This window comes from Cryptosporangium phraense (genome assembly GCF_006912135.1).
GTDB lineage: Bacteria > Actinomycetota > Actinomycetes > Mycobacteriales > Cryptosporangiaceae > Cryptosporangium > Cryptosporangium phraense.
Window position 1 is genome coordinate 225442 of sequence record NZ_VIRS01000007.1, and the last position, 57671, is coordinate 283112.

Annotated in this window: 43 protein-coding genes and 1 pseudogene (2 of these 44 only partly in view); 26 read left to right on the plus strand and 18 right to left on the minus strand. The window is 72.6% G+C overall.

Annotated features, from left to right (window positions below):
* Positions 1-555: the 5' portion of an Fpg/Nei family DNA glycosylase gene (locus tag FL583_RS12800; protein WP_142704809.1), read on the minus strand. It extends 243 nt beyond the left edge of the window; the window shows 555 of its 798 coding nt (coding positions 1-555); the start codon lies at positions 553-555; the stop codon falls past the left edge of the window.
* 69 nt (positions 556-624) lie between these two features.
* On the opposite strand from FL583_RS12800, the gene FL583_RS12805 reads away from it, so the two are divergent.
* On the plus strand, positions 625-1542 hold the full coding sequence (locus FL583_RS12805; protein ID WP_142704810.1) for a hypothetical protein: 918 nt from the start codon (positions 625-627) through the stop codon (positions 1540-1542).
* Here FL583_RS12805 and FL583_RS12810 read toward each other — a convergent pair.
* From FL583_RS12810 to FL583_RS12830, 5 genes are all read right to left on the minus strand, one after another.
* Entirely contained in the window at positions 1539-3137 is a 1599-nt protein-coding gene (locus tag FL583_RS12810; RefSeq protein ID WP_205752084.1) for a DUF4153 domain-containing protein, read from the minus strand. The genes FL583_RS12805 and FL583_RS12810 overlap by 4 nt on opposite strands.
* A gap of 72 nt (positions 3138-3209) precedes the next feature.
* Positions 3210-4250 (minus strand): HAMP domain-containing sensor histidine kinase, encoded by a 1041-nt coding sequence (locus FL583_RS12815; protein WP_142704811.1) that lies wholly within the window; start codon positions 4248-4250, stop codon positions 3210-3212.
* On the minus strand, positions 4247-4933 hold the full coding sequence (locus tag FL583_RS12820; RefSeq protein WP_142704812.1) for a response regulator transcription factor: 687 nt from the start codon (positions 4931-4933) through the stop codon (positions 4247-4249). Before FL583_RS12820 ends, FL583_RS12815 begins: the two co-directional genes overlap by 4 nt.
* 63 nt (positions 4934-4996) lie before the next feature.
* On the minus strand, positions 4997-5743 hold the full coding sequence (locus tag FL583_RS12825; RefSeq protein WP_142704813.1) for an ABC-2 family transporter permease: 747 nt from the start codon (positions 5741-5743) through the stop codon (positions 4997-4999).
* On the minus strand, positions 5740-6633 hold the full coding sequence (locus FL583_RS12830) for an ABC transporter ATP-binding protein (protein WP_142704814.1): 894 nt from the start codon (positions 6631-6633) through the stop codon (positions 5740-5742). Before FL583_RS12830 ends, FL583_RS12825 begins: the two co-directional genes overlap by 4 nt.
* 118 nt (positions 6634-6751) lie before the next feature.
* On the opposite strand from FL583_RS12830, the gene FL583_RS12835 reads away from it, so the two are divergent.
* Positions 6752-7903: a sensor histidine kinase gene (locus FL583_RS12835; protein ID WP_205752085.1), complete on the plus strand. Its 1152-nt coding sequence runs from the start codon at positions 6752-6754 to the stop codon at positions 7901-7903.
* Positions 7900-8535: a response regulator transcription factor gene (locus tag FL583_RS12840; protein WP_142704815.1), complete on the plus strand. Its 636-nt coding sequence runs from the start codon at positions 7900-7902 to the stop codon at positions 8533-8535. The genes FL583_RS12835 and FL583_RS12840 overlap by 4 nt, the downstream gene beginning before the upstream one ends.
* On the opposite strand, the gene FL583_RS12845 is transcribed toward FL583_RS12840, so the two are convergent.
* Positions 8524-13614, minus strand: coding sequence for a DEAD/DEAH box helicase (locus FL583_RS12845; protein WP_142704816.1), 5091 nt, complete (start codon positions 13612-13614; stop codon positions 8524-8526). The two genes, FL583_RS12840 and FL583_RS12845, sit on opposite strands and share 12 nt — an antisense overlap.
* 708 nt (positions 13615-14322) lie before the next feature.
* A complete protein-coding gene (locus FL583_RS40895) occupies positions 14323-15567 on the minus strand; it encodes a bifunctional pyridoxamine 5'-phosphate oxidase family protein/GNAT family N-acetyltransferase (RefSeq protein ID WP_142704817.1) in 1245 nt (414 codons plus the stop codon).
* A gap of 36 nt (positions 15568-15603) precedes the next feature.
* On the opposite strand from FL583_RS40895, the gene FL583_RS40900 reads away from it, so the two are divergent.
* The 5 genes from FL583_RS40900 (at position 15604) to rny (ending at position 23816) form a co-directional block, all read left to right on the plus strand.
* Entirely contained in the window at positions 15604-17019 is a 1416-nt protein-coding gene (locus FL583_RS40900) for an aminotransferase class I/II-fold pyridoxal phosphate-dependent enzyme (RefSeq protein WP_142704818.1), read from the plus strand.
* A 52-nt stretch (positions 17020-17071) separates the two neighbouring features.
* A complete protein-coding gene (locus tag FL583_RS12860) occupies positions 17072-17266 on the plus strand; it encodes a DUF3046 domain-containing protein (protein ID WP_142704819.1) in 195 nt (64 codons plus the stop codon).
* A 167-nt stretch (positions 17267-17433) separates the two neighbouring features.
* Positions 17434-18480, plus strand: coding sequence for a recombinase RecA (recA, locus tag FL583_RS12865; RefSeq protein ID WP_142704820.1), 1047 nt, complete (start codon positions 17434-17436; stop codon positions 18478-18480).
* A gap of 1440 nt (positions 18481-19920) precedes the next feature.
* Positions 19921-20565 (plus strand): regulatory protein RecX, encoded by a 645-nt coding sequence (locus tag FL583_RS41625; protein WP_240746667.1) that lies wholly within the window; start codon positions 19921-19923, stop codon positions 20563-20565.
* Between the two features lie 1619 nt (positions 20566-22184).
* Positions 22185-23816, plus strand: coding sequence for a ribonuclease Y (gene rny / locus FL583_RS12875; RefSeq protein WP_420843137.1), 1632 nt, complete (start codon positions 22185-22187; stop codon positions 23814-23816).
* A gap of 46 nt (positions 23817-23862) precedes the next feature.
* On the opposite strand, the gene FL583_RS12880 is transcribed toward rny, so the two are convergent.
* From FL583_RS12880 to FL583_RS12895, 4 genes are all read right to left on the minus strand, one after another.
* A complete protein-coding gene (locus tag FL583_RS12880; RefSeq protein WP_142704822.1) occupies positions 23863-24756 on the minus strand; it encodes an amino acid ABC transporter permease in 894 nt (297 codons plus the stop codon).
* A complete protein-coding gene (locus FL583_RS12885; RefSeq protein ID WP_142704823.1) occupies positions 24753-25409 on the minus strand; it encodes an amino acid ABC transporter permease in 657 nt (218 codons plus the stop codon). Before FL583_RS12885 ends, FL583_RS12880 begins: the two co-directional genes overlap by 4 nt.
* A gap of 54 nt (positions 25410-25463) precedes the next feature.
* A complete protein-coding gene (locus tag FL583_RS12890) occupies positions 25464-26339 on the minus strand; it encodes a glutamate ABC transporter substrate-binding protein (protein ID WP_142704824.1) in 876 nt (291 codons plus the stop codon).
* A 63-nt stretch (positions 26340-26402) separates the two neighbouring features.
* Complete coding sequence (locus FL583_RS12895) at positions 26403-27146, minus strand: amino acid ABC transporter ATP-binding protein (RefSeq protein ID WP_142704825.1); 744 nt, start codon at positions 27144-27146, stop codon at positions 26403-26405.
* A 131-nt stretch (positions 27147-27277) separates the two neighbouring features.
* On the opposite strand from FL583_RS12895, the gene miaB reads away from it, so the two are divergent.
* Genes miaB through FL583_RS12910 form a run of 3 tightly spaced genes read left to right on the plus strand, consistent with a single transcriptional unit; the run spans position 27278 to position 30953 of the window.
* The gene (gene miaB / locus FL583_RS12900) at positions 27278-28759 is read left to right on the plus strand and encodes a tRNA (N6-isopentenyl adenosine(37)-C2)-methylthiotransferase MiaB (RefSeq protein ID WP_142704826.1); all 1482 of its coding nucleotides are present in this window, start codon (positions 27278-27280) and stop codon (positions 28757-28759) included.
* Between the two features lie 3 nt (positions 28760-28762).
* Entirely contained in the window at positions 28763-29473 is a 711-nt protein-coding gene (locus FL583_RS12905) for a response regulator transcription factor (protein WP_142704827.1), read from the plus strand.
* A gap of 4 nt (positions 29474-29477) precedes the next feature.
* Positions 29478-30953: a sensor histidine kinase gene (locus FL583_RS12910; RefSeq protein ID WP_142704828.1), complete on the plus strand. Its 1476-nt coding sequence runs from the start codon at positions 29478-29480 to the stop codon at positions 30951-30953.
* Here the strand turns inward: FL583_RS12910 and FL583_RS12915 are convergent.
* Both FL583_RS12915 and FL583_RS42900 read right to left on the minus strand, forming a co-directional pair.
* A complete protein-coding gene (locus FL583_RS12915) occupies positions 30932-31924 on the minus strand; it encodes a TAXI family TRAP transporter solute-binding subunit (protein WP_170323622.1) in 993 nt (330 codons plus the stop codon). The two genes, FL583_RS12910 and FL583_RS12915, sit on opposite strands and share 22 nt — an antisense overlap.
* Positions 31925-31933: 9 nt before the next feature.
* Positions 31934-33157, minus strand: coding sequence for a DUF349 domain-containing protein (locus FL583_RS42900; RefSeq protein ID WP_420843138.1), 1224 nt, complete (start codon positions 33155-33157; stop codon positions 31934-31936).
* A gap of 965 nt (positions 33158-34122) precedes the next feature.
* Between FL583_RS42900 and FL583_RS12925 the strand changes: the two genes are divergently transcribed.
* From FL583_RS12925 to FL583_RS12945, 5 genes and pseudogenes are all read left to right on the plus strand, one after another.
* Positions 34123-34884, plus strand: a complete 762-nt coding sequence (locus FL583_RS12925; protein ID WP_142704830.1) for a class III extradiol ring-cleavage dioxygenase family protein — start codon at positions 34123-34125, stop codon at positions 34882-34884.
* Positions 34881-35903: a tRNA (adenosine(37)-N6)-dimethylallyltransferase MiaA gene (gene miaA, locus FL583_RS12930; protein WP_205752089.1), complete on the plus strand. Its 1023-nt coding sequence runs from the start codon at positions 34881-34883 to the stop codon at positions 35901-35903. Before FL583_RS12925 ends, miaA begins: the two co-directional genes overlap by 4 nt.
* 49 nt (positions 35904-35952) lie before the next feature.
* Positions 35953-36804, plus strand: a pseudogene (gene dapF / locus FL583_RS42905) (diaminopimelate epimerase); the annotation flags it as partial.
* Between the two features lie 587 nt (positions 36805-37391).
* On the plus strand, positions 37392-38225 hold the full coding sequence (locus tag FL583_RS12940) for an inositol monophosphatase family protein (RefSeq protein ID WP_170323605.1): 834 nt from the start codon (positions 37392-37394) through the stop codon (positions 38223-38225).
* 62 nt (positions 38226-38287) lie between these two features.
* On the plus strand, positions 38288-38695 hold the full coding sequence (locus tag FL583_RS12945) for a hypothetical protein (protein ID WP_142704832.1): 408 nt from the start codon (positions 38288-38290) through the stop codon (positions 38693-38695).
* Positions 38696-38923: 228 nt separating this feature from the next.
* Here FL583_RS12945 and FL583_RS12950 read toward each other — a convergent pair whose 3' ends face one another.
* Positions 38924-40309, minus strand: coding sequence for an NAD-dependent malic enzyme (locus FL583_RS12950; RefSeq protein WP_142704876.1), 1386 nt, complete (start codon positions 40307-40309; stop codon positions 38924-38926).
* Between the two features lie 271 nt (positions 40310-40580).
* Between FL583_RS12950 and hflX the strand changes: the two genes are divergently transcribed.
* Both hflX and FL583_RS12960 read left to right on the plus strand, forming a co-directional pair.
* Positions 40581-42071 carry a GTPase HflX gene (gene hflX / locus FL583_RS12955; RefSeq protein ID WP_142704833.1) on the plus strand — a complete coding sequence of 497 codons (1491 nt, stop codon included), beginning with the start codon at positions 40581-40583 and terminating at the stop codon, positions 42069-42071.
* A 127-nt stretch (positions 42072-42198) separates the two neighbouring features.
* Positions 42199-44283 carry a hypothetical protein gene (locus tag FL583_RS12960; RefSeq protein WP_142704834.1) on the plus strand — a complete coding sequence of 695 codons (2085 nt, stop codon included), beginning with the start codon at positions 42199-42201 and terminating at the stop codon, positions 44281-44283.
* Positions 44284-44330: 47 nt separating this feature from the next.
* On the opposite strand, the gene lexA is transcribed toward FL583_RS12960, so the two are convergent.
* Positions 44331-45167 (minus strand): transcriptional repressor LexA, encoded by an 837-nt coding sequence (gene lexA, locus FL583_RS12965; RefSeq protein ID WP_142704835.1) that lies wholly within the window; start codon positions 45165-45167, stop codon positions 44331-44333.
* A 291-nt stretch (positions 45168-45458) separates the two neighbouring features.
* Here lexA and FL583_RS12970 point away from each other — a divergent pair, with 291 nt between their 5' ends.
* The 7 genes from FL583_RS12970 (at position 45459) to FL583_RS13000 (ending at position 53304) form a co-directional block, all read left to right on the plus strand.
* Positions 45459-46004: a LysM peptidoglycan-binding domain-containing protein gene (locus FL583_RS12970; RefSeq protein ID WP_142704836.1), complete on the plus strand. Its 546-nt coding sequence runs from the start codon at positions 45459-45461 to the stop codon at positions 46002-46004.
* A gap of 10 nt (positions 46005-46014) precedes the next feature.
* The gene (locus tag FL583_RS12975) at positions 46015-47340 is read left to right on the plus strand and encodes a B12-binding domain-containing radical SAM protein (protein ID WP_142704837.1); all 1326 of its coding nucleotides are present in this window, start codon (positions 46015-46017) and stop codon (positions 47338-47340) included.
* Positions 47341-47479: 139 nt separating this feature from the next.
* Positions 47480-48019, plus strand: coding sequence for a transcriptional regulator NrdR (gene nrdR, locus FL583_RS12980; RefSeq protein WP_142704838.1), 540 nt, complete (start codon positions 47480-47482; stop codon positions 48017-48019).
* A 219-nt stretch (positions 48020-48238) separates the two neighbouring features.
* Positions 48239-51082, plus strand: a complete 2844-nt coding sequence (locus FL583_RS12985) for a vitamin B12-dependent ribonucleotide reductase (protein WP_142704839.1) — start codon at positions 48239-48241, stop codon at positions 51080-51082.
* A gap of 62 nt (positions 51083-51144) precedes the next feature.
* Positions 51145-51579, plus strand: coding sequence for a TIR domain-containing protein (locus FL583_RS12990; protein ID WP_142704840.1), 435 nt, complete (start codon positions 51145-51147; stop codon positions 51577-51579).
* A 54-nt stretch (positions 51580-51633) separates the two neighbouring features.
* A complete protein-coding gene (locus FL583_RS12995; RefSeq protein WP_142704841.1) occupies positions 51634-52518 on the plus strand; it encodes a DUF4184 family protein in 885 nt (294 codons plus the stop codon).
* A 54-nt stretch (positions 52519-52572) separates the two neighbouring features.
* A complete protein-coding gene (locus FL583_RS13000) occupies positions 52573-53304 on the plus strand; it encodes an HNH endonuclease family protein (RefSeq protein WP_205752091.1) in 732 nt (243 codons plus the stop codon).
* A 455-nt stretch (positions 53305-53759) separates the two neighbouring features.
* On the opposite strand, the gene FL583_RS13005 is transcribed toward FL583_RS13000, so the two are convergent.
* Both FL583_RS13005 and FL583_RS13010 read right to left on the minus strand, forming a co-directional pair.
* The gene (locus FL583_RS13005; protein ID WP_142704842.1) at positions 53760-55880 is read right to left on the minus strand and encodes a RecQ family ATP-dependent DNA helicase; all 2121 of its coding nucleotides are present in this window, start codon (positions 55878-55880) and stop codon (positions 53760-53762) included.
* 12 nt (positions 55881-55892) lie between these two features.
* On the minus strand, positions 55893-56954 hold the full coding sequence (locus FL583_RS13010; RefSeq protein WP_142704843.1) for a potassium channel family protein: 1062 nt from the start codon (positions 56952-56954) through the stop codon (positions 55893-55895).
* Positions 56955-57267: 313 nt separating this feature from the next.
* Between FL583_RS13010 and FL583_RS13015 the strand changes: the two genes are divergently transcribed.
* A protein-coding gene (locus FL583_RS13015; RefSeq protein WP_142704844.1) for a hypothetical protein crosses the window boundary here: on the plus strand, positions 57268-57671 show its 5' portion. It continues 214 nt past the right edge of the window; only the first 404 of its 618 coding nucleotides appear in the window; it begins with the start codon at positions 57268-57270; its stop codon lies off the right edge, out of view.

Sequence of the window (57671 nt, forward strand, 5' to 3'; positions counted from 1 at the left end):
GACCTCACCGGTCGGCGTCTCCGGGTGGACGCCCCGCAGGAACAGCACCTCGGCCCGGTAGAGGTTGCCGATCCCGGCCAGGTTGCGCTGGTCGAGCAGGGCCAGCCCGATCGGCCGCTGTGGGTTCGTCCGGAGCCGGCGGACGGCCTCGTCGGCGTCCCAGTCCGGCCCGAGCAGATCCGGGCCGAGGTGGCCGACCAGCGACGGCTCGTTGTCGGTGGCGATGACCTCGAGATCGTGCAGCCGGGACCCGACCGCGACCACCGCCTCGGTGGTGAGCACCACCCGCACCTGGTGCCCGGGACTGCGCCAGCGCTGGCCCGGCCGGTAGATCCACCAGTTGCCGTCCATCTTCAGGTGGCTGTGCAGGGTGAGCCCGCCGGTGAACCGGATCAGCAGATGCTTCCCGCGCGGCACGGCCTCGGTCACCGTGCGTCCGGACAGGTCGACCAGCGCGAGCCGCGGGTGCCGCAGATCCGACTTCACGATCCGCTGACCGGCCAGAGCTGCGTGCAACCGGGCCGCGGTCCGGAACACCACATCTCCCTCGGGCATACTCCCTATCCTGACAGCAGACCGGCGGGGCGGCCGGATTCGTTCCTGACGAAGGGGATATGAAGGTCGATGCCGACCCAGCCTGGCTTCCGGTACCGCCGCTCCGCGGTCACCGAGGCGCGTCACGGCCAGGACCGCGTCGTCGCGGTTCGCCGCCGGCCCCGGCGGAAGCTGATCGGCGTGCTCATCGTCATCCTGCTGCTGGTACCGGCCGGCCTGCTCGCCGCGAAGTCGCTTTACGGGACGATGAGCGGCACGGTGGCCGACCCGGAGATCGCCGCCGAGTCGCCCGGCCCGACCGCGCCCCCGCTCGACCCGAACAACCCGTTCGACGGCACCCCGGCCAACACCTACGTCGCTCCGGAGCAGGGCATCGAGGTGCCGACCCCGACGAAGACCGGCTCCTGGGCGGCCAAGGACGTCGCCACGGTGCTGGAGAAGACCAAGGCGGTGCTGATCGCCGCCCGCACCGACCAGGCCGTGCTCGGCGGCGACTCGGCCGACTACGTGAAGGCGCTCGCCCCGAACGTCCGGTCGCAGGTGAAGAAGGCGATCGTCGGCGGCACCGACACGCTGGGCTACGTCACGAACCTCGCCGCCACGTACACGCTGGCCCAGCCGATCCGCGCGGCCGGGTCGCTGACCGTCACGACCGGTGCGCTGAAGCAGCTGATCGTGCGGGCCGACGTGGTGTGGATCTACCCGCTGGCCGGCCCGCTGCCCGCGCAGTCCAAGGGCGCCGGAGTGCGGCTGGTCGTGCTGCACACGGTGGAGAGCTACGAGTGGTTCCCGTCCAAGGGCTTCGCGGACGAGGACCAGGGCGCGCGTCCGGGTGAGGGTGAGCGGGCGGTCTTCAACGCCGACTGTCCGAAGTACCTCAAGGGCGCGCTGGCGCTGCCGAGCACCCCGGTGACCGATCCGGTGAAGGGCAACGAGAAGGTCTTCACCGTCACCACCCCGCTCACGTCGTTCCCGACCGGCTGCTAGTCGCAGGTTCCGATGGTGGCTTCCCGGGCGCGGGATCGGGCCAGGTTCGCGCTGTACCAGGCTTCCTCGGGAGGTAGGCGGTAGAGCACCGGGTCGAGCGCGCAGGCCCGGAGCGGCTCGGGCAGGCGCTCGAGTGCGGGCACGGCGTCCGCCGAGAGGCCCGACAGGTACTCGACGTCGATCCGTCCGCTGTCCTGGTAACGGGCGATGTTGCGGTCGGCGATGAACCCGTCCGGATTGATCGCAGCCAGAGCGAGGAGCGTGAGCGCGCCGGTGGCGAGCACGGCGCGGGGGAGCCAGGGGGCCTCGATCCGGACGCCGGCCGCCGCGATCAGGGCGAACACGACCCCGAGCCAGAGCTCCACGGCCTGCACCAGTACCCGCAGCCGGGTGAAGCCGTAGGCGTCCTCGTAGAGCCACATCCGCCGCAGCGCGGACGCCACCACCAGCACGGCGAGCAGGCACAGCAGGCCGAGGAGCGCGCGCAGCGCGGTCCGGTCCCCGCCGGTCTCCCGGGCCGCGACCCGGATCACGACCGCCACCACCAGCAGGGTCAGGACGGTCACCGCGAGCAACTGCCAGAACCCCTGCCGCGCGTAGTCCGCGTAGGTCAGGCCCGCGGTCCGGCGCACGTAGCGGTCCCCGTCCGCCAGAACCACGAGTTGGACGCCGACGAAGCAGGCGAAGAGCAGGTTCAGCGCGGTGAGCGGAACCGCCCACTCGAGGCGCGGACGGGTCCGGCGCTTCGCCGGCGCGAGCGCGTCGAAGTCGGGAGCCTGATGGGCGAGCGTGGCCGCGACCAGCGTTACGCCGGTGACCAGCGTGAACAGGATCACGCGGCCGACGCCCGGGCCCGGCTCGGGCCGGGGGAGCAGGTCGCCGACCAGACCGGCGAACACCGGGTCGGCGCCGGCGAACAACGCGCCGAACACGACCAGCAGGGCCGCCGAGATCGCGCCGATGGCCAGCGCGCGCCCGAACCCGTGCCGCTTGAAGCGCGCGGAGCCGCGGGCCGTCCAGGTGGCGGTGCGGATCGGGGCGGTGAGCGGGGAGAGCAGGCCGAGGAGGAGACCGGTCCAGGTGCGCCCGGCGGTGACCGCGAGGATGCCGGTGCCGAGTGCGGCCAGTAGACACAGCCCGACCAGCCAGTCGGCCGCCCGCACGGCCGCGACGCCCGCGAGCGCGACGGTGAGCGCGGCGAAGAGCAGTTGGCGGGGTTTTGGTGGTGATGGGCGGGTGGCCAGGGCGGCGAGCGTGACCGCGGTGGTGGCGAGCAGGGCTCCGAGGCCGAGCTGATCGGTGGCGAGCGTGGTGGCGCCGACGACTCCGGCGCCGGCCGCGGCGATCAGCACGCGCCTGGGGGCGCCGTCGGTCGTGAGCGGCCAGACGCGATCGGCCCAGAGTGGCGGGACGGGCTGGGGCTGCCCCCACGGCGAGCCGCCCGCGCTTCCGGGGGCGGTTGTGCCGGCTTTTCGGGCCGCGGCGGCCGCTTCGGCCAGCACCCCGCGTGCCGTGGTGCCCCCGCGAGGCGGTGCGCTGTCCGCGTCCGGGGCGTCCGACGGTGACGGGGGATCGGTGGGGTCCTGCTCGGGCACGGGATCTCCTTCGGATCAGGCTGTTTCGGGCACAGCGACATCGCCGCCTGCCGGCAGCGACACGCGAACGAATCAAGCGGGCAGCGTCACCTGGATCCGGCAGCCCGGGCCGGCGTCGGCGACCGAGATCGTGCCGTCGTGGAGCTCGACCGCCCACCGAGCGATCGCCAGCCCCAACCCCGTCCCCCCGTCCCGGGCGGTACCGGGCGTCGACCCCCGGCTGAACCGGTCGAACACCCGGGTCCGCTCGGCCGCCGGGATCCCCGGCCCCTCGTCGGTGACCTCGAGCAGCAGCCCGACCCCCCGCCCGCTCAACGCGGGCAACCCCCGGGCCCGGACCACCACCCGCCCACCCTCCGGACTGTGCCGAGCCGCGTTGTCCAGCAGATTCGCCACGACCTGGTGCAGTCGCGCCTCGTCCGCGTTCACCTCGAGGTCGGACGGCAGCACGTCGACGTCCAACCGCACGTTCGTTCCGACGGACGCGGCCTCGACGGCCGCGGTCAAAAACGGCCCGAGCTTCACCGGGCGACGCCGCAGCGGCGAGACCCCGGCGTCGAGCCGGGACAGGTCCAGCAACTCGGAGACGAGCTTCGAGAGCCGCTCGGTCTGGCCGAGCGCCGCCCGCAGGGTGGCCGGATCGGGCGACGCGAGCCCGTCGACGAGGTTCTCCAGCACCGCCTGCAGGGCGGTGATCGGCGTCCGGAGCTCGTGCGAGACGTTCGCGATCAGCTCCCGCCGCTGGCGGTCGGCGGTCTCGAGGTCCTCGGCCATCCGGTTGAACGCCCGGGCCAGCTCGCCGACCTCGTCCCGGGACGACGTCGAGACGCGCTGGCTGTAGTCACCGCGGCTCATCGTCCGGGCGGCCGCGGTCATCGCCCGGATCGGCGCGGTCGTGCCGTGGGCCAGCAGCTGCGACGTGACCAGCGCGACGGCCAGCGCGGTGATCGTCGTCCACGGCGGCAGCCAGCCGATGCTCAGGATGAACACCGCGAACCCGGCCGCACCCGACCCCACCAGCAGGATCGCCAGCTTGAGCTTGATCGACCGGATCCGTCCGAGCGGCTCCGGGAGCTTGCGCAGGCGGCCCGCCACGACGTGCCAGAGCTTCATCGGGCCGACTCCCAGGCGTACCCGACGCCGTGCACGGTCCGGATCCGGTCCCCGCCCACTTTCCGACGCAGCGCCTTGATGTGGCTGTCGACGGCCCTGCTCCCGGCGCCGTCGGTCCAGCCCCACACCGTGGCCAGCAGCTGCTCCCTCGGCAGCACCGCCCGGGGCCGGGACGCCAGACACACGAGCAGCTCGAACTCGGTCCGGGTCAGGTGCACTTCGTCGGAGCTCACCCAGACTCGGCGCTCGGTGAGGCTGACCTCGACGTCGTCGATCGTGAAGCGGTCCCCGGCCGGGGCGTTGAGCTCGGCCGCCCGGTCGATGCGCCGCAGCAGCGCGTGGGTGCGGGCGACCAGCTCTCGCATGCTGAACGGCTTGGTCAGGTAGTCGTCGGCCCCCACCGCCAGCCCGACCAGCAGATCCGTCTCGGCGTCCCGCGCGGTGAGCATCAGCACCGGCACCGCGCGGACCGCCTGGACCCGGCGGCAGACCTCCAGACCGTCGTACCCGGGCAGCATGATGTCGAGGACGATCAGGTCGTGCGGGTCGGCCACGAACGCGGCCACCGCGGCCGGCCCGGTGCCGGCCAGCTCCACCGCGAACCCCTCCGCCCGCAGCCGGGTCGCGATCGACTCGGCGATCGTCTGCTCGTCCTCGACCACGAGAACCCGCCGCTCGCTCATGGGGCTCACCGTAGGACCCGGTGGTGGGGGAGGGGCGCGCGCGATGTGGAGATCCTGTGGAGGTTAGGCGTCCCGCCGGAGCAGAACCGCGCCGCCGACGGCCAGCAGCCCGGCGACCCACAGCGTCAGGACGACCGCTCCGGCCGACGGGGACAGCAGGTGGATCGGCCCGCTGTCGCGACTCTCGGTGTACAGCGCCTGGGCCGCGGCCAGCGGCAGGTACTTGAGCGTGTGGTCCTCCACCGACTGGGACATCGTCGCGGGCAGCAGGGCGGGGATGATCAGGAACATCGAGACGAACACCGTGATCGCCCCGGCGCTGTGCCGGAGCGCCAGCCCGATCCCCAGCCCCATCAACGCCGCCGCCACCGGATACAGCGCGGCCCCGAGAATCGGCCGGAGGGCCACCGGCGCGCTGTCGTCGCCGAGGAACGCCTGCGCGAGGACGAAACTCGCGACGCTCACGGCCAGCGTGATCGGGGTGAGCAGCGCGATCAGCAGCGCGCCCTTGCCGGCCAGCACCGGCCACCGCCGCGGCACCGCGGTCAGCGTCGACCGCATCGTCCGCTGCCCGTACTCCCCGGTCGCCTGGAGGACGCCGAACACGCCGAGGATCAGCGCCAGCAGGTCGATGCCCAGGTACGTCACGTCGACGGCCTGGGCCCGGGTCGCGGTCTCCTCCCCGGCCCGGATCGCGCCCTCGTACCCGTAGCCGAACGCCCCGGCCAGCCCCACGGTCAGCAGCGCGCCCACGACCAGCGTCACCCAGTTCGACCGCAGCGACCGCGTCTTGATCCACTCGGACTTCATGCGTACTCCACCGCTTCCCTGGTCAGGTCCATGTACGCCTCTTCCAGCGAGGCGCGGTGCGGGGTGAGCTCGGTCAGCGCGAGCCGTTCGTCGCGGGCGACGTCCCCGATCTCCGCGGCGGTGAGCCCGCGGACGGTGAGTGCCCCGGTCGCGTCGGTCTCGACCGACGCTCCCCGACGGGTCAGCGCGTCGGTCAGCCCGGAGTCCGGGGACCGCACCAGCACGCTGCCGACCTGCACCCGGTCGATCAGCTCGTCCACGCCGGTGTCGGCCAGCAGCCGGCCCCGGCCGATGATCAGCAGGTGCTCGGCGGTGACCGCCATCTCGCTCATCAGGTGGCTGGAGACGAGCACGGTCCGGCCCTCGTCGGCAAGATCGCGCAGCAGCGTGCGGATCCACAGCACGCCGTCCGGGTCGAGCCCGTTCACCGGCTCGTCGAGAATGACCACCTCGGGGTCGCCGAGCAGCGCGGCCGCGATGCCGAGCCGCTGCGACATCCCGAGCGAGTAGCCGCCGGCCCGCCTTCTGGCGGCCGTGCTCATCCCGACCAGGTCCAGCACCTCGGTGATCCGGCTGCGCGGAATCCGGTGGGTCTCGGCCAGCGCGTGCAGGTGCGCGTACCCGCTCCGGCCTTTGTGGAGCTGAGAGGCGTCCAACATCGCGCCTACGTGCCGGAGCGGAGACCGGAGGGCGGCGTACGGCCGGCCGTTCACGGTCGCCGCGCCCGACGTCGGGCGGTCCAGCCCGACGATCATCCGCATGGTCGTGGATTTTCCGGCCCCGTTGGGGCCGAGGAATCCGGTGACGCGGCCCGGTTTCACGGTGAACGTGAGCCCGTCCACCGCGACCGTGCCGCCGTAGCGTTTCGTCAGTGCGTCGAGTTCGATCATGTCCTCAGTCGACTCCGCGCGGGCCGTGGTGCGGCAGACCGGAACGTCGCGGTCTTCGGCCGGCCGATGCGACTTTCGTCGGTTCCGTTCGCGAGCCGGTGCGCCGTACGGTTTCCGGGTGAGCCGACGGTCCCTGAGCGACCTGCTGGCGGTCGCGGCGGCCGTGGTCGTCGCGGTGCTGCTCGTGCGTGGGTCGCCGCCGCCGTTGCGGGCGTTCGGCGGCGGGATGCTCGTCGTCCAATGCGCTCTCGCCGCGGTGCTGCTGCTCCGGCGGCGCGCGCCGGTCGCGGTCGGCTGGCTGCTGGCCGCGGCCACCGCGGTACTCGCGGTCGTCGAGGCGGCGGCGCCGCGCTCCCTGGTGTCGGTCGATACGGCGGGGGACGCTTACCCGTGGCTGCCTGCCGCGGCACCGTTCGCGGCCTACGCGGCCACCGCGTTCGGATTTCGACGTGGACTGGGCCCGGCGGCGGTGCTGGTGGTGCTGGCGACCCACTTCTGGGCGCTGCCGCCGGACTCGCCGTGGCTGCTGCAGGGCGTGCTCTTCGCCGGGGGACCGGCGCTGCTCGGCCTGTACGTGGCGGCCCGGCGGCGGCTGCTGGCGTCGCTGGTCGAGCGCACCGAGCGGGCCGAGCGGGAGCGGCACCTGCTGGCCGAGCAGGCCCGCGCGGAGGAGCGGTCGGCGCTGGCGGCCGAGATCCACGACCTGGTCACGCACCGGGTGAGCCTGATGGTGCTGCAGGCCGGCGCGCTGCGGATCAGCGCGGATCAGCCGGAGACCCGGGCCGCCGCCGACGAGATCCGGGAGACCGGAGCCCAGGCGCTGACCGAGCTGCGTGAGGTGATCGGGCTCCTGCGCGAGCCGCCCGCGGCGCTCCTCGCCGCGGCCGAGGTCGGTGAGGCGCCGCCCGGCCGTCTCTCCGCGCTGGTGGGGGAGTCCGGCGTGCAGGCCGTGCTGGTCGAGGACGGCGATCCGGGCCGGGTGCGGCCGGTGGTGGGGCGGGCCGCGTACCGGGTCGTCCAGGAGGCGCTGACGAACGTTCGCAAGCACGCGCCGGGGGCGGCGGCGACCGTGACCCTGCGGTACCGGCCGGAGGGTGTGCAGGTCAGCGTCCGCAATGGCCCGGCGGCCGCGCCGCCGGATCCGGCCGTCGTGGGCTCGGGCACCGGGCTTCTCGGCCTGCGTGAACGGGTCGAACTGCTCGAGGGGTCGCTGAAGGCCGGGCCGTGCGACGACGGCGGGTTCCTGCTCGAGGCTCGGCTACCGGCGTGATCCGGGTCCTGGTGGTCGACGACGAGCCGATGGTCTGCGCGCACCTGCGGACGATCCTCGACTCGGCGCCGGATCTCGAGGTCGTCGACCAGGCGCACGACGGCGCGGCCGCGGTCGAGGCGGTCATCCGGCACCGGCCCGACGTCGTCCTGATGGACCTGCGGATGCCCGGGGTCGACGGCCTGGTCGCGATCGAGCGGCTCGGGCGCCTGTCGTCGCCGCCGGTGATCGTCGTCCTGACGACGTTCGACGCCGACCACTACGTGACCAGGGCCCTGCGCGCCGGCGCGGCCGGGTTCCTGGTCAAGTCGACGCCGCCGGAGGACCTGATCGGGCTGGTCCGCGTGGCCGCCGACGGTCACACCGTGCTCTCGCCGGTGGCGACCCGGCGGCTGCTCGACGGGGCCGGGGAGCGCGAGCGCGCCCGGGCGGTCGTCGACGGGCTCACCGAGCGGGAGACGCAGGTGCTGGCGTGCCTCGGCAGCGGGATGTCGAACGCGCAGATCGGTGCGCGGCTGTTTCTGGCCGAGGCCACGGTGAAGGGGTACGTGTCCCGCCTGATGCTCAAGCTGGCCTGCGCCAACCGCACCCAGGCCGGCCTACTGGCCCAGCAGCTGGATTTACGACCGTAGTCGGAGTCCCCTCGGGGTTGGGCGGAAGCCGGCGGCTTCCAAGGCGTCGGCCAGGGGGCTGCCGCCGACGTGGGTGCCGTCGGCGCGTTCGACGGCCAGGCTGCCGAGCCACCCGGCCCGGACGGCGTCGCCGAGCGCACCGGCGGCCAGCGCCAGCACGGCCGGATCGTCGCCGTAGGAGAGCAGGGTCTTGCCGCCCCGCTCGACGTAGAGCGTGAGCGCGCCGTCCACGAGCACGACCACCGCCCCGGCCTTCCGCCCGGCCTGATGCCCCCGTCCGCGCCCCCGGCCCTCGCCGCCCGGCCGCGCGCCTTCCGCGCCGGGGCCCGCAGTCACGCCGCTCCGAGCGGCCGCGCTGCCACTCCCAGGCTCGTCGCGGCCGGGCGCCAGGTCCGCGCTAGCGCCATCGGCCGAGGTGCCTCGGCCGGGCCACGGCAGGGCCGCGCCGTACGGGTTGGCCGGGTCGGTCGCGGCCAGCACCACGGCCTGCGGCGCCCGCTCGTCCGCCTCCAGCTCACTCGCCGTCGACCGGAGACGCTCCACCGCCCCGGGCTCGGCGAACTGCGCCCCACCCAGCCCCTCGACGAAGTACCCGCGCCGGACCCGGCCGGTGTCCTCGGCCGCTCCGAGCACCCGGTACAGCGCCCCGAACCCACCGGTCAGCCGCTCCGGCCCCACCGTGCCGCGCACCACGACCCCGTACCGGTCGAGCATCACCTCGGCCGCCGCGTGCGTCCGCCGGGTCGTGTCGAGCTCGAGCTCCGGCACCAGCGACCACCGCCCGGCCATCGTCGGCGGTCCGGTGCGGCTCGGCATCGTCGGCCGCGCCGGACGGGCCGCGCCACCGGTCAGCCCACCCAGGCTGCCGCGCGTCGGACGGCGGAACCGGCTCGCCGGAGCGGCCCGGCGGACCGGATGGCGGGTCTTCCCGCCGTTCTGCAGGGCCCGCAGCGGCGCCAGCGTGTCGTTCGTGACGACGCCGGCCCACACGAGGTCCCACACCGCCGCCGCCAGATCGGCGTCGTCGGTCGTGCCGGCGACCGCCCCGACCGCGTCCGACAGGTTGCGGAAGAACAGCGCCCGGCCGCCGTCGAGCGCACCGATCACCGCCTCGTGCAGCGGCGTCGCGCTGTACTCGGCGGGCGGTGCCAGCAGCAGCGGAGCGGCGTCGGCGTAGGCCAATGTCACCCACCCGTCGTTGCCGGGCAGCGACCCGGCCCCGCTCCACACCACCTCGCCGGCCGCGCACAGCTCGTCGAGCAGCGCGGGGGAGTAGTTCGGCACCCGGGACGCCATGATCAGCTGCTCCAGCGCCGACGCCGGCACCGCGAGCCCCTGCAACTGCTCGACCGCGCGCAGCACCGCGTCGGCCGCCCCGAGCCGCGGGCTCGCCGAGCCGCCCGCGCCCCGCCCGCCGGACCCGCGCCCGGCCGGAGCCGGGCGGGCCGCGCTCACCTGCTGCCAGCGGGCCAGGAACGTCGCGTAGGCCTCCGGCCCGACCGGCTCGACCTCCTTGCGCAGCGCGGCCAGCGACCGCCGGCGCAGCGTCCGCAGCACCTCGGCGTCGCACCACTCGGTGCCGGCGCCGTCCGGCCGGAACTCGCCCGACGTCACCCGCCTGCTCGCGGCCAGACGTTGCAGCGCGCCCTGCACGACCGCGACGCCCAGCCCGAACCGCTCGGCGCACTCGGCCGCCCGGAACGGGCCGTGTGTGCGCGCGTACCGGCTGACCAGGTCGCCGAGCGGGTCACGCACCGGCTCGGTGAACGCCTCCGGCACCCCGACCGGCAACGCGACGCCGAGCGCGTCACGCACCCGGCCGGCGTCCTCGATCGCCAGCCAGCGCTCCTCGCCGGCGATCCGCACCCGGATCACCCGCCGGGCCGCCTCCAGCTCGGTGAGCCACTCGGCGGTGCTGCCTCGCCGCTGCGCTTCCGCCGTGGTGAGCCCGCCGAGCACACGGAGCAGGTCGGCGGTCGAGTCGACGTCGTACGCCTTGCGCTCGTCGGTCAGCCGCTGCAACTGCTGCTCGGTCTCGGTGATGACCGCCGGATCGAGCAGCTCGCGCAGCTCGGCCCGCCCGAGCAGCTCCGAGAGCAGGGACGAGTCGAGCGCGAGCGCCTGGGCCCGGCGCTCGGCCAGCGGAGCGTCCCCCTCGTAGAGGAAGGCCCCGACGTACCCGAACAGCAGCGACCGCGCGAACGGAGACGGCGCGGGGGTCTCGACCTCGACCACCCGCAGCGCGCGCGACTGCAGGTCGCGGGCGAGCCCGACGAGACCGGGGACGTCGAAGACGTCCTGCAGACACTCCCGCATCGTCTCCAGCACGATCGGGAACGACCCGAATTCCGACGCCACCCCGAGCAGCTGAGCGGCCCGCTGGCGCTGCTGCCACAGCGGGGTCCGCCGCCCGGGGTTCCGGCGGGGAAGCAGCAGCGCGCGCGCCGCGCACTCCCGGAACCGGGCCGCGAACAGCGCGGACCCGCCGACCTCGTCGGTGACCAGCGGCTCGATCTCGTCCGGCTCGAACAGCGCGAGGTCGGCGGTCGGCGTGGCCAGGTCGCCGGTGACGTCGGGCAGCCGCAGCACGATGCCGTCGTCGGAGTGCAGTGCCTGGACGTCGAGGCCGGTGCGCTCACGCAGCCGGGCCGCGATCGCCAGCGCCCACGGCCCGTTGACCGGCGTCCCGAACAGAGAGTGGACGACGACCCGCCAGTCGCCGAGCTCGTCGCGGAACCGCTCGACGAGGATCGTCCGGTCGTCGGGGAGCCGCCCGGTGGCCTCCCGCTGCTCGTTCAGGTAGGCGAAGAGGTTCGTGGACGCGCGCTCGTCGAGGCCGGCCGCCGCCGCGCGGGCCTTCGCGGCCACGTCGTCCAGGCTGGACAGCTCGCGGAGGAACCCGCCGATCGCCCGGCCCAGCTCGACCGGCCGGCCGGCCGTGTCGCCCTTCCAGAACGGCATGCGGGCCGGCTGCCCCGGCGCCGGGGTGACCAGCACCCGGTCGTGCGTGATCTCCTCGATCCGCCAGGAGGTCGACCCGAGCAGGAACACGTCGCCGACCCGCGACTCGTAGACCATCTCCTCGTCGAGCTCGCCGACCCGGCGCCCCGGCTCCCCGGGCTGCCCGACGATGAAGACGCCGAACAGCCCGCGGTCGGGGATCGTGCCCCCACTGGTGACGACCAGCCGGTGCGCGCCGGGGCGCGCGGTGAGCACGCCGGTCACGCGGTCCCACACCAACCGCGGCCGCAGCTCGGCGAAGTCGTCGGACGGGTATCGACCGGCCAGCATGTCGAGCACCGACTCCAGAGCGGAGTCGGGCAGCTCGGCGTAGGGTGCCGCCCGCCGCACGACCGCGACCAGGTCCGTGACCGTCCACGGCTCCATCGAGACCATCGCCACGACCTGCTGAGCCAGCACGTCGAGCGGGTTGCGCGGATAGCGCATCGCCTCGATGCTCCCGGCGGCCATGCGCTCGGCGACGACCGCGCACGACACGAGGTCGCCCCGATGCTTCGGGAACACGACCCCGCGCGATGCCGCCCCGACCTGGTGCCCGGCCCGCCCGATGCGCTGCAGCCCGGACGCCACCGACGGCGGCGCCTCGACCTGCACGACGAGGTCCACCGCGCCCATGTCGATGCCCAGCTCGAGGCTCGAGGTGGCGACGACCGCGGGCAGGCGCCCCGCCTTGAGGTCTTCCTCGATGTCCCGACGCTCTTCCCGCGACACCGACCCGTGGTGCGCCCGAGCCACGACCGGCGGCGCCCCGGCTGCCGCCCCGGCCTGAGCCATCACCTCAGCCGGCACCCGAGCAGAACGCCCCCCACCACTGTCGCGAGGCCACCCACCAGCCCCAACCCCGGCAACACCCGAAGAACCCCCACCACCGTCCGCCGACCACCCACCAGACCGAGCCCCGGCAACCCCCGAAGAACCCCCACCAACCTCGTCCGACCACCCACCAGACCCGACCCCGGCAACACCCGAAGAAGCCCCACCAACCTCTCCCGCTCCGCCCCCGGCCCCCAGGCCAGGCCCCCCGGCCCGCCCGGCCCCGCCCGGCCCCCCGGCCCCGGCCGCCCCGCCGGCTCTTCGGGACCCCTCTTCCACCCGCTCCTCAGCCAACTCGTTCAAATGCGCACACAACCGCTCCGCCAACCGCCGCGAGTTCGCAAAAACGATCGTCGACCGATGCGCCCGCACCAGATCCAGCACCCGCTCCTCGACAGCCGGCCAGATCGAGTTCCGCCGAGGCGCCCCCAACGCATTCCCGTCCACCTCGCCGCTGGGCTCCCCCAACTGCGACATGTCGTCCACCGGAACCTCGACCGTCAGCTCCACCTGCTTCGCGGCCGGCGGCTGCACGATCGTCACCGGCCGCGCCCCACCCAGGAACCGCGCGACCTCCTCGACCGGCCGCACGGTCGCCGACAACCCGACCCGCTGAGCCGGCGTCTCGAGCAACTCGTCGAGCCGCTCGAGACACAGCGCCAGGTGCGCACCGCGCTTGGTGCCGCACACCGCGTGCACCTCGTCGATGATCACGGTCTCGACGCCCTTCAGCGCCTCCCGGGCCTGCGACGTGAGCAGCAGGAACAGCGACTCGGGCGTCGTGATCAGAATGTCGGACGGAGCCCGCGTGAACGCCCGCCTATCGACCGCCGGGGTATCGCCGCTGCGCATCGCGACCGTGATGTCGGGCGGAGTCTGCCCGAGCCGCTGGGCCGCCTGCCGGATGCCCGCCAGCGGGGCCCGCAGGTTCCGTTCCACGTCCGCCGCCAGAGCCTTGAGCGGACTGACGTACAGCACCCGGCAACGGCGGGAGGCGTCGTCGGGCGGACCCTCGGAGCTCAGCCGATCGAGCGCGGAGAGGAACGCGGCGAGCGTCTTACCGGAGCCGGTCGGCGCCACCACCAGCACGTCTTCGCGCCGGCCGATGGCCGACCACGCGCCGAGCTGCGCCGCGGTCGCGTCCGCGAACGCGGACCGGAACCACGCACGGGCCGGCTCGCCGAACGCTTCGACCGGGTCGGGCCCCGGGAAGGCCCACCGTGATTCGTCATTCACGTCCACCATCGTGCCTCGCCCCTCCGACAAAACCGGGGGACCGAAACGGACCAAGATCCACCCTGAGGTCGACGCACACGAGTTCAACTCACCGTTACGGTCTTAACACGCTGAGCGTTCGAACGGCGGGGGGTCGGTCGGACGGCAGCGTGCAAACCGGGCGAAAGGGCGGTGCGGAGTGTTATCCACCGCGGCAGCAGAGACAGGCGCGCGAACGCCGTGGCGCGACTGACTCGCTGAACGCGTGCACTGCGTCGGACCCACCTCCGACACGGACACACTGCCGAACCCGAACAGCCCGGGTACACGGCACGAGGAAACCACCGCGGGGACGCGGTGATCGGTCGGCAACTGCTGACGGTGCAAAGCCGCCCTGTTACAGGGCCGCGCGGTGAGATCGGTGAGCTGGTCGGATGGGGGTCCGGCTAGTACGACGGCGCTGATCGGACCGGGGGCACCGCACCGGCGGTTCCGTCATCCAGCGGAGAGGGGACGCGGGAGGACCGGAACGTCGGGCTCTGCCGCCTTCGGGCGCCAGGGGTCAGCGGGAAGCACGGCCGTCCAGCGGCTGGGCGGCGGAATCGAGGGGGTTCCGTCGTCCAGCCGCGCCATCAAGGCATTTGCGGAGCAGCCGCCGGCTGGTGTGTGGGGCGCACGACCGACGGACAGGCGCTCGGCTGAGGGCGGTAGTACCAGGGAAACTCCCGTCTCCCGGTACTACCGCCCTTGCCGTGCCAGGAGCCGCTCGCGGTTCGCGGGCCACTCGTCCCGGGTCATCCCGAACACGATCGTGTCGCGCCAGGTCCCGTCGCGCCGGCGCCGATCCCGCCGCAACGCTCCTTCCCGGGTCGCGCCGAGCCGCTCGATCGCGGCCTGCGACCGGAGATTGAGGTCGTCGGTGTGCCAGGTGACCCGCTCCGCGCCGAGAGTGCCGAACGCGTGGTCCAGCAACAGGATCTTCGACTCGGTGTTGACGCCCGTGCGCCACCAGGGCTTGCCCAGGAACGTGTAGCCGATCGCCAGCGACGGCCGCTCCGGCGCGATGTCGTAGAACGAGGTGCTGCCGATCGCCCGGCCGGTACGCACGTCGACCTGCGCGAACGGCACCCGCACCCCGCGCTGGGCGTCGGCCCGCGCGACCTCGACCAGCCGGGTCATCGCCTCCGCGGTCGACGGCACCGCGTGCGGGATGTGCTCGTGCACCTCGGCGTCGCCCGCGTTCGCGACCAGGTCGTCGACATGGTGCGGACCGAGCGGCTCGAGGCGGACGAGCGTCCCCGTGAGCGTGGGAGCGCGGAACCACGGCGTGCGCGGGCCGGACCCGCGGGCGTACGTCGTCAGATAAGAAGGCGTCGGCATCGCCGACAGGTCGGCGGAGGCGACCGGAGCGTCGGCGACGGTGCGCAACGGGAGGAACCCGGCCCAGTAGGGGAGGTCGACGTCCTCGGGTTCGTCTTCGACCACCGCGCCCGGGACCAGCCGATCGCCGACCTTGGCCGACGCCTCGCTGAGCGGGATCGCGAGCACCGCGGTGGCGGCGAGCTCCTTCGGACTCGGCGGCCGGCAGTCGGCGGCCCGGCCGGGCGCGGTGTGGTCGAGCAACGCGTCGAGCACCGTGGTCTTCTCCGCGGGATCGGTGACCGGGCGGGCGAGGCCGTGGACCACCACCGACCGGTAGTCGACCGAGTGGTTGAAGCCGGAGCGTGCGAACACCAGCCCATCGAGCAGCGTGACCGTGACGCAGACCGGCGTCGGGGCCTCCCGCAGCGGCCGGCTGCCGGTGGAACCGTGCACGTAGAGCGTGTCGCCGACCCGGACGTGCAGCGTCGGGATCACCCGCGGCGCGCCGTCGACGACCAGCCCCAGGTGGGCGACCAGCGCCTCGTCGAGGATCGCGTCGATCGTCGGACGGTCGTAGCGTGCGCGGTCGGCGTACCGGGTCGGAATGATCCTGCTCGTCATGCGCTCGCCTCTTCGTTCTGGTACATACTTTGTTTTGTGGCGTCACAATATCGGATCACCGGCTCCGGGGCCGTCGGGATTTCCGCGTCTGTGGAAAACGGGATCCGGGAGGGTGCGCTGCCGCCCGGCGGCGTGCTGCCGCCGGTCCGGCAGCTGGCCGTCGACCTCGGGGTCTCCGCCACGACGGTGGCCGCGGCCTACGCTGACCTGCGCCGACGTGGCCTGGTGGAGACCGGCGGACGCCGCGGGACGCGGATCCGGCCGCGTCCGGCGACCGCTCCGCTCCGCTCCGGCTCGCTCGCCGTTCCGCCGGGCGCCCGCGATCTCTCGTCCGGCGAGCCGGACCTCTCGCTGCTCCCGCCCCTGGGCCCGGTTCTGTCGCGCCTCGACCTCCGTACCACCGGTTATGCGGACGACGCGGTGCTGCCGTCCGTGCGTGCGCTGGCCGCGGAGCGGCTGGCGGCCGACGGGGTGCCGTCCGACGCGCTGACGCTCTGCTCCGGGGCGGCGGACGCGATCGAGCGGGTCCTGGCGACGCGGGTCCGGCCCGGTGACCGCGTGGCGGTGGAGTCGCCGGCCTGGGGAAACCTGCTGGATCTGCTGGCCGCCCTGGGAGTGGAGCCGGTGGGAGTGGCGGTCGACTCGTCCGGGCCGGTGCCTTCTTCTCTGTCGGCCGCGCTGGAGCGGGGGGTGAGCGCGCTGATCGTCACCAGCCGGGCGCACAACCCGACCGGGGCGTCGGTGAGCCCCGAGCGGGCGGCCGCCTTGCGTGCGGTGCTGGCCGGGCGGGACGTGCTGCTGATCGAGGACGACCACGCCGCCGAGCTGGCCGGGGTTCCGCTGGCGTCGCTCGCCGGGTCCGTCGGATCGTGGGCGGTGGTCCGCTCGGTGAGCAAGCCCTACGGGCCGGACCTGCGGTGTGCGCTGGTCGCCGGTGATCCGGTGACCGTCGCGCGGGTCGACGGGCGCCGCCGTCTCGGGCCGGGCTGGGTCAGCCGGCTGACCCAGCAGGTCGTGGCTGCCCTCTGGTCTTCGGACGACGTGGACGTCTGGGTGCAGCGGGCCGCGGGGGTCTACGACGCTCGGCGAGGCGCGCTGGTGGACGCGCTGTGGGGGGTGGGCGTGGAGGCGTGGGGGCGGACGGGGCTGAACGTGTGGGTGCCGGTGGTGGACGAGACGGCGGCGGTGGCGGCTCTGCGGGATGCGGGGATCGTGGTGATGCCGGGTTCTCGGTATCGGGTGCCGGGGGCGGGTTCGTCGGTGGAGGCGGCCGGGGTGGGGACGGCGGGGGTGGGGACAGCGGGGGTGGCGCCGACGGGGGCGGCTGGGGTGGCGCCGACGGGGGCGGCGATCCGGGTGACGACCAGCACGTTGCCGGTGGAGGACGCGCCGGAGGTGGCCGTCGCCATCGCCGCGGCCGCCACCACTCGCCTGCCGGCGCCGCACGCCTGAGCCTGTGCGCGAGCGGGGCGGGTGCGGCGGGGGAGCGGGTAGCCTGGCCGCCGTGCGGCTCACCGAATTCTGGCAGCGGATGGACAACGCCTTCGGGCGCGGCTACTCCCGGTCCATCGCGACCGACCAGGTCCTTTCGACGCTCGGCGGCCGAACCGTGGAGCAGGCGCTGGCCCAGGGAGAAGACGCCAAAGCGGTCTGGCGCGCGGTGCACGCCGCTTTCGAGCTCCCCGCTACTCAGCGTTGATCTTCCCGACACGCCTGGGAGTAGTGTTGCGCGATCGAACATAAGTTCGGTTAACATGGCGGCCTGACGTTGTCCACAGATGCCTGACCGGCGCGCGAAATTGTCGGACCCAGGCTCTAGCGTCAGCCGCGATGAAAACTTCCCGACGACTTCCCAAGGCGGCAGCCATGCCAGCAGCACCTGACCGCGACAAGGCGCTCGAGGTAGCGCTTGCCCAGATCGACAAGCAGTTCGGCAAGGGCTCGATCATGCGCCTCGGCGATGACGACCGCCCGCCGATCTCGTCGATCCCCACCGGCTCGATCGCCCTCGACGTGGCGCTCGGCATCGGTGGCCTGCCGCGCGGTCGTGTCATCGAGATCTACGGTCCGGAGTCCTCCGGTAAGACGACGGTCGCCCTGCACGCGGTCGCGAACGCGCAGGCCGCCGGCGGTATCGCCGCGTTCATCGACGCCGAGCACGCGCTCGACCCGGTGTACGCCAAGGCCCTCGGCGTCGACACCGACGCCCTGCTGGTCTCCCAGCCCGACACCGGTGAGCAGGCGCTCGAAATCGCCGACATGCTGGTCCGCTCCGGCGCGCTCGACATTCTGGTGATCGACTCGGTGGCCGCGCTCGTCCCCCGCGCCGAGATCGAGGGCGAGATGGGCGACAGCCACGTCGGCCTCCAGGCCCGGCTCATGAGCCAGGCGCTGCGCAAGATGACCGGTGCGCTCAGCAACTCCGGCACGACCGCGATCTTCATCAACCAGCTCCGCGAGAAGATCGGCGTCATGTTCGGCTCTCCCGAGACGACGACCGGCGGTAAGGCGCTCAAGTTCTACGCCTCGGTCCGCCTCGACGTCCGTCGCATCGAGACGCTCAAAGACGGCTCCGACGCGGTCGGCAACCGCACCCGCGTCAAGGTCGTCAAGAACAAGGTCTCGCCGCCCTTCAAGCAGGCCGAGTTCGACATCGTCTACGGCCACGGCATCAGCCGCGAGGGCTCCCTGATCGACGTCGGCGTCGAGCAGGCGCTGATCCGCAAGTCCGGCGCCTGGTACACGTACGAGGGAGACCAGCTCGGCCAGGGCAAGGAGAACGTCCGCAAGTTCCTGGTCGACAACCCCGACCTCGCCGACGAGATCGAGAAGAAGATCAAGGAGAAGCTCGGCATCGGTGCGATGGCCGCCGTGGACGTCAATGGTGTGGCGCCGGCGCCGGTCGATTTCTGACGACGCCGGCCGCCTGGCCGGCGTTCCCTCGGGCCGCTGGCTGGCGATGGGAGGGGTTTCCGGCTGTGGGCGGTTCCCGGCCGCAGGTGGGGGCTCAGTGGCGGGCGGGAGCCTGCCGGTGGGCCGGGGTCTGGCGGTCGTCAGGTGTCTGGCCGTGGGCGGGAGCCTGGCGGTTGGTTGAGGTCCCGCACCGGCGGTGGGTCGCTACCCGCACACCGGTGCCGGTGGTGGGTCGTCGTCCGGCAGTCCGTAGTGGCCGGTGGCTCGCGGTGGGCGACAGTCGCTGCTTCGGCGGTGGTGGACGGTTCACCGATGGGCATACCAGAAGCGGCCGCGGTCCAGCGCAGGCCGGGGCCGGTGCTCTCGGCGGCCGGTGGTGGCCGGTCGCTCGCGGTGGTGGCCGGTCGCGGTGAGCGGACGTGCCAGATCGGCGGTGGGCGCGGTCCTGCTCAGGGCCAGCGACTCGGCGCTGGCAGCAGACGGTGACCCTAGCCGTGAGCAGCGTCCCGGTATCAGCGGAGGACGGCGGTCCGATAGTGAACATCTCCAGCAGTCGCGATGGGCGGTAGCCCTGGCGCTGGCAGTTCGGGCGGTCCAACGTCCTCGATGGGCAGCGGTCGGACCAGCGGTTGCCGCTTCGCGGTCATGGGCAGCAGCCCGGCGGCGGACGGTGGCCTGACATGGGCAGTAGCTCGGCAACGGCCGCAACCGGTGATCGGGCGGGTGAGGAGCAACCTGCCTCGCAGGCTCGGCGGCCGCTCGCGCGCCGTCGGATGCGGTGGTGGCACACGCACGAGGGGCGGGGAATGCCACCTGAGCGGCGGTCAGGCATCGCCGCTGGGCGCAGTGCGGAATCGGCGGTAGGCGACAGCGTGGTGTTGGCATCAGGCGGCGCGGCATCGACAGCGGCGGGCGGGCCGGCAGTGGGTGATGACCGGTGCTCGTAGCGGGTGGTGGCGTGGCTGCGGCGAGTGCTGGCGCAGTCGCTCCTGGGCGTTTGGCGAAGGTGGCTCGATGACCGAACCTGACCGGGATCGTGCGGCGATTGCTCGGGCTGCCTTGGAGGAGGCCGAGCGGATCGCTCGATCTCGAGACCGCAACGAGCAGGGTGCGGCTGGCGGTGATGGGCGCGGATCGACAGCCGGAGACGGCAGCGGGCGCAGCAGAGGGTCCGATGGTGGCGGGCGTAGCCGGGGAGACGGCAGCTGGCGTGGCCGGGGGAGCCGCGGGCGAGGTCGGGGGAGCGGCAGCGAGGGCGACCGCGGGGCTGATGGCCGCCGGCCGGGTGGGGGCGCGCGCAGCGGGCGCTGGGGTGATCGAGAGGAAAGCGGGCGTAGCGCCGGTACGGAGGAAGACGAGCGGTGGGGCGGCTCCGAGGAGAGCGGGCCTGGGCACGGCTCGGAGGACAACCCACGGCCTGCGCGGGGACGCCGCCGCGGCGTGTCGCGGGACGGAAATCGGGCTGGCGACGACGGTTCCGACACCGGTCCGCGGTGGACGGACGGTGACGATCTCAACACCGGAGAGCTACACCCGGGTGACGAGGAGGCGCAGGCCGCCGGGCCGGACGCCAACCCGGAACAACTGGCCCGCACGATCTGCCTGCGCCTACTGACCACTCGCCCGCGCACCCGGTCGGAGCTCGCCACCGCCCTGGCGAAGCGCAACATCCCAGCCGAGGCCGCGGACGCCGTGCTCGACCGCTTCGGCGAGGTGGGCCTGATCGACGATGCCGCATTCGCTCGCGCGTGGGTCGAAACCCGGCAGCGCGGCCGGGGACTCGGGCGGAGCGCACTGGCCGGTGAGCTGCGCAAAAAGGGCGTCGACCGGGAGATCGTCCAAGAGGCGCTGGACCAGATCGACCCGAGCGACGACCTCGACGCGGCCCGGCGGCTGGTCGAGAAGAAGCTCGCGGCGACTCGGGGCCAGCCCGCGGACAAGCGCGCCCGGCGGCTCGTCGGCATGCTGGCGCGCCGAGGACACCCGGCCGGCGTCGCGTATCGGGTCGTGCGGGAGGCACTCGCGGCCGAGGGGAGTGACCCCGATCTGTCGGGGGTCCCGGACCCGACGTTGGCCGACGATTAGTCGCTGACCTGCGACGGGAGGTCGAATCAGAGCTGCTTACGTGGTTACTGTCCGTGTTGGAGCCTTGACCTCGGGTCGAGAGTGAGGCTCGAATCCGTTCCTTGACCGGTCGGTAACCTCCACATAGCCTCACGGGTACTGAGATCGAGCCTGTGTACGTGACATCTGCTGATACGCACCTGCAAGACCTATAGCTCCGCGTAGAGCGCCTTTGTGTGGAACATCCGACGGTGTCCGCTGCCCCCATGGCGGCGCTGCTGCCGGTTTCCGTGGCGACGGCGCTTTACGTCTCGTCGCGTGCCTGGCTTCTTCTTGCGTGCCTCGGCACGAGTACGGCCCGGGTTCCGGACGGCTCTGTTCCGTGGCGCCTGGGGCCGGGACGAGGAGGAGCCATGGGCTTGTCGGGGGCCGCACTTCTTGGTCTCGCCGCGGTCGTCCTGTTGCTGGCGCTGGTGGTCGCAGTCGTTACGGCCTTCGTGGTTCTGCGTCTTCTGGCTCCGAGACTTCACCCGCCTGCTCCCGGCGAATCCCGCGCGGCCGAGCCTCCCGCCTCCGCTCCGCCCGCCTCGACGCTGCCCGACCCGTCCACGCTGCCCGCCTCCACAGCGACCGACTCCACGGCCGCCGCCTCGGCCCCGGAAACGCGGGCCACTGCGCCGAGCGACTCGGCCCCGCTTGCGGTTGCCTCCGCTGCGACCGGCCGGCCGCCCGATGCGATGGGCCCCGCGCCTGCTGGGACCGGTCCGGCGCCTGCTGCGACCGACCGCGGGCCTGCTGCGATGGGCCCCGCGCCCGCTGTGATCGACCCCTCGCCTGCTGCGACCGGCCTCGCGGCGGCTGCGGCCGACGCCGCGCCGGACGGCTCGCTGGTCGGTTCGGTGTCGGCTCGGACTGGTCCCGGTCCAGCCTGGGTCGGCTCGACGCCACCTGAATCAGCCGCAGCCGGTCCCTCGCGTGCGATACCCGATCCCGCGTCTATCGGTTCAGCCGCGCCCGGTCCTGGATCTGCCGTGACCGGCCCATCGTCGACGGCGACCGGCCTAGAGTCAGCCTCGACCGACCCGGCGGCCAGCTCCGAACCGGCCGCGCCCGGTCTCGCGTCTGCCGCGCAGGGCCCCGCGTCTGCCGTGCCCGGCCCCGTCTCGGCCGTGTCCATCCCGGCCGCGTCCGGACCAGCCGCAACTGGCCCAGCGTCGGCCCCGCCGGACCAGGCGCCCGGCCCGACGTCGGCCGCGACGGGTCCCGCGTTGGCCGCGTCCGGTTCTGTCCCGGCCGCGTCTGGCTTGGCCGCGTCCGCCCCAGTGCCGGCCGCGCCGGACCAGGCGTCCGGCCCGACGTCGGCCGCGACCGGTCTCGCGCCTGCCGTGCCCGGCCCCATTCCGCCCGCGCCCGGCTCCGCCTCGGCCGCGACCAACCAGGCGCCCGGCCAAGTACCGCCCGCGTCCGGCCCGCCCCCGGCCGCGTCCATCCCGGCCGCTGGCCCGGCCGCGTCCATCCCGGCCGCTGGCCCGGCCGCGTCCATCCCGGCCGCGTCTGGCTCGGCCTCGTCTGGCCCGGCCTTGGCCGGGAGCGGCAGCGAATCCGGCTCCAGTCCCGCAGACGAGTCAACCCCCGCGCCCATCGGAGTGGCTCCTCGCCCTCCCGGCGACCTCGCCCCCCACCCGACCGCCCCGGCCGACGGCTCGGCCGGGGCCAGCGCACCAACCCCCGAGCCCGGCAACCGGAACCGACTCGTCAACCCTCGGACGCCCCTCGACACCGACCCGCACGCGCTCGCTTCTCTCCATGCCCAGGCCGACCGCGTCGTCGAGGCCGCTCAGGACGAAGCCGCTGAGATCCTCGCCCGGGCCCGCCGGCGGGCGGAGCGCGAAGCCGAGGAGCTCGTCGCCGACGCGCGTCGCGCCGCGGAGCGCGAGGCCGGCACGCTCACGGCCGAGGCCACCGCCCGCCGGGACGAGACCCAGCGTCGCGAAGCCCGGGTCACCGAACGCGAAGAGCGCGCGACCCAGACCGAGAGCCGCCTCACCGAGCGCGAGGCCGAGCTCGACGCCCAGCGAACCGCACTCCAGGAACGTCAAGCCGCCCTCGCCCACTCGGCCGACGAACACCGCGCCGAACTGGAACGCATCGCCGGGCTCTCCGCCGACTCCGCCAAGCTGGAACTCGTCAAAGAGATCGAGAACCAGGCAAAACGGGAGGCCGCAATCCTCGTCCGGGACATCGAGGCGGAGGCTCGGGCCAAGGGCGAGGAGCGGGCCAAGCGCATCGTCGTCGACGCGATCCAGCGGGTGGCCAGCGAACAGACCGCTGAGTCGGTCGTGAGCGTGCTGCACCTGCCCGGCGACGAGATGAAGGGCCGGATCATCGGCCGCGAGGGCCGGAACATCCGCACGTTCGAATCGGTCACCGGTGTCAACCTCATCATCGACGACACTCCGGAAGCCGTCCTGCTCTCCTGCTTCGACCCGGTCCGCCGGGAGGTCGGCCGCCTCACGCTCGAAAAGCTGGTGCTCGACGGGCGGATCCACCCGCAGCGCATCGAGGAGATCTACGAACGGTCGAAGGAGCAGGTCGAGCAGCTCTGCGTCCGGGCCGGCGAGGACGCGCTGGTCCAGGTCGGGATCGCCGACATGCATCCGGAACTGGTCGCCACGCTCGGCCGGCTCCGGTATCGCACGTCCTACGGCCAGAACGTGCTCAAGCACCTGATCGAGACCGCGCACATCGCGTCGCACATGGCCGCGGAACTACGGCTCGACGCCGACCTGGTGAAACGTTCCGCGTTTCTGCACGACATCGGTAAGGCGCTGACCCACGAGGTCGAGGGCAGCCACGCGCTGATCGGAGCCGACCTCGCCCGCCGTTACGGCGAGCGCGACGAGGTCGTGCACGCGATCGAGGCCCACCACGACGAGGTCCCGCCGCGGACGGTGGAGGCCGTGCTCACCCAGGCGTCCGACTCCTGCTCCGGTGGACGCCCGGGCGCGCGCCGGGAGAGCCTCGAGACGTACGTGAAGCGCCTGGAGCGGATCGAGGCGATCGCGGGCAGCATGCCGGGCGTCGAGAAGGTGTTCGCGATGCAGGCCGGGCGCGAAGTGCGGGTCATGGTCGCGCCCGAGCAGATCGACGACCTCCAGGCCCAGGTGCTGGCCCGGGACGTCGCCAAACAGATCGAGGACGAGCTCACCTATCCCGGCCAGATCCGCATCACGGTCGTCCGCGAATCCCGCTCCACCGGCATCGCCCGCTAGATATGCCCGCTCCGCGGGCACCGCCCCGCTCCGCCGGTATCGCCCCCTAAAGAACTCCCGGCCCGGCTCCGATGTCCTGCGCGACCGGCAGCGGCGGAGCCGACGTCCGGGCCCGCCCCATCCGCCCCTCCAACCACGTCGCGAACCACGACAGCAACAGGCACGTCGTCACGTAGATCGCTCCGCCCACCAACACCAGCGGAATCAACGGATACTCGAACTGAGGAGCGGTCGCCAGCTGCTTCAGCTGCTTCAGCAACTCGTCGTACGTGACCAGGAAGCCCAGCGCGGTGTCCTTCAGCAGCACGACGAGCTGGCTGATGATCGCCGGCAGCATCGCCCGCACGGCCTGCGGAATCAGCACCGACGTCATCACCTGGGTCTTGCGCAGCCCGAGCGCGTATGCCGCCTCCGACTGCCCGCGCGGCACCGACGCCACCCCGGCCCGGAACAGCTCCGCGAACACCGATCCGTTGTAGAGCGTCAGCCCGAGCACGACGGCCCACAGCGGAGAGACCCGTAGGCCCAGCGACGGCGTCCCGTAGTAGAACAGGAACATCAGCAGCACCAGCGGCACGGCCCGGAAGACCTCGACCACCCAAAACGACGGCAGCGACAGCCACCGATGGTCCGAGAGCCGCGCCGCGGCCAGCCCGATCCCGAGCGCGAGGGCCAGGACGGCCGCGATCCCCGCGGCCTTCAACGTCCCCAGGAACCCCTGCAGGATCGTGATCTGCGGCTGCTTGTACTCGAAGATCTCCCACTTCGTGCCGGAGAACTGCCCGGTCTCGGCGAACCGGTAGACCACGTACGCCAACGCACCCAGCACCACCACGGATCCGACGACGCCGATCACCGCGTTCCGCCGCCGGGCGGCCGGCCCAGGGACGTCGAACAACGTCGAAGTGACCGCAGGACGACGACGGACGGCAACGGTCATCGGGCCACACTCCAACGACGCTCGAGGTTGCGCTGCGCCGCGGACAGCGGCAGCACCAGGATCAGGAATCCGATGACGACCCACAGCAGACCACCCAGGGCGGGATACCCCAGCTCCGACAGGTTGGCCCGGATCGAACCGGCCTCGGCCACGCTGAACCCGGCCGCGATCGTCGTATTCTTCAGCAGCGCGATCAGGATGCTGGCCAGCGGCGGGACGACGGCCCGGAACGCCTGGGGCAGGATCACGAACCGCAGCGTCTGGGTGAACGTCAGCCCGACCGCCCGGGCGGCCTCGGCCTGCCCGGCCGGCACCGTGTTGATGCCCGCCCGCACCGCCTCGCAGACGAACGCCGACGTGTAGGCGGTCAGCGCGATCACCGCGAACGTCGTGAACGAGAAGTTGATCTCGAGGTACGGGAACCCGAACGCGACGAAGAAGAACACCAGCGTCAGCGGGGTGTTGCGCAGCAGGTTGACGTATCCGGCGCCGAACCACCGCAGCGCGGGCACCGGCGACACCCGGAACGCGCCCAGCACGGTGCCCCAGAGCAGCGCCAAGATCCCCGACAGAACAAAAAGGACGACCGTGTTCCAGAACGCTTTCCCGAACAGCGACCAGTTGTCGGTCAGCGTCGGAAGGAACTCACTCATCGGGCTCCCAAAAAGAGAAGGGGCCGCCCCGAAGAGAGGCGGCCCCAAGAACGATCAGTACCGCTCGATCGACGGCGGCGTGGCCTTCGACCCCGACTTGCCGAGCGTGGCGTCGTAGATCGACTGCCACTGACCGTCCTTCTCGGACGCCTCGATGATGTCGTTGATCTTGTCGCGCAGCGCCTTGTCGTCCTTGTTCAGGCCGACGCCGTACTTCTCCTCGGAGAACGGCTTGCCGACGACCTTCAGCTTGTCCGACTGCTGGGCCGCGTAGCCCTTGAGGATCGCGTCGTCCGTGGTCACCGCGTCGACCTGCTTGTTGATCAGCGCGTCGACGCACTGCGAGTACTTCTCGAACTCGACGGTCTTCGCGTCCTTGTGCTCGTCCTTGATCCGCTGGATCGAGGTCGAACCGGTGGCCGAGCAGACCGTCTTGCCCTTCAGCGTGTCGGGCCCGGTGATCGCCGTGTCGTCCTTGCGCACGAGCAGGTCCTGACCGGCCAGGTAGTACGGGCCGGCGAACGAGATCTGCGCCTTGCGCTTGTCGGTGATCGAGTACGTCCCGACGTAGTAGTCGATGTCGCCGTTGACGATCGCCTGCTCACGGTTGGCCGACGGGATCGCCTTGAACTGGATCTTGTCCTCGGCGAATCCGAGCTTGGCCGCGATCAGCTTCGCGATCGAGATGTCGAAACCCGAGTACTGGTTGGTCGTCGGGTCCTTGTAACCGAGGTTCGGCTGGTCCTCCTTGACGCCGATGATCGCCGAACCGCGGCTCTTCATCGCGTCGAAGGTCTTCGAACCGGAGACCGCGACCGCGCTCTCCACGGCCGCGGTCGGCTCGTCGGAGCCGCTGTCGCCTTCCTTGCCGCAGCCGGTCAGCGCGAGCGCGCCGGTAATTGCCAGCACCGCGAACAGCCGGAGCTTCATGGGGGTTCCTCCTGGGGATCCGTCGGGTGGGGGTCGGCGGGTCGAACAGGGGTGCAGACCCTTTCAGTGGGTCAGGATCTTCGACAGGAAGTCCTTGGCCCGGTCGGACGAGGGGTTGGTGAAGAACGTGTCCGGCTCGGCGGCCTCGACGATCTGCCCGTCGGCCATGAACACGACGCGGTCCGCGGCCCGGCGCGCGAAGCCCATCTCGTGCGTGACGACGACCATCGTCATGCCGTCCCGGGCCAGCGACGTCATGACGTCGAGGACCTCGTTCACCATCTCGGGGTCGAGAGCCGAGGTCGGCTCGTCGAACAGCATCACCTTGGGACGCATCGCCAGCGCGCGGGCGATCGCGACCCGCTGCTGCTGACCACCGGAGAGCTGCGCCGGGTACTTGTCGGCCTGGCTCGCGATGCCGACCCGCTCGAGCAGCTCCATCGCGTGCTTCCGGGCCGCGTCCGGCGACTCCTTGCGCACCTTGGTCGGCCCGAGCGTGACGTTCTGGACGATCGTCTTGTGCGCGAAGAGGTTGAACGACTGGAACACCATGCCGACGTCGGCCCGCAGCGCCGCCAGCGCCTTGCCCTCGGCCGGCAGCGGAACGCCGTCGATGCGGATCTCGCCCTCCTGGATCGGCTCCAGCCGGTTGATCGCCCGGCACAGCGTCGACTTGCCGGAACCGGACGGACCGATGACCACCACGACTTCGCCCCGACCGATGTTCAGGTCGATGTCGCGCAGGACGTGTAGGTCGCCGAAGTACTTGTTCACGCCCGAGACGGCAACGAGGGGGGTGTCGGGCATCGGGCTCCTCAGGTCGGGACGAGTGCGGCCTGCGTAGAGCCGAACCCTAATCGACCGAACAACGGCGTTTTGCTGGCAAGCGATCACGGACGAGTAACGAGCGACGACATACCCGTAGGCTGTGCTGTGTTATGAGCACCCCGATCGAACCGGCAGCACCACGCACCTATGCGGTGCGCACCTTCGGCTGCCAGATGAACGTCCACGACTCCGAGCGGCTGTCCGGTCTGCTGGAGGCGTCCGGCTACGTGCCCGCCGACAAAGGCGCCGATCCCGACGTCGTCGTGCTGAACACCTGCGCGGTGCGGGAGAACGCCGACAACAAGCTGTACGGCAACCTCGGGCACCTGGCGTCCGTGAAGCGTCACAAGAAGGGCATGCAGATCGCCGTCGGCGGCTGCCTGGCCCAGAAGGACCGCGGGACGATCGTCGAGAAGGCGCCCTGGGTCGACGTCGTGTTCGGCACGCACAACATCGGCTCGCTGCCGACGCTGCTGGAACGGGCCCGGCACAACGAGAGCGCCCAGGTCGAGATCAAGGAAGCGCTGGAGACGTTCCCGTCGGCGCTGCCCGCGCGGCGCGACTCGGCCTATGCCGGCTGGGTCTCGATCTCGGTCGGGTGCAACAACACCTGCACGTTCTGCATCGTGCCGTCGCTGCGGGGCAAGGAGACCGACCGGCCGCCGGCCGACATCCTCGAGGAGGTCCGGGCGCTGGTCGCCGAGGGCGTGCTCGAGGTGACGCTGCTCGGCCAGAACGTCAACGCCTACGGCGCCGAGCTCGGCGACCGCTCCGCGTTCGCGAACCTGCTCCGCGCCTGCGGCGAGATCGAGGGTCTCGAGCGCGTCCGGTTCACGTCCCCGCACCCGCGGGACTTCACCGACGACGTCATCGCCGCGATGGCCGAGACGCCGAACGTCTGCCACCAGCTGCACATGCCACTGCAGAGCGGTTCCGACGTCGTCCTGAAGGCGATGCGCCGTTCCTACCGCAGCGAGCGGTACCTGGGGATCCTCGAGCGCGTGCGGGCCGCGATGCCCGACGCGGCGATCACGACCGACATCATCGTCGGCTTCCCGGGCGAGACCGAGGACGACTTCCAGGCCACGCTCGACGTCGTCGCGGCCGCCCGGTTCTCGCAGGCGTTCACGTTCCAGTACTCGCAGCGTCCGGGCACCCCGGCCGCGACGATGCCCGGCCAGTTGCCCAAGGCGGTCGTCCAGGAGCGCTACGAGCGGCTGATCGCGCTCCAGGAGCAGATCTCCTGGGACGAGAACAAGGCCCAGGTCGGCCGGGAGGTCGAGCTGCTGGTCGCAACCGGCGAGGGCCGGAAGGACTCCGGCACCGGCCGGATGTCGGGCCGGGCCCGCGACGGCCGCCTGGTGCACTTCGCCGGCGACGCCGGCGTCATCCGCCCCGGTGACGTCGTCACGACGACGATCACCTACGCCGCACCCCACCACCTCATCGCCGAGGGCCCGATCCACGCCCACCGTCGCACGCGCGCCGGCGACAACGTCGAGGCCGGCCGCCGGCCGAAGACCAGCGGCGTCGGCCTCGGCATGCCGACGGTCGGCGCGCCGCCTCCGGCGCCCGCCCCGGTCTGCGGATAACCGATGCGCGTCCTTCTGGTCGAGGACGACGACCGGGTGGCCGGCGCGCTGTCGGTCAACCTCACCCGCCAACACATGGACGTCGACCGGGTGGGCAGCGCGCAGCGGGCGCTCGAACGGTTACGCACCGGTGCCACCCACGACGTCGTCCTGCTCGACCTGGGGTTGCCCGACCTCGACGGGCTGGCGCTGTGCAAGCGGATCCGCGAGCTCTGCGACGTGCCGGTGATCATGGTGACCGCCCGCACCGACATGGCCACCCGGCTGCACGGCCTGCACGTCGGCGCCGACGACTACGTCACGAAGCCGTTCGACCCGCGTGAGCTGGTCGCCCGGATCCACGCGGTCACCCGCCGGGCCAACCGCGCGGTTCCCCCGGAGATCCCGCTGGAGGAGGCTCCGGCGTCCCCGGCGCCCGCGGTCGCGATCGCCGGCCCGGGTGGCGTCCGGATCGACGTCGAACGGTGGGAGGTGACCGTCGACGGGGAACCGGTCGCGCTGACGCGCAAGGAGTTCAACCTGCTGGCGATGCTGGCGCGGCAGCCCGGGATCGTCTTCACCCGGTCGCGGATCCTGGCCGAGGTGTGGGATTCGGCCTGGGTCGGCAACCAGCGGACGCTCGAGGTGCACGTGGCCGCGGTCCGGGCGAAGCTCGGCGTGGCCGGGGTGATCGAGACCGTCCGCGGCGTCGGCTACCGCTTCCCGGCCGGATGACGCCGTGCGCGCCCGGCTGTTCGCCCTGCTCCTGACGCTGATCGCGCTGGTCGTCGTGTCGTTGCTGACGCCGCTGGCGATGAACTACGCGATCAACGCGCAGCGCCAGGTCTTCATCGACCGGCTGCAGGACACGAACCGGTTCGCGCTGCTGCTGCGCGACGGGGCCGGGAGCTCGGAGCTCACCGGCCTGCGCGACGAGATCGACCGCTACTACGACGTCTACGGCATCCCGACCGTCGTGCTCGACGCGCACCGCCAGGTGCTGGTCAGCTCGGCGACCGTGGACATCGACGACTCGACGGTGAGCGACCGGATCGACACCGCGCTCTCCGGCCGCAGCACCGAGGAGATGGCGATCTGGCCCTGGCAAGACCGCCCGCTGGTCGTCGCGGTGCCGTTCCTGGCCGGGGAGGGCGCCGGCGTCGCCGGGGTGGTCGTCACCGTGTCGCCGACCGACGGGCTGCGCACCCGGGTCGGCACGGTCTGGCTGGTGCTGGCCGCGCTCAGCCTGGGCGCGATCGCGCTGTTCGTCGCCGTCGCCGACGCGCTCGCGACCTGGATCCTGCGCCCGGTGAAGAACCTCGACGCGGCCGCGCACGCGATCACGTCCGGCGATCTGACGTCCCGGGCCCCGGACGCCGCCGGGCCACCCGAGCTGAGACGCCTGGCCCGCTCGTTCAACGAGATGGCCGCGACCGTCAGCGGGGCGCTCGACCAGCAGCGCGCGTTCGTCGCCGAGGCGTCCCACCAGATGCGCAACCCGCTGACCGCGCTGCTGCTGCGGGTCGGCAACCTGGCCGACGCGGTGGCCGACGAGCACGCCGGCGACCTGCCCGACCAGGCCAAGGCCGAGTACGACGAGGCCGTGCGGGAGGGGCAGCGGCTCCAGCGCGTCCTGGAGGAGCTGCTGGCCCTGGCCCGGGCCGAGCGGCACCTGGGCGCGGTCCGCCGGGTCGACGTCGGCAAGGTGCTCGACGAGCGGCTGTCGGCCTGGCGGGTCCGGGCCGACCTGCGCGGGCAGCTGCTGGTGCGGTCCGGGGTGGCGTCGGCCGAGGCCGTGGTCGACCCGGAGTCGCTCGGCCGGGTGCTCGACGAGCTGCTCGACAACGCCAGCCGCTACGCGGGCGACGACGGTGTGATCGTGGCCGCGGTCCGGGCCGGAACCGGTTCGCCGGGATTCGTCCGCCTGACGATCTCCGACGACGGCGACGGGCTGCCGATGACCGAGCTCGACAAGGTCGCCGGCCGGTTCTGGCGCAGCCCGTCGCACGCGAACGTGCCCGGCACCGGGCTCGGGCTCTCGATCGTCACGTCGCTCCTGCAGACGTTCGGCGCGCGGCTGGAGGTCACGACCGGGCCGCAGGGCGGGCTGGCCGTCACCTGCGTGCTGCCGGCTCCGGCGGCCGCGCCCGCATCCCCGCCCGAGGAACCGCAGGCGGCGAAGGACGCCGAGCCTCAGGGCTTGATCGAACGGTAGTAGCGCTCCGCCCCGGGGTGCAGCGGGATCGACGCGGTGCTGATCGCGGTGCGCACGTCGAGCACCCGGCTGCTCGGCACCACCTCGGCGATCCGGGTCCGGTGCGTGAACAGCGCTTCGGTCAGCCGGAAGACCAGGTCGGCGCTGAGCGTCGTGCTGGCCAGCAGGTAGCTCGGCACGGCCGCGGTGCGGGTGTCGGGGACGTTCGTGTAGGTGCCTTGGGGCACGGTCGCCGACTGGTAGAACGAGCCGTACTGGCGGTGCAGCGTGTCGACGTATCGGTCGAGCGGCAGCAGCCGGATCGGCACGGTGCTGGCCAGCTCCGCGACCGCGGTCGTCGGGAGCCCGCCGACCCAGAAGAACGCGTCCAGGTCGCCGTCGGCGAGCAGGTCCGCCGACTGGCTGACGCCGTACCCGCGCCGCTGGATGTCGGTCTCGTCGTTCATGTTCGCGGCGGCCAGCAGGCGCTTCGCGGTGATCTCGACCGACGAACCCTCCGACCCGACCGACACGCGTTTGCCGCGCAGGTCGGACAGCGACCGGATCGACGAGTCGCTGCGTACGACGAGCTGGACGTACTCGTCGTATACCCGGGCGATCGCGCGGATCCGCCCGGGCGCGCCGGCCTGCTGCTCGAGCGCGGGCACCCGGAACGCGGTGTCGGCCGAGATGAACGCGAGATCCACCCGGCCGTTGGCCATCCGGGACAGGTTGTCGACCGACCCGCCGCTGTTCTCGACCTCCACCTGCAGCCCGGGCAGGTCGTCCTCGAGAACGTCCCGCAGGGCCAGGCCGTACGCCTCGTACACGCCCCCCTTGCCGCCGGTGCTGATCCGGACGCCGCCGGCGGGGTACGCGACCGAGTCGCACACCGGCGCACGGCAGCCCCGCAGGGCGACCAGCCCGACCGCGGCGATGGCCAGCGCCACCACGGTGACCAGCAGGACCCAGCGCCGCCGCCGGGTCAGCACCGGCACGGCCTACCCGGCTTGCTCGGCGAGGTTGAGGAACTGGCGCTTGGACTCCAGGGCCTTCTCGGCCTCGGCGATCCGGCGCTGGTCACCCTGGGTGCGCGCGCGTTCGAGCTGCTTCTCGGCCTTGGCGACCTGCTCACGCATCTGGGCGAGCAGCGGGTTGCTCTCGACGCTGCCCCGGCGCCACTCGGCGTCGGCGGCGATGCGGACCCGCTCCTCGACCGCGCGCAGCCGCCGGTCGAGCTGGGCCACGGCCTCGCGCGGCACCCGGCCGATGTCGTCCCAGCGCGACTGGACGTCACGCATCGCGGCCTGGGCACCCTTGAGGTCGGCGTCGGGGTCGATGCGCTCGGCCTCGGCCAGCAGCGCTTCCTTCGCCGTCTGGTTGCCCTTGAGCTCAGCGTCGCGCTCGGAGAACGTCGCCGAGCGGTGCGCGAAGAACGTGTCCTGGGCGGCCCGGAACCGCTTCCAGAGCTGCTCCTCGGCATCCCGGGGAGCGCGGCCGGCCGCCTTCCAGTCCGACATCAGCTGCTTGAGCCGGTTCGCCGTGGCCTGCCAGTCGGTCGACTCGGCCAGCGACTCGGCCTCGGTGACCAGCTCCTCCTTGACGCTCTGGACCTGCTTGCGCTGGGCGTCCAGACCGGCGAAGTGCGAGCCGCGGCGGCGGCTGAACCCGTCGCGGGCGGCGGCGTAGCGGCGCCACAGCTCGGTGTCGGTCTTGCGGTCGACGCCGCGAATCGTCTTCCACTCGGTGAGGATGTCGCGCAGCCGGTCGCCGGCGACCTTCCACTGGGTGGAGTTGTTCGCGATGTCCTCGGCCTCGGCGACCAGCGTCTGCTTGCGGGCGGTGGCCTCCTCGCGGGCCCGCGCCTTGGCGACCTTCTGCTCGTCGGCCTTCGCCGCCGACGCCTCGATCAGCGTGCTCAGGCGGGTGGCCAGCGCGTCGAGGTCGCCGATGACGGCGGCGGACGCCAGCGATTCGCTCAGGCGGGCGGCCGAGGACTTGGTGTGCGACGCGTCGCTCATGCCGCCGGAGAGGCGGGCTTCAAGAAGCTCGACCTCGGTGACCAGGTCGTCGTAGCGGCGCTGGTAGTGCTGGATGCCCTCGTCCGGGGTGCCGGCCTGCCACGAGCCGACGGCTCGGGCGCCGCCGGACGCGCGGACGTAGACCGTGCCCTCGGCGTCGATCCAGCCGAATTCGACGGTGGTGGCGCCTTCGCCCGGTTCGATCTGCTCGAGCACCGGCGCCGGGCCGCTCCCGGCCGCGGCCGGGGTCTCCGCGGCCGGGGCTCCCGCTGACGGGGTTCCCGCTGACGGGGCTTCCGCTGACGGCGGGGCCGGAGTGGGCGCCGGGGGCGGGGTGGGGACCGCGGTGGGCGGGATCGGGACCGGATGCGCGACGGCGGCGACCTGGGCCGGCGACGGCACCGCAGCCGGCGGCGCGGGCACCGGGGTCGCTTCCGCGGCGGCCGGAGTCGCCTCGGCGGCGGCCAGCGTCTCGTCGGCCGCGGCCGCGGTCGCATCCGTCGCGGCCGGCGTCACCTCGGAAGCGGTCGGGGGTTCGTCCGCTGCGGTCGGAGCCTCCGCGGCGGCTGCGGCCGGAGCCTCGTCCGCGGGCGCGGCGGGCCGGGTTTCGGCCGCGGGGTGCGGGGTCGGGGACTCCTCGGCGGCCGGGGCCGCGGTGGCCTGGGGGGCGAGCACGGGCACCGGGGTCTCGTCCGCGGCCGGGGCGACCGCCGACGGAGCGTCTGCGGCCGGGGCGTCTGCGGCCGGGGCCGGGGTGGCGGCGGGGGCCGCGTCCGTGGTGGGAGCCGAGGCGGCGGCCGCGCCCTCGGGAGGAGCCGACTCCCCAGGCGTCGCCACGGGCGGTGTCGCCGCGGTGCTGTCGCTGCCGGAAGTGTCCATGACCATCCTCGTTCCCGTTCCGGTGGCGGGTATATTCACCACCGCATCTGCTGCGCCACCCTAGTGATCCGGTCGGTGCCGTCGGTATACGGCCACGATCCGGCCCCCAGGGCTGCCTGACGAGCATTGTCACAGGTTCTGGCGAACTACTTCGCACCGATGCAGGCATCCGTTGCCTAATTGCGCGTCCACCCGCGTGCGAACTGCGCATTTCACGTTGTGTCGGGTTCCTGCCTCACGCCCGTCCGGCGGGCCCGCGTCCCCCGATTGCCGACGGTTACCCTTCCGGAGTGTTGCTCGCCGCCGCGGTCTGCCCGCACCCTCCGCTCCTCGTTCCCGCCCTCACCGGCGCCCAGGACGGTCCGCCGACCGGTCCGGCGGCCGAGGCCGCCACGGCCGCGGCCGACCTGCGAGCGACCTGCCTGGCCGCGGTCCGCGACCTCCTCGCCACCGCCGGTCCCGATGCCGACGTCGTGGTGGTCGGCACCGGTCCGACGCCGGGCAGCGCGGCCCCGGACGCAGTCGGCTCGCTGTCCGGGTACGGCGCCGACGTGACGCTCGGGCTGGCCCGGGTGACCGACGTGCCCCCGACCGGCCTGCCTTCCCTCCCGCTCTCGATCACGATCGGGCTCTGGCTCCTGCGCGAGGCGGGGTACGACGGGCCGGCCCGGGCCCGGGTCGTGACCCAGCACGCGACCCCGGCCGAGTGCGCCGACCTGGGCGCCCGCCTGGCCGCGTTCCCGGCCCTGACCGTGCTGCTGGTCATGGGCGACGGTTCGGCCCGCCGGGACGAGAAGGCCCCCGGCGCCCTCGACGAGCGGGCGCTGCCGTTCGACACCGCGGCGGCCGAGGCGCTGGCCGACGCCGACACGGCCGCGCTGGCCGCGCTCGACCCGGACCTGGCCCACGACCTGCTGGCCACCGGCCGGGCGCCCTGGCAGATCCTGGCCGGCGCGGTCGAGGCCGACGGCCGCCCCTGGAAGTCCGAACTCCGCTCGTCCGACGCCCCTTACGGCGTCGGCTACCTGGTGGCGGTCTGGACGCCGGCGTGACCCCACCGGGGAGCGGACCGGCCGCGTCCGGCAGGGTGGCCGAGCCGGGTCGGCCGTCCGGGGCGGACGGGCCGCCGGTCGTTGCCGTGGTCGGACCCACCGCGACCGGGAAATCGGGGCTGGGCGTCGCGCTCGCGCACGCGCTCGGCGGCGAGGTGATCAACGCCGACTCGATGCAGCTCTACCGCGGCATGGACATCGGCACCGCCAAGCTGACGCTCGCCGAGCGCGACGGCGTCCCGCACCACCTGCTCGACCTCTGGCCGGTCACCGAGACCGCGTCGGTCGTGGAGTACCGGCGCCTGGCTCGCGCGCTGATCGACGACCTCCGCGCCGCCGGACGGGTGCCGATCCTGGTCGGCGGCTCCGGCCTCTACGTGGACGCGGTGCTCGACCGGTTCGAGTTCCCCGGCACGGATCCGGACGTCCGGGCCGCGCTGGAGGCCGAGCTGGCCGCGGACGGCCCGGAGCCGCTGTACGCGCGGCTGGCCGCGGCCGACCCAGCGGCCGCGGCCGCGATCCTGCCCAGCAACGGCCGCCGGATCGTCCGCGCGCTCGAGGTGATCTCGCTGACCGGCTCGTTCACCGCCGAGCTGCCCCGGGACCCGGAGCCGTTCTACCCGGCGGTCCGGATCGGCCTCGACCGCCCGGTCGAGCAGCTGGACGCCCGGGTCGAGCTGCGGGTCGACGTGATGTGGGCGGCCGGGCTGGTCGACGAGGTGCGCGCGCTGGAGGCCGAGGGGCTGCGCGAGGGCCGGACGGCGTCCCGGGCGCTCGGCTACGCCCAGGTGCTCCGGATGTTGGCCGGCGAGCTGGATGAAAGCGGAGCAATCACGGCGACTCAGGCCGCCACCCGGCGATTCGTGCGTCGCCAGCGCTCCTGGTTCGGACGTGATGCCCGGGTACGGTGGTTGGACGCAAGCGACGAAACACGGCTAACGGACGAAGCGCTCGCCGTGCTGCAACAGGAGTCACCTTCACTCACTCCAGAACCGCGGGACAGCCCTCGTAGGATCTAGAGGTGTGAGCGACTACCCATCCCGATCCGGGCGGACCCATTCCGGGCCCGTGCCGTTCGCCAAGGGCCACGGCACCGAGAACGACTTCGTCATCGTGCCGGATCCCGATGGCGTCCTCGACATCTCGCCCCAGCTGGTGCGCGCGCTGTGCGACCGCCGGGCCGGGATCGGGGCCGACGGGCTGCTGCGCGTCGTCCGGACGAACCGGATCCCCGAGGGGCTCGGTCTCGACGGCGAGTGGTTCATGGACTACCGCAACGGCGACGGATCGATCGCCGAGATGTGCGGCAACGGCAGCCGGGTGTTCGCCCGGTACCTGGTCGAGTCCGGGCTCGCGCGGCCCGGGACGATGCGGATCGCGACCCGGGCCGGCACCAAGCTCGTCGTGGTGCCGGACGAGCGGAGCGACATCACGGTCGACATGGGGCCCGCGGTGTTCGGCACCGAGGCCGTCGTGCAGGTCGGCGGTCGCCCGTTCGCCGGGATCGCGGTCTCGATGGGCAACCCGCACCTGGTCTGCGGCACGGCGCTGCCGGTCGGGGACATCGACCTGTCGTCCGCTCCCGAGTTCGACCCCGGGCTGTTCCCGACCGGCGTGAACGTCGAGGTCGTGAACGTGCTGGCCGGTGACCCGCGGACGACGCCGGGGGTGCCGGCGCCGGAGGGGTACGACCTGCACGTGCGGATGCGGGTGTACGAGCGGGGGTCGGGCGAGACGCGGTCGTGCGGCACCGGCGCCTGCGCGGTCGCCGCGGTCGCGCTGCGGTCGGCGGGCAAGTCGACCGGGCGGGTCGCGGTCGACGTCCCGGGCGGCCGGGTCTCGGTCACCGTGACCACCGCGACGACGCTGCTCGAGGGTCCGGCCGTGCTGGTCGGGGCCGGGCGGCTCGCGCCCGAGTGGGTCGCCGAGATCACCGGTGGCGGTATACCGGCGACGCCGCCGAGCATGGTCGTCCAGGCCGAGCAGGGCGTTCCGCTCGACGACGAGGCCCCCACCGGCCCGGGCCGCCACGGCGCCACCACCCCGCGCTACGCCCCGGCCGACCCCGCCGACTGGCCCACGCCCGCCCCACCCCGCCCCACCCCGGTCTCTCCCGCAACCGCCCCCCGCCCGGCCCCCGCGCCCCCGGCCGCCGGCCCGCGTCCGGCTTCCGCGCCTCCGGCCGCTGGTCCGCGTGCGACGCCGGCCCCTTCCGCCGCGCCGCGTCCGGCTTCCGCGCCCCCGGCCGCGGGGCCCCGCCCGGCGCCGGCCCCTTCCGCCGCGCCGCGTCCGGCCGCTGCGGCGGCGGCGGAGCGGACCGCTGCGGAGGAATGGCTCGAGTCCGCGCGGCCGGGCGCCAACGAACGGCTGATCTCGATGCCTCCGCCTCCGGCCGCCCCGGACGAACGCCCGGCCCCGCCCCCGGCCGACCGGGCCGCGCACCTGCGCGCGGTCGCCGACGAGGCCGCGCACCGGGCCCAGCAGTCCGCGACGGTCGGACCGCGCGCGTGAGCCTCGACGAAAGCCGCCTCCAGGAACTAGCCACCCTCGCGGCCGGGGTCCTCGACGAGGTCACCCCGTTCTTCATCAGCGAGATCGGCGCCAAGGAAGAAGTCGTCAAAGGCATCGGCGACTGGGCCACCGCCGCCGACCTGGCCCTGGAACGACAGATCACGTCCGCGCTCAACGATCGCACCGGCCTGCCGGTCCACGGCGAGGAGTTCGGCGGCCCCGACCTGCACACCGGCGTCACCTGGGTGCTCGACCCGATCGACGGCACCGCGAACTACACCGCCCGGATCCCGCTCACCGGCATCAGCCTGGCCCTGCTCGAGGACGGCCTCCCGGTCGTCGGGCTGATCCGCCTGCCGCTGGTCGGTGAGTCCTACCAGGCCGTGGCCGGCGGTCCGCTGATCCGCAACGGCGAGGCGATGCCGACGCTGGAGCCGGGCCGGGTCGAGGACGTCACGGTCACGCTCGGGAACGTCGCTCCGAAGGGCACGCACGGCGGCCCGACCCCGCGCTACCCGTTCCGCTACCGGATGGCGATGGCCAACGCGATCGCCCACACCGCGCTCCGGGTCCGGATGTTCGGGTCGTCGGCGGTGGAGCTGGCCTGGGCCTCGTCCGGAGCGATCGGCGCGACGCTGAACTTCGGCAACCACGCCTGGGACAACGCGGCCGGCGCGCTGCTGGTCGAGCGGGCCGGCGGGGTCCTCCGCGACATCGAGGGCAACCCGTGGAGCCTGCGGAGCACCTCGATCCTGGTCGGGCGCCCCGGGGTGGTCGAGGAACTCGTCGAGATGATCGGCGCGCTGGGAGAACCGGCCACGTTCGCCTGAACCCCTTGCGCGCACGGACGGCCCCTTGCATTCCGGGTCGGCAGGGTCGACCGTGTCTAAGCATGGAGATCTGGACGATCGAGGTTCTCGACGGCCAATTCTCGGCGGACGTGTGGTCCGCGTCGCACCGCGAGCACCTGGACGAGGCGGCGGTCACCCACGGGGCCAAGGACTGGCGATGGGTACGGCGGGACTGGGGGCTCATTCTCGAGCTCGAGTTCGCCGACGAGGCGGATTGGCTGCGCTTCCGAGCGACGCCGGCCGTGCAAGCCGCGCTCGACGCGGTTCCTGATCCGGTGAACGGGCTGTTCGTCTACAGCGGCCCGGGCGGCAGCAGCGGGGTCCGCTCCCCGCGCCGGCCCCGCCCGATCCCGGCGGCGGGCGCGGCCGAGATTCCGGTTCCGGTCGAGCCGCCGCTCCGTTCCGCGCCCGAGCCGATGCTGCGCCCACCCGCCAACGCGGTGGCGTAGCCACGCTCCGGACGACCGGTAAGCCGCGCGGATCGGCGACTTATCGGGGCTTCCCGGCGCCGCACAACCCCGGAAACCCGACGATCCGCGTTGGCCCTGCCCCGCGCCGGGCGCGCACCCGTGCGCGCGGCGCCTCGGGTCCGGTGACGGAGGGACGCGAGGCGCGCGCCGCGCGCCGGTGATGGACGCGCGGGCGCACCTGCGGTGGTTCGCCGGTACTCGTAGGAATTAAGCAGTTGTACGGCGGGCGGCCTCGGTGACCGCGGCGGCGACGGCGGGCGCGACCGACGGGTCGAAGACGCTCGGGACGATGACGCTGGGGTTGACCTTGTCGGCGCCGACGACGTTGGCGATCGCCTCGGCCGCGGCGAGCGCCATCGGGAGCGTGAACTCACGCGCCTGCGCGTCGAGCAGACCGCGGAAGACGCCCGGGAACGCGAGCACGTTGTTGATCTGGTTGGGCTCGTCCGAGCGGCCGGTCGCCACGACGGCGGCGTGCTCGCGCGCCTCGCGCGGGTCGACCTCCGGGTCGGGGTTCGCGAGTGCGAACACGATCGAGCGGTCGGCCATCGTCGCGATGTCGGCGCCGGTCAGCAGGTTCGGCGCGGAGACGCCGATGAAGACGTCGGACCCGGCCAGCGCGCCGGCCAGCGTGCCGGAGTAGCCGTCGCGGTTCGTGTGCTCGGCCAGCCACTGCATGCTCGGGTTCAGGCCCTGCGACCCGCGGTGCAGCGCGCCGTCGCGGTCGCAGGCGACGATGTCGCCGACGCCCTCCGCGAGCAGCAGTTTCATGATCGCGGTACCGGCCGCCCCGGCGCCCGAGACCACGATCCGGACGTCCTTGAGGTCCTTGCCGACGACGCGCAGCGCGTTGGTCAGCGCGGCCAGCACGACGATCGCGGTGCCGTGCTGGTCGTCGTGGAACACCGGGATGTCGAGCTCGTCGCGCAGCCGGGTCTCGATCTCGAAGCAGCGCGGGGCGGCGATGTCCTCGAGGTTGATGCCGCCGTAGACCGGCGCGAGCGCCTTGACGATCGAGACGATCTCGTCGGAGTCCTGGGTGTCGAGGCAGACCGGCCAGGCGTCGACGCCGGCGAAGCGCTTGAACAGCGCGGCCTTGCCCTCCATGACCGGCAGCGCGGCGGCCGGGCCGAGGTTGCCCAGGCCGAGGACCGCGGAGCCGTCGGTGACGACCGCGACCGTGTTGCGCTTGATCGTGAGGCGACGGGCGTCGTCCGGGTTCTCGGCGATCGCCCGGCAGACGCGGGCGACGCCCGGCGTGTAGGCGCGGGAGAGCTCGTCGCGGGTCCGCAGGTTCACCTTCGGGGTGACCTCGATCTTGCCGCCGAGGTGCAGCAGGAACGTGCGGTCGGAGACCTTCCGGACCTCGACCTCGTCGAGCGACCGGAGCGAGGCGACGACCGCGTCGGCGTGCGGGCCGTCGGCGGTGTCGCAGGTCAGGTCGACGACGACGCGGTCGGCGTCCGAGTCGACGACGTCCAGTGCCGTCACCACACCACCGGCGGTACCGACCGCCGTGGTGAGCCGGCCGACGCCGGTGGGGTCGGCGGGGGCGGCGATCCGGATCGTGATCGAGAAACCGGCACTGGGCATCGGGGTGGACACGGGTTTCCTCCGGTCTGGCCGGCCGTTACGGGGCCGGCGCGGTGGGCGCTAGCACTGGACGCCGCGCGCGTCGTCGAAATCCTTCCAGAGTCCGCATGGCGGGACGAAATCCGGGGAATCCCGCGTGCCGTGGCGCGGTTCAACACGGTAGTCCGGGGATTTTCCGGATGACCTCGACGCGGTGGACGTGCCACGATGCCTGCACGGTCTTTCCGAACGAAAGGACCCCGCACTGACTACTGATGGAGTTGATCTGCCGATGAACCCGACCCCGTCCACTGCCGGTCGTCGCGCCGGTTCACTCGGCGACAGCACCATTCGGCTCGGTGAGCTCGACGGGCTCGACTCGGTCGACGCGGTCGACGCGCTCGACGGCGAACAGTTCGAGCGGGAGGAGCGGCAGGCGCTCCGCCGGGTGGTCGGCCTCTCCACCGAGCTCGCCGACGTCACCGAGGTCGAGTACCGGCAGCTGCGGCTCGAGCGGGTCGTGCTGGTCGGCGTCTGGACCGAGGGCAGCGCCGAGGACGCGGAGAACTCCCTGGTGGAGCTGGCGGCACTGGCCGAGACGGCCGGGTCGCAGGTGCTCGAGGGGCTCATGCAGCGGCGTGACCGGCCGGACCCGTCGACCTACATCGGCTCGGGCAAGGCGGCCGAGCTGCGCGAGGTCGTGCTGGCCACCGGCGCCGACACCGTGATCTGCGACGGCGAGCTCTCGCCGGCCCAGCTGAACGCGCTCGAGAAGGTCGTGAAGGTCAAGGTCATCGACCGCACCGCGCTGATCCTCGACATCTTCGCCCAGCACGCGCACACCCGCGAGGGTCGCGCGCAGGTCTCGCTGGCCCAGATGGAGTACATGCTGCCCCGCCTGCGCGGCTGGGGTGAGTCGATGTCCCGGCAGGCCGGTGGTGCCGGTGGTGGCGCCGGCGGCGGCGTGGGCACGCGTGGTCCCGGTGAGACCAAGATCGAGACCGACCGGCGTCGCATCCGCGAGCGGATGGCGAAGCTGCGCCGCGAGATCAAGGAGATGAAGACCGCCCGCGACACCAAGCGCGCGTCCCGGCGACGCAACTCGGTGCCGAGCGTGGCGATCGCCGGCTACACCAACGCGGGCAAGTCCTCGCTGCTCAACCGGCTGACCGGGGCCGGAGTGCTGGTCGAGGACGCGCTGTTCGCGACCCTCGACCCGACGACCCGCCGGACCTCGGCGGCCGACGGCCGCGAGTACACGCTGACCGACACGGTCGGGTTCGTGCGGCACCTGCCGCACCAGCTGGTCGAGGCGTTCCGGTCGACGCTCGAAGAGGTGGCCGACGCCGACCTGCTCGTGCACGTGGTCGACGGTTCCGATCCCGACCCGATCTCCCAGGTGAACGCGGTGCGCGCGGTGCTGGCCGACATCGACGCGGTCTCGGTGCCGGAGCTGCTGGTCGTGAACAAGGCGGACGCGGCCTCGCCGGAGGCGCTGATGCAGCTGCGTCAGGCGCTGCCGGGTGCGTTGGTGGTCTCGGCGCACAGCGGGCTCGGTATGGAGGCGTTGCGGGACGCGATCGAGGAGCGGTTGCCTCGGCCCGCCCTGGAGCTCCATGTGCGGCTGCCCTACGACCAGGGTGGGCTGGTGTCGCGGGTGCATGCGGAGGGTGAGGTGCTCTCCAGCCGGCACGTGGCCGACGGAACCGAGCTCCACGTGCGGGTTCACCCCGGGCTGGCGTCACTGCTCCAGCCGTACGCCGGTACTACTCAGCAGGCCTGACCGGCTCGATTCGGGTCCTCCGGACGGTTGAGCGGGTGAACAACCGGTGACACGCCTCTCGCTGTTACCGTCCGGAGTCTCACGCAACGCCGCCGATTGGCGTCCACCGGTCTGCAAGACTGGGGGCGTGACTCGGTGTGGACGGATCCTGGTGGCCCTTCTGCTCGGGGTGGGCTTCGGCCTGCTGCCGGGTGGAACGGCCGCGTTGGCCGCGCCGGCGACCGTTTGCACGGTGAACGACCAGCGGCTGTCGCAGATCAGCGGCCTGGTGGCGGTGGACGACGGCTATGCGGCGATCACGAAGAGTGAACCCGGCGCCCCGCAGGTGCCGATCTACCTGCTGAACGCCAAGTGCCAGGTGTCGAAGACGCTCGTCTCGGAGATCCAGCCCCGGGACACCGAAGACCTGGCCCGGACGTCGGACGGCGCGTACTGGGTGGCTGACATCGGTGACAGCGACTCGGCGCCCGAGCGCGAGACGGTCGCCGTCCACCTGTTCCCGGCGTCCGGTACGCCGACGATCCAGCGGATGCGCTACCCGGACGGCGCGAAGAACGCCCAGGCGCTCGTCGTCCAGAACAACGACATCCCGGTCGTCATCACGAAGTCGGCGTCCGGAACCGCGAAGGTCTACAAGGCGAGCAAGGCGATCAGCGGCCCGTCGAAGTCGGCCGAGCAGGCGGTTCCGCTGACGCTGGTCGGCACCGTGACGATCGGCGGCACCGAGGCCGTGACCGGGGCGGCGCTGTCGCCCGACAGCAAACGCGTCGCGCTGCGGACGAACTCCGCGATCTACGAGTGGGACGTCACCGGCGGCGACGCGGCCAAGGCGCTCACCAGCGGAAAGCCCCGCAAGACGGCGCTCACCGGCCAGACCGGCCAGGCCGGCGGCGCGGTGACGTACTCCTCCGACGGGACGTCGTTCCTGACGCTCCCCGAGGTCGCGGACGCGGCGGCGGCGCTGCAGAAGTGGCCGATCGCCAGCGCGGCCAAGCCCACGTCGGCCGCCGACGGCGGGGGATCGGACGCCGATTCCGGCGGCGGTCTGCTGTCCGGGATCAGCTTCTCGCAGCTGACGACGATCGTCGCGGTCGTCGGCGTGATCGGGCTGGCGCTGCTGGTGGCCGGCATCGTCGGCATCGTCCGGTTCCGGAAGCGGGCGCAGTCGCCGGCGTCCGGGGGTGGGTCGCGGGTGCCGCCGGGCGCCAACCGGTTCGGCCCGGGCGCGCCGGGCATCGCCGAGATCGATGCGATGGGCCCGGCCGACGAGACGATGAACCTGCCCCGGGTCCCCGGGGCCGTGTACGGCGGACGCCCGGGTGAGCCAATCCGCGGTGGAGCGGCCGTACCGCCGTCACCTCGGGGCGCGGCCCGGCCGGTGAGCTCGGGGCCGGTCGGCGTGGGACCGAATGCGCAGGTGGGCTGGTCGGCCGACCGGGGGCCCGACGCGGGGTTCCGGTCGGAGGGCCCGGTGTCGGGAGCCGCGCCGGTGTCCGGGCCCGCCTCGGTGTCCGGAGCGGCGTCGGTGAGCGGCGCGGCACCGGTGTCGGGTCCGGCCGGGCGCGGGACGGTCTACGGCGGGGCTCCCGATCCGGAGTCGACCGGCAGCGGCCGGGTGCGGCGGCCGGGTGGCCCGGGCGGGCCGGGTGGGCCGCCGCCGGGGAACGTGCCGTCGCGCGGGTACGACTCGGAGACGACCGGCGGTGGCCGGCGGTACGACCCCGAGACCACCGGCGGTGGCCGGGTGCGGCGGGCCGCGGTGCCGCCGCGCGGTGGCGATCCGGAGACCACCGGCAGCGGCCGGGTGCGCCCGCCGGGTGGTGGTGACCGGATGCGTCCGCCGCCTCCGCCGGGGGACCGGCCGGTGGACCGGTCGTCGCCGACCCGCGTCCGGCGCGCCGGACCTCCGCCTCCGCCGCCCGGGACGACGTACGGCAGCAGCCGCGACGACGCCGACGGCCGGGGCCGGGACACCGACGGGCGCGGGTGGGACAGCCGAACGGGTGGGCGGCCGGGCCGTCCGCCCCGGGACGAGCGCGACCCGGAGTCGACCGGGAGCGGGCGGGCCCGCCCGCCGGGTGACCGGATGCGTCCGCCGCCGCCACCGGCTGACCGGGGTGAACGTCGGGGGCAGGGCTGGCGCGAGGATGACGACCGTCCGCCGCCCCCGCCGCCGGGTGGACGTCGTCCGCCTCCGCCCCCCTCACGCTGAAAAGTGCCGCTGCCCGGCCGGGCAGCGGCACTTCGGCGTGCGGTGGATCAGAGGCGACGCAGGACCGTGACGACTCGGCCCAGGATCGTCGCCTCGTCGCCGGGAATGGGCTCGTAGGCCGCGTTGTGCGGAACCAGCCAGACCTGGCCGTCGCGACGGCGCAGGCGCTTGACGGTGGCCTCGCCGTCGAGCATCGCGGCCACGATCTCGCCGCTGTCGGCGTCGGGCTGCTGACGCACCACGACCCAGTCACCGTCGCAGATCGCCGCCTCGACCATCGAGTCGCCGACCACGCGCAGCAGGAACAGGTTGCCGTCGCCGACGATCTCCCGGGGAAGCGGGAACACGTCTTCGACGGCCTGCTCGGCCAGGATCGGGCCACCGGCCGCGATGCGGCCCAGCACCGGCACGTGCACCGGCGCCGGACGCCCGTCGGCCTCGCTCGCCTCGGTGGCGCCGACCGAGCTGACCCCGCCGCCGATCTCGACCACCGTGTCGCGCCCGGTGCCCGGCATGCGGATGTCGACCGCCCGGGGGCGGTTCGGGTCGCGGCGGAGAAGGCCCTTCTCTTGTAGCGCCTGGAGCTGGTACGCCACGCTCGACGGGGACGTGAGACCGACGGCCTCACCGATCTCCCGGACGCTCGGCGGGTAGCCGCGCTTCTCGACCGAGTCGCGAATGACCTCGAGGATGCGACGCTGGCGCGGGCTCAGCGGCGTGCCGGCGGACGTCGTGCTGCGACGACCGCGCCGGCGGGGGGCGTTGGTGTCCGCGGCAGCGTCGGCGGCTTCGGCACCTGCGGCGCGCTCGGGTGCGGCGACCTGGACGGGAGCCGCGCCACCGGACCCGTCGGTATCTGTACCGCCTTGTCGCCGTTCCGTCACGGTGTCCTCCTCTGTGACCCCACCACCGTCGTCAACTCGTTCCTGACCGTAGCCACTGTGGAAAGAGATTTCAAACAAACGTACGACGCCGGTGTGTCGGATGGTGTCGCTGTGGCGGAGCCGAGCACCCGAGGAGTGACGCTCGATCCGCGTCCGAACATACGGCCGAAAGAATTGCGCGCGCAAGCCTGGTGTCGGTGTGGCGAACGTGGTAAAAGTTCGTACACGCGTTCGTTCGAACGCTCGTACGTCTCTCGCTCCTCGGGGGTTCGTGTGGTCACGCTCAAGCTGGTGCCCGTCGATTTCGGCCCGCCGCGCGTCGATCCGTTCGAGCAGGCCATCGAGCTCGGCGCCGGCCGGGTCCGCCGGCTGCGCTCGGTCCCGTCCGGCCCGGCCGCACCGGCGCCGGTCCAGGTACGGCTGCCTCGTCAGCGGGCGGGGAACTGCACCACGGCCCCGGTTCGTCGGCGTCCGGTCCGGCGTCCCGGGGTGCCCTCGGCCGCGGTGGCCTCGGAGGTCGCCAGAAGGGTCTCCGATCGGCGTCCGGCTCCGCGGCTACGGCTGACGCGGCGCGGGCGGGCGCTCGTGCGCACGGTGGTCCTGGTCGCGCTGGCTATCGCCGCGATCGCGATCGCGGTCTCCAGCCGGGCCGACGACGTCACGCCGGTCTCGTCCCGCAGCATGGTCGTCACCGAGCACGACACGCTCTGGACGATCGCCGAAGAGGCCTCGCCCAGCCGGCCGCGCAGCGAGACGATGGCGAAGATCCGCGAGCTCAACCACATGCCCGACGCCACGGTCCACGTCGGCCAACGATTGCTGCTGCCCGCTCCGTAAGCTGGCGCAGATGCGAGTAGCGCTGATCTACGTCGGGCAGCCGGAGAGCGAGCTCCGTCCGGTCATGAGCCCCCCGATCGGCCCGCAGCTGCTCGGCACGCTCCTGCTGCACCACGGCGCCGAGGTCGAGCTCTTCGATTCCCGCCTCCAGCCCGCCGACCGGTTACTGGCCGCGGTCGACGACTTCGACCCGCACCTGGTCGGCTTCAGCTATCTCTCGCCGAACGCCGACGAGGCCGTTGCGCTGGCCCGCGCGGTCCGGCGTCCCGGCCGGGCGATCGTCGCCGGTGGCGTCCACGCCAGCATCCACACCGAGGCCACGCTGGCCATCGGCGTGTTCGACACCGTGGTCCGGCGGGAGGGCGAGTCGGCGATCCTCGACCTGTACGACCGGCTCGTCGCCGGTGAGCCGCTGCCGCCGATCGTCGAGGGCACGGCCTGGCCGGACGTCGACACGCTGCCGCCGTACGCCGACTTCGACTGCTACCGGGGCGTGTACGACCAGGAGGGTTACCGGCCGGTCTACCTCCAGCTCGGGCGCGGGTGCCCGATGCAGTGCACGTTCTGCGAGCTCCCGAACCGGCAGGTGTTCGAGCCGCCCCGGCGCCGGTTCCGCACCGTCGACACGGTGATGGCCGAGGTGCACGAGTACGTCCGCCGCTGGGGCGTCGACTTCGTGACGATCGCCGACCCGATCGCCACCCTCAACCTCCCGCTGCTCATGGGCGTCGTCCGGCGGATGGACGCCGAGCTGCCGGACGTCGGACTGATGTTCAACGGGCACGTGAACAGGTTCAGCCGGGCCCTGGCCGAGGTGCTGGGCGAAGCCCAGGCCGGACGCGACCGCGAGGGCCAGCGGATCACCGTGTGGTTCGGGTTCGAGAGCGGCTCCCAGCGGTTGCTCGACTTCATGCGGAAGCGCACCTCGGTGGCCGACGGCCTCGCGGTGGCCCGGCTCTGCCGGGACCACGACGTCCAGGTGGGCGCGAACCTCCTCCTCGGCGTACCGACCGAGACCGAGGACGACTACCGGGCCCACCACGCGTTCATGGACGAGATCGAGCCGACGTTTCCCAACCCGAACATCCTCAACCCGCTGCCGGGCACCGAGATGTACGACTACTGCGCCGACCGGGGGTTGCTGCGGGACCCGGCCGACCACTCGATCTGGCGCGACAGCGACATCGCCGCACGTGGGGAGGGGCCCGTGCTCGGCATCGACTACCAGCGCGTGCTGGCCACCTACCGGCACTACCGCGACGAGCCGGCGCCCGAGTCGGAGCCACGCTACCGGTCGTGGGCGGCCGACGACGACACCACAACAGGTTGTGGCTGACTCGCTCTGCGTCAATGTTGCTCAGGTTGTGGGATTTACCGGCGGGTCGGCTTGCGATCGTGGTGGCGCAGGCCTACTGTCGCCACTAGATCTAGTGCTTACGACCGTGTAACTCACCTACTGGTTGAGGGGGCAGGCGATGAAGTGTCCGTACTGCCAGCATCCCGATTCCCGGGTGGTCGATTCCCGCGAGGCCGAGGACGGCAAGGTCACTCGGCGGCGGCGGTCGTGCACGCAGTGCTCCCGACGCTTCACCACGGTGGAGGAGCCGGTGCTGGCGGTCGTGAAGCGCAGCGGCGTCAGCGAGCCGTTCAGTCGCGAGAAGGTCGTCTCGGGCGTCCGCAAGGCCTGTCAGGGCCGGCCGGTCGACGCGGACTCTCTCGCGCTGCTGGCGCAGAAGGTCGAAGAGGCGATCCGGTCGCGGGGCGCGGCCGAGGTTCCCTCGCACGAGGTGGGCCTCGCGATCCTCGGGCCGTTGCGCGAGCTCGACGAGGTCGCCTACATCCGGTTCGCGAGCGTCTACCGGTCGTTCTCCTCGCTGGAGGACTTCGAGGCGGAGATCGCGTCGCTCCGCGAGAACGGACCCAGCGGGTCCGGCGCTCGGCCGGTCGCGAACGTCACCGCGTCGCCGCCGCTGCCCGAGGGTGAGCCTGCACGGTTGGTGGAGGCGAGTCCTTAACGGGTGGTCCGGCGACGAGGCCGGGCGGCAGTTCAACACGCTACTTGCGGTGGTTCGGCTCGGGGCGGATCCGAAACACCGGGGCGCAGCCTTGCGGGCGCGTCTATCGAACTCAAAACACGGCAGTACGGCGGGCGTGCCGTCAGCGTGCGCTTCGCCATGCCCGCAGGACGCGGGCCTAGGACTTTCGAACCAGATCACGAGGGACAGGGGACGCCGATGACCGAGACGGTTGGCTCATCAACAGGCAACGGGGCCGCTCCGGCTCCGCGCGGACGTAAGGCCGCGTCCAAGCCAGTGGGCCTGACTGTCGAGCGGGTGTACACCACGGCCGGTGTCCACCCCTACGACGAGGTGACCTGGGAGCGCCGCGACGTCGTCATGACGAACTGGCGCGACGGCAAGGTCAACTTCGAGCAGCGCGGCGTCGAGTTCCCCTCGTTCTGGTCGCTGAACTCGACGAACATCGTCACCACCCGGTACTTCCGGGGTGCGATGGGCACGCCGCAGCGGGAGAACAGCCTGAAGCACCTGATCGACCGGGTCGTGCGCGTGTACCGCGCGGCCGGCGTCGAGCACGGCTACTTCGCCACCGCGGAGGACGCCGAGATCTTCGAGCACGAGCTCGCCTGGATGCTGCTGCACCAGGTGTTCAGCTTCAACTCGCCGGTGTGGTTCAACGTCGGCACGGCCGCGCCGCAGCAGGTCTCGGCGTGCTTCATCCTGTCGGTCGACGACGAGATGGACTCGATCCTCAACTGGTACCGCGAGGAGGGCCTGATCTTCAAGGGCGGCTCCGGGGCCGGCCTGAACCTCTCCCGGATCCGGTCGTCGAAGGAGCTGCTGGCCAGCGGCGGTACCGCGTCCGGCCCGGTCAGCTTCATGCGCGGGGCCGACGCCAGCGCCGGGACGATCAAGTCCGGTGGGGCCACCCGCCGGGCCGCGAAGATGGTCGTGCTCGACGTCGACCACCCCGACATCGAGGAGTTCGTCGAGACCAAGGCGCGCGAGGAAGACAAGATCCGCGCGCTGCGGGACGCCGGGTTCGACATGGACCTGGGCGGCAAGGACATCAACAGCGTCCAGTACCAGAACGCCAACAACTCGGTCCGCGTCTCGGACGAGTTCATGAAGGCGGTCGAGGACGGCGGGGAGTTCCACCTCCGGGCCCGCCTCGACGGCTCGGTGATCGACACGGTCGACGCCCAGGGCCTGTTCCGCAAGATCGCGAAGGCCGCCTGGGAGTGCGCCGACCCGGGCATCCAGTACGACGACACGATCAACGACTGGCACACCACGCCGGAGTCGGGCCGCATCACCGCGTCCAACCCGTGCTCGGAGTACATGCACCTCGACAACTCGTCGTGCAACCTGGCGTCGCTGAACCTGATGCGGTTCCTGCGTCCGGACGGCACATTCGACGGTGAGACGTTCGTCAAGGCCGTCGAGCTGGTCATCACCGCGATGGACATCTCGATCTGCTTCGCCGACTTCCCGACCGAGCCGATCGCCGACACCACCCGCAAGTTCCGTCAGCTGGGCATCGGCTACGCGAACATCGGCGCGCTGCTGATGGCCACCGCGCACGCCTACGACTCGGACGGCGGCCGCTCGCTCGCCGCGTCGATCACCTCGCTGATGACCGGCACCGCCTACCGTCGCTCGGCCGAGCTGGCCGGCATCGTCGGCGCGTACGAGGGCTACGCCCGCAACGCCGAGGGCCACCAGCGGGTCATGCGCAAGCACGCGGCCGCGAACGACGAGGTGCGTCCGGTGGGCGCGGACTCGGCGCGGATCCTGGAGCTGGCGACGGCGGAGTGGGCGCGCGGTCTCTCGGTGGGCGCCAAGCACGGGTGGCGGAACGCGCAGGCGTCGGTGCTGGCGCCGACCGGCACGATCGGCCTGATGATGGACTGCGACACCACCGGCATCGAGCCCGACCTGGCCCTGGTCAAGTTCAAGAAGCTCGACGGCGGCGGCTCGATGCAGATCGTCAACCAGACGGTCCCGCAGGCGCTGAAGACGCTCGGCTACCAGGACGAGCAGATCGAGGCGATCGTCGAGCACATCTCGCAGCACGGCCACGTCGTCGACGCCCCCGGCCTGCGCCGCGAGCACTACGAGGTGTTCGACTGCGCGATGGGCGAGCGCTCGATCCGTCCGATGGGTCACGTCCGGATGATGGCCGCGGTGCAGCCGTTCATCTCCGGCGCGATCTCCAAGACCGTCAACCTGCCCGAGTCGGCGACGATCGAGGACATCGAGAAGGTCTACGCCGAGGGCTGGCGGCTGGGCCTGAAGGCCCTCGCGGTCTACCGCGACAACTGCAAGGTCGGCCAGCCGCTGTCGGTCGGTGGCAAGAAGGCCGACGCGGCCCGCGCTGCTGCGTCGTCGGTCGTCGAGGTCGAGGCGGCCCCGAAGCGCAAGCGTCTGCCGAAGACCCGTCCGAGCACGACGACGTCGTTCTCGGTGGCCGGGGCCGAGGGTTACCTGACCGCGTCGCGCTACCCGGACGACGGCGTCGGCGAGGTCTTCCTCAAGCTCGGCAAGCAGGGCTCGACGCTGGCCGGGATCATGGACGCGTTCTCGGTCGCCGTGTCGGTCGCGCTGCAGTACGGCGTTCCGCTGGAGACCTACGTCGAGAAGTTCCGCAACATGCGGTTCGAGCCGGCCGGCATGACCGACGACCCGGACATCCGGATCGCCAGCTCGGTGATCGACTACATCTTCCGGCGGCTGGCGCTCGACCACCTGCCCAAGGAGACCCGCGCCGAGATGGGGATCCTGACGAACTCGGAGCGGGCGGCGGAGTTGGACGGGCCGGCGGCCACGGAAGAGGTGGACATCGCGGGGTTGGCGGTTTCGGCGCCGGTCTCTTCTCCGGTGGCGGCGCCGAAGGCGCCGCGCGACCTCAGTTCGGCGCACTCGTCGACCGAGCTGCTGGAGCTGGTGCAGGGGACGGCGGCGGACGCTCCGCTGTGCTTGACGTGCGGGACGAAGATGCGGCCGGCGGGCTCCTGCTTCGTCTGCGAGGGCTGCGGCAGCACGTCCGGCTGCAGCTAGTTCGCCTCCGAAGGGGCCGAGCCGGACGGCTCGGCCCCTTCGCTCGTTCTCCGGAGTCCCCGATGGCGCTTCCGCGTGCATTCATCAGTTTCGATTTCGACAACGACCGAGTAGCGAAGCATCTCTTTGCTGGACAGGCGACCAGCAAGTCCCCGACGCCGTTCGCGACGGAGGACTGGTCATCGAAGGGAGCACTCCCGCAGCGAGAGTGGGAACGGCTCATCCGAGCGAAGATCAACCGCTGCCATCTCGTGATAGTGCTGGTCGGGCGTCAGGCCGCCAGCGCGTCCGGCGTGGTAAAAGAGATCCAGATGGCCCGCGATCTCGGCATTCCCTATTTCGGCGTCTACGTCTCCGGCGCCGACGCGAGGACGCCGCTTCCGCGCGGGTTGGCGCGCAACGCGGTGGTCCCGTGGACCTGGCCGACGGTGGCGAGGATGGTCGACGACTGCCTTCGGGCGCGCCGAGGCGTCCGGCCGGGCTCACCTGTTTCTTAGGCCAGCGCAGGCACACTGATCGCGAACGTCGTCCTGATCGCGCCGGGGAGTTCCATGCCGCTCACGTACGTGTCCCACCAGGTGCCTGCGCTGGCGGCCAAGCTCGCGGCACCGCCGTGGTTCGACGGGACCGCGCTGGCGCTGGGGTCGATGTCGCCGGACTGGCCGTTCGCGCTGGCCGGGACCCGTTGGCAGGTCAACGCGCACAACACCCGGGGCGTGCTGCTGCTCTGCGTCCCGGTGACGACGGCGGCGGCGGTCGCGGTGCGCGAGCTCGCACCGGTGGTGGCCGCCTACCTGCCGTCGCTGCCGGGATTGCCGCTGTCCCGGCTGGCGCTGCTCGACTACCGGCGTCCGCCGTTGGCGACCACCGTGCTCAGCGCACTCGCCGGCGCGTGGAGCCACGTCGCCTGGGACTCGTTCACCCACGACGGACGCTGGGGCGCGCGGAACGTGCGTTGGCTCGCGTCGACGCATCACGTGAACGGGTACCCGATCAGTGGGGCGATGCTGGCGCAGCACGGGAGCACGGTGGTCGGGGGAGTCGTCGGGCTCGTGTTGCTCTCCAGGGTGCTGCGGGAGTTGCCGGTGTGGGCGGAGGCGAAGCCGGTGGGGTGGGCGCGGTCGGCCGCTCTGGCTCCGGCTTCGGGTGCGGCTTCGGGCGCGGCTCCGGCTTCGGGCGCGGCTCCGGCTCCGGCTCCGGCGGAGCCGGACGGGCCGGAGGAGCCGGTTCCGGGGCGGGGGGAGTTCTGGGCGGCGGTGGCCGCGGGGACTGCGGCCGGGGTCGCCTGGGGATCACGAGGCGGCTGGGACGGGCAGTTCAACATCGCGGTCTTCGTCATCCGGACCAGCGTCGGAACCGCCGCAGGAGCGGTCATCGGAGCGGTTGCCGGGACACGCCGGGCGCGACGTAAGCTGCGGACGCCAACCAGCGCGTGACCGTCGGGTGAGGACCGGACGGCGGCCGGGTACTGGCTGTCGTGGAGGTGCCCGGTGAAGAAGAAGCTTGCCGTCGTTGCGATGGCGTTGGCGGCGGTGCTCTCGGCCGCCGGATGCGAAGGCATCGAGTTCGTCGATCCGGCGGCGTCGGCGAGCGGCACCTCGGCCGCGCAGGTCCCGGCCGACCCGGGCAGCGTCGCCAAGCCGTCGAAGACCTCGATCGCGCAGGCGAAGCGGTCGCTGAGCGCGATCACGATCAAGACGATCCCCGGCAAGGACCCCAGCTACGACCGCGACAAGTTCGGTGACGCCTGGAGCGACGCCGCGAAGGGCGTCACGTATGCGGGCAACGGCTGCGACACCCGCAACGACATCCTGCGGCGGGACGCGGTCAAGGGCACGGTTCGGACCAGGAACGGCTCCTCCGGGTGCAAGGTGACCGCGGGCACGTGGGTGTCCCCGTACAACGGCGCGAAGTACACGTCGACGAGGAAGATCCAGATCGACCACATCGTCCCGTTGGGCCGGGCGTGGGCCTCGGGGGCGAAGCGGTGGTCGGCCGCCCGGCGGCTCGCGTTCGCGAATGATCCGGATAACTTGCTGGCGGTGGATGGGTCGTCGAACCAGTCGAAGAGTGACAAGGGGCCGTCGGCTTGGCGGCCGGCCAAGCCGTACCAGTGCGTGTATGCGGTGCGGTACCTGCGGTCGGCGACGAAGTATCAGCTGCCGATCACGTCGGCGGACAAATCGGCGCTGACGTCGATGCTGAATGGGTGTCCGAAGTAGAGCTGAGGTTTCGCGGGCCTCAGCCGGGTGTGCGTTCGTGGGGTTGGGTTCGCGTGGCGGTCGCGGCGCAGTCGTGGGTAGCTCGTTCGCGGTCGGGGAGGTTGACGCGCTTCGGCTTCGGTCGCGCGTGTGTTCGCCCCGCGCCGGGGAGTGGCCCGCGCTGCGGTCTGGGCCGCAGGTAGCGCTGAGCGTGCTCCGGCGTGGGCCGGCCTGGGCCGGGCTCCGGCGCCGCCGCACGTAGCGCTGATGTAACCCGAGCCCCCGGCGCAACCCAGCCGCTGCCGCCCTGAGCCCCTACGCGCCCTCAGCCATCACGCACACGGCCTTAGCCGCGCGGCGCGGCCGCAGTCGGGCCTCCACCGCCCTCAGCGCAGGCCTACCGGCCTCCACTCCGGTCTGCTCCAGCGTCCCGGCCCGCCGCTGCGGGCGTAGCCGCCCGGTCCCGGCCCGGCGCCTCAGCTCTCCGCCGCCAGCACCAATGGATAAACCGCGTCAGCCCCCGCCCTCCTCAAAACCCTCGCCCCCACCGTCAAAGTCCACCCCGTCCCCACCCGGTCATCCACCAACAACACAGCCCGCCCCCGCACCGCCGCCGGATCCTCCAACACATACCGATCCGCCACCACCCGCAACCTCTGCGCCGAGTTCATCGCCCCCTCCCCACTCCCAGCCTCCCCAACAACCGAGAACGACGTCAGAACCGGAATCTTCGCGTACCGCGACAGCCCATGAGCCACGTGCGCCACCAACCGCCCGTGCGTCAGCGAACCGAAATACACGATCCCCTCCGGCACCCCGGACCCGAACTTCCACGCATCCAGCACCTGCACCAACGCACGCCGCAACGGAACCGGCAACTCCCCGTCCGGAGCGCGGAACAACTCCCGCAACTGATTGCCCCACCCCAGGTCGGTGAGCCGCGCGATCGCCCGCCCCGGCTCGGCCTGCTCACCGGCCGGAATCTTGCCCTTCAACTCGACGCCCATCGCGGCCATCCCGGTCGGCCACATCTTCCGCGTCTCGACCGGCACCCCCGGCCGGCTGAGCCGGTCGGTAGCCGCCGACAAGCTCGCCTCATCCGTGTCCGCCGACAACGCCAGCCCGCCGCAGTTGTCACAGCGCCCGCACGGCGCAGCGTCGGAGTCGTCCAACGCCCGCCGGAGGTACACCATCCGGCACTCGGACGTCGTCAGATAGTCGAGCATCGCCTGCTGCTCGACGCGACGGGTCTCCTGCACCCGCTGGTACCGCTCGGCGTCGTACGCCCACGGCTCCCCGGTGGACGTCCAGCCCCCGCGGACCCGGCGCACCGCACCGTCGACGTCGAGCACCTTGAGCATCATCTCGAGGCGCGTCCGGCGCAGCGGGACGTACGTCTCCAGCACCGCGGTGGACATCGGGCCGTCGTGGGCGGCCAGCACCCGCAGCGTCTCGCGCACCTCGTGCTCGGGCGGGAACGCCAGCGAGCCGAAGTAGTCCCAGACGTCCTTGTCCTCGCGCCCGGGCAGCAGAACCACCGTCGCGCGATCAGTGCCACGGCCGGCTCGGCCGACCTGCTGGTAGTACGCGATCGGTGACGCCGGAGCGCCGAGGTTCACGACCCAGCCCAGGTCGGGCTTGTCGAACCCCATACCCAGGGCGGACGTCGCGACCAGCGCCTTCACCCGGTTGTGGAGCAGGTCCTCCTCGGCCGCGAGCCGCTCGGTCTGCTCGGTCTGCCCGGAGTAGGCCGCCACCGGAAAGCCCTGGGACCGCAGGTAGTCGGCGACGTCCTGAGTGGCCGCCACCGTGAGGCAGTAGATGATCCCGGAGCCCGGAAACTCCCGCAGATGATCGGCGAGCCACGCCAGCCGCGCCGCCTGGTTCTCCAGCGCCACGACACCGAGGTGCAGCGACGTGCGGTCCAAGTTGCCGCGCAAAACCAGTACGTCCCTCGACAGCTGTTCCGCGACGTCGCGCGTCACCCGCTCGTTGGCGGTCGCGGTCGTGGCGAGCACCGGGATCCCGGCCGGCAGGTCGGCGAGCATCGTCCGGATCCGACGGTAGTCGGGCCGGAAGTCGTGACCCCAGTCGGAGATGCAGTGCGCCTCGTCGATGACCAGCAGGCCCGCGCTGGCGGCGAGCCGGGGGAGTACCTCGTCCCGGAACTCGGGGTTGTTCAGCCGCTCGGGCGAGACCAGCAGGACGTCGACCTCGCCGTCCGCGATCGAGGCGTAGATCTGCCGCCAGTCGTCGGCGTTGGTGGAGTTCACGGTCGTCGCCCGAACCCCGGCCCGGGCGGCCGCCGCGATCTGGTTGCGCATCAACGCGAGCAGCGGCGAGACGATCACCGTCGGGCCGCTACCGGCGGCCCGCAGCAGCGCGGTGGCCACGAAGTACACCGCGGACTTGCCCCACCCCGTCCGCTGGACCACCAGCGCCCGGCGCCGATCGGCCACCAGGGCCTCGATCGCCGTCCACTGGTCTTCGCGCAGCTTCGCGTCGGGCGAGCCGACCAGCTCGCGAAGGTGCTGCTCGGCGCGCTCACGGAGCGCGGCCCGGTCGTGCGCTGGGTTCGCCTCGGTCGAGGCAGACATGGGGTCCCCCGGTCAGTCGCCTGAATTCGACCCGTTGGTACCAGCGGGTCGGTCGTCGCGGATGTAGACGAGGAGATCGCCGGTCTCGAGCTGATGCGTCTCGGGATCGACCAGCGGCACCACCCGCCCCCGCCGGACCACCGCGATGACGACCTCGTCGAGCGTCCGCGGTGACTTGCCCACCTCGTCGCGGACGACCGAGCGGCAGGCGAACGCCATGCCGTGCCCGGGCGTCAGCAGGTCCTCCACCACGTCGATGACCGGCGGGTCGGTCGTCGCCAGGCCGAGCAGCCGCCCGGCCGTCGCCGAGGACACCACGACCTGGTGCGCGCCGCTCTGCCGGAGCAGCGGCGCGTTCTCCGCCTCCCGCGCCGTCGTGACGATGCGGACCTGCCCGTTCGTCAGCTGGCGGGCGGTGAGCGTGGTCAGCACGGCGGCGTCGTCGGCGTCCGGAGCCACGATGATCGCGGTCGCCCGGTCGACGTGGGCCTGGGCCAGCACGGCCGATCGTCCGGACGAGCCCTCGACGACCGCGAGCCCGGCGTTCACGGCCTGCTGGGCGACGCGGTGGTCGCGCTCGACGACCACGATCTTCTCCCGCGGCACGCCGTTCTCCAGCAACGCGTCGACCGCGCTGCGGCCCTTGGTGCCGTAGCCGCACACCACGTAATGGTCTTTCACCGTCTGCCTCCACCGCTCCCGCCGGAACTGCCCGCGGTACTGCTCGGTCAGGACCTCGAGCGTGGTGCCGACCAGAATGATCAGGAACAACACGCGCGCCGGAGTGATGAACACCACGTTCACCAGCCGGGCGGACGGCGACGCCGGAGCGATGTCGCCGTACCCCGTCGTCGAGAGCGTCACGACCGAGTAGTAGGCCGCGTCGAGCAGGCTCAACGGGCTGCCGGTGTTGTCGTGGTAACCGTCGCGGTCGATGTACACGACCGCCACCGTCAGCCCGACCAGGGCCAATGCGGCGAAGAGCCGCAGGCCGAGCGCACGCAGCGGAGACGGTCGCTTCTGGGGAAGCCAGACCGTGGCCCGCGGGAGCGAGGTGGGAGTCGGACGCGTCACGATCTGCAGACGGTAGCGGCTGCCACCGACAGCGGCACCGGGGACTCGCCTGCCTGTGGATAGAACGAAGGCCGCCCCGTCGGAACGGAGCGGCCTTCGGGTACGCCGACCCGCCGGGTCGCCTCTCGGCGGAAGGTCGCTCGCAGCGACTTAGTTGGGACCGGGGGCCTGGATCGAGCCGACGCACTAACGGTCATTTTACAGCCCCGAGGGCGATTCCGGTCGATGGCGGATCGGCCAGAGGCGCCGCGTGTTTCCCTCGGTCTGCTTACGCTGGAGTCGTCCCATCGTTCGCGTCCAGGAGGTCGCCTTCGTGTCAGAGCCTCCCCGCCATGCCCGTCCGATCCTCGCCGCTGACCTCGAGCGCCTGGTCGAGGGGTCGGTCGCGGGTGAGCCGTCCGCGCGGCTGGAGCTGGCCCACGCCACCGCCGCCGCCCTGGTGTCGGTCGGGCGCGACGCGGCCGGCGACCCGAGTGACCGGTTCGTGCGCCTGGCCGACACCGTCGGTCTCGACACGCTGGCCGACCTCTGGCGCGGTGCGCCGCCGGACTCGCTGCCCGGCGCCCTCTGGGCGCTCTACCTGCTGCAGACCTGGTGCACCGAGAACGGTGCCGAGGTGGCCCGCCTCTACCGCACCGGCCGGTCGCTCGCGCCGGTCGACGAGGTCGTCGCCGGCGTCCGCGACGACGCCGACCCGGATGCCATCGCCACGGTGGC

Bases quoted from the DNA above. Each gene is read 5' to 3' on its own strand.
- FL583_RS12820 (WP_142704812.1), bottom strand. From the start codon at position 4,933: ATGAGCGAGCGGCGGGTTCTCGTGGTCGAGGACGAGCAGACGATCGCC.
- hflX (WP_142704833.1), top strand. From the start codon at position 40,581: ATGAACCCGACCCCGTCCACTGCCGGTCGTCGCGCCGGTTCACTCGGC.
- FL583_RS12975 (WP_142704837.1), top strand. From the start codon at position 46,015: ATGCGAGTAGCGCTGATCTACGTCGGGCAGCCGGAGAGCGAGCTCCGT.
- FL583_RS12890 (WP_142704824.1), bottom strand. From the start codon at position 26,339: ATGAAGCTCCGGCTGTTCGCGGTGCTGGCAATTACCGGCGCGCTCGCG.
- FL583_RS12905 (WP_142704827.1), top strand. From the start codon at position 28,763: ATGCGCGTCCTTCTGGTCGAGGACGACGACCGGGTGGCCGGCGCGCTG.
- FL583_RS12950 (WP_142704876.1), bottom strand. From the start codon at position 40,309: ATGCCCAGTGCCGGTTTCTCGATCACGATCCGGATCGCCGCCCCCGCC.
- FL583_RS13005 (WP_142704842.1), bottom strand. From the start codon at position 55,880: ATGTCTGCCTCGACCGAGGCGAACCCAGCGCACGACCGGGCCGCGCTC.
- FL583_RS12845 (WP_142704816.1), bottom strand. From the start codon at position 13,614: ATGGTGGACGTGAATGACGAATCACGGTGGGCCTTCCCGGGGCCCGAC.
- miaB (WP_142704826.1), top strand. From the start codon at position 27,278: ATGAGCACCCCGATCGAACCGGCAGCACCACGCACCTATGCGGTGCGC.
- recA (WP_142704820.1), top strand. From the start codon at position 17,434: ATGCCAGCAGCACCTGACCGCGACAAGGCGCTCGAGGTAGCGCTTGCC.
- FL583_RS12995 (WP_142704841.1), top strand. From the start codon at position 51,634: ATGCCGCTCACGTACGTGTCCCACCAGGTGCCTGCGCTGGCGGCCAAG.
- FL583_RS12815 (WP_142704811.1), bottom strand. From the start codon at position 4,250: ATGAAGCTCTGGCACGTCGTGGCGGGCCGCCTGCGCAAGCTCCCGGAG.
- FL583_RS12945 (WP_142704832.1), top strand. From the start codon at position 38,288: ATGGAGATCTGGACGATCGAGGTTCTCGACGGCCAATTCTCGGCGGAC.
- FL583_RS12830 (WP_142704814.1), bottom strand. From the start codon at position 6,633: ATGATCGAACTCGACGCACTGACGAAACGCTACGGCGGCACGGTCGCG.
- nrdR (WP_142704838.1), top strand. From the start codon at position 47,480: ATGAAGTGTCCGTACTGCCAGCATCCCGATTCCCGGGTGGTCGATTCC.
- FL583_RS12895 (WP_142704825.1), bottom strand. From the start codon at position 27,146: ATGCCCGACACCCCCCTCGTTGCCGTCTCGGGCGTGAACAAGTACTTC.
- FL583_RS12880 (WP_142704822.1), bottom strand. From the start codon at position 24,756: ATGACCGTTGCCGTCCGTCGTCGTCCTGCGGTCACTTCGACGTTGTTC.
- FL583_RS12825 (WP_142704813.1), bottom strand. From the start codon at position 5,743: ATGAAGTCCGAGTGGATCAAGACGCGGTCGCTGCGGTCGAACTGGGTG.
- FL583_RS12990 (WP_142704840.1), top strand. From the start codon at position 51,145: ATGGCGCTTCCGCGTGCATTCATCAGTTTCGATTTCGACAACGACCGA.
- FL583_RS40895 (WP_142704817.1), bottom strand. From the start codon at position 15,567: ATGACGAGCAGGATCATTCCGACCCGGTACGCCGACCGCGCACGCTAC.
- FL583_RS12805 (WP_142704810.1), top strand. From the start codon at position 625: ATGCCGACCCAGCCTGGCTTCCGGTACCGCCGCTCCGCGGTCACCGAG.
- FL583_RS12985 (WP_142704839.1), top strand. From the start codon at position 48,239: ATGACCGAGACGGTTGGCTCATCAACAGGCAACGGGGCCGCTCCGGCT.
- FL583_RS12885 (WP_142704823.1), bottom strand. From the start codon at position 25,409: ATGAGTGAGTTCCTTCCGACGCTGACCGACAACTGGTCGCTGTTCGGG.